Origin of the sequence: Streptomyces sp. NPDC006687 (assembly GCF_040636215.1) — a bacterium.
Classification (GTDB): Bacteria; Actinomycetota; Actinomycetes; order Streptomycetales; family Streptomycetaceae; genus Streptomyces.
In genome coordinates this window covers 1-57,671 of record NZ_JBEYJJ010000022.1, presented here as the reverse complement: position 1 = coordinate 57,671, position 57,671 = coordinate 1, and the positions used below count along the sequence as shown (strand labels likewise).

The 57,671-nt window shown below is 72.9% G+C and carries 44 protein-coding genes (1 of these 44 running past the window's edge); 20 read left to right on the top strand and 24 right to left on the bottom strand.

Annotation, left to right across the window (positions count from 1 at the left end; translation table 11 throughout):
- The 3 genes in view from ABZ716_RS22855 to ABZ716_RS22845 are tightly spaced (at most 30 nt apart) and all read right to left on the bottom strand, a layout consistent with a single transcriptional unit that may run on beyond the window.
- Window positions 1-1,780 carry the 5' portion of a xanthine dehydrogenase family protein molybdopterin-binding subunit gene (locus tag ABZ716_RS22855; RefSeq protein ID WP_358961269.1) on the bottom strand. 362 nt of this gene lie to the left of the window's left edge, so the window shows 1,780 of its 2,142 coding nt (coding positions 1-1,780); it begins with the start codon at window positions 1,778-1,780; the stop codon falls past the left edge of the window.
- Between the two features lie 30 nt (window positions 1,781-1,810).
- On the bottom strand, window positions 1,811-2,830 hold the full coding sequence (locus tag ABZ716_RS22850) for a xanthine dehydrogenase family protein subunit M (protein ID WP_358961267.1): 1,020 nt from the start codon (window positions 2,828-2,830) through the stop codon (window positions 1,811-1,813).
- Window positions 2,827-3,360 carry a 2Fe-2S iron-sulfur cluster-binding protein gene (locus ABZ716_RS22845; RefSeq protein WP_351888517.1) on the bottom strand — a complete coding sequence of 178 codons (534 nt, stop codon included), beginning with the start codon at window positions 3,358-3,360 and terminating at the stop codon, window positions 2,827-2,829. Before ABZ716_RS22845 ends, ABZ716_RS22850 begins: the two co-directional genes overlap by 4 nt.
- Before the next feature lie 235 nt (window positions 3,361-3,595).
- Here ABZ716_RS22845 and ABZ716_RS22840 point away from each other — a divergent pair, with 235 nt between their 5' ends.
- Window positions 3,596-4,222 carry an HAD-IA family hydrolase gene (locus ABZ716_RS22840; protein ID WP_358961265.1) on the top strand — a complete coding sequence of 209 codons (627 nt, stop codon included), beginning with the start codon at window positions 3,596-3,598 and terminating at the stop codon, window positions 4,220-4,222.
- On the opposite strand, the gene ABZ716_RS22835 is transcribed toward ABZ716_RS22840, so the two are convergent.
- Window positions 4,212-4,580, bottom strand: coding sequence for a MerR family transcriptional regulator (locus ABZ716_RS22835; protein ID WP_351888478.1), 369 nt, complete (start codon window positions 4,578-4,580; stop codon window positions 4,212-4,214). The genes ABZ716_RS22840 and ABZ716_RS22835 overlap by 11 nt on opposite strands.
- Before the next feature lie 64 nt (window positions 4,581-4,644).
- Here ABZ716_RS22835 and ABZ716_RS22830 point away from each other — a divergent pair, with 64 nt between their 5' ends.
- Complete coding sequence (locus ABZ716_RS22830) at window positions 4,645-5,808, top strand: alkene reductase (protein WP_358961263.1); 1,164 nt, start codon at window positions 4,645-4,647, stop codon at window positions 5,806-5,808.
- 53 nt (window positions 5,809-5,861) lie between these two features.
- Here the strand turns inward: ABZ716_RS22830 and ABZ716_RS22825 are convergent, their stop codons facing one another.
- The 3 genes from ABZ716_RS22825 to araD all read right to left on the bottom strand — a co-directional run bounded on the left by ABZ716_RS22825 (window position 5,862) and on the right by araD (window position 9,817).
- Window positions 5,862-6,629 carry a MerR family transcriptional regulator gene (locus tag ABZ716_RS22825; protein ID WP_358961261.1) on the bottom strand — a complete coding sequence of 256 codons (768 nt, stop codon included), beginning with the start codon at window positions 6,627-6,629 and terminating at the stop codon, window positions 5,862-5,864.
- A gap of 162 nt (window positions 6,630-6,791) precedes the next feature.
- Window positions 6,792-8,966 carry a glycoside hydrolase family 9 protein gene (locus ABZ716_RS22820; RefSeq protein WP_358961290.1) on the bottom strand — a complete coding sequence of 725 codons (2,175 nt, stop codon included), beginning with the start codon at window positions 8,964-8,966 and terminating at the stop codon, window positions 6,792-6,794.
- A 98-nt stretch (window positions 8,967-9,064) separates the two neighbouring features.
- A complete protein-coding gene (gene araD, locus ABZ716_RS22815; RefSeq protein ID WP_358961258.1) occupies window positions 9,065-9,817 on the bottom strand; it encodes an L-ribulose-5-phosphate 4-epimerase AraD in 753 nt (250 codons plus the stop codon).
- A gap of 271 nt (window positions 9,818-10,088) precedes the next feature.
- On the opposite strand from araD, the gene ABZ716_RS22810 reads away from it, so the two are divergent.
- The gene (locus tag ABZ716_RS22810; RefSeq protein ID WP_358961254.1) at window positions 10,089-11,147 is read left to right on the top strand and encodes a LacI family DNA-binding transcriptional regulator; all 1,059 of its coding nucleotides are present in this window, start codon (window positions 10,089-10,091) and stop codon (window positions 11,145-11,147) included.
- A gap of 68 nt (window positions 11,148-11,215) precedes the next feature.
- Here ABZ716_RS22810 and yjfF read toward each other — a convergent pair whose 3' ends face one another.
- The 4 genes from yjfF to ABZ716_RS22790 are packed head-to-tail and all read right to left on the bottom strand — an operon-like array spanning window position 11,216 to window position 15,927.
- A complete protein-coding gene (gene yjfF / locus ABZ716_RS22805; RefSeq protein WP_358961252.1) occupies window positions 11,216-12,238 on the bottom strand; it encodes a galactofuranose ABC transporter, permease protein YjfF in 1,023 nt (340 codons plus the stop codon).
- Entirely contained in the window at window positions 12,235-13,329 is a 1,095-nt protein-coding gene (locus tag ABZ716_RS22800) for an ABC transporter permease (RefSeq protein ID WP_358961249.1), read from the bottom strand. Before ABZ716_RS22800 ends, yjfF begins: the two co-directional genes overlap by 4 nt.
- Window positions 13,326-14,885: a sugar ABC transporter ATP-binding protein gene (locus ABZ716_RS22795; protein WP_358814222.1), complete on the bottom strand. Its 1,560-nt coding sequence runs from the start codon at window positions 14,883-14,885 to the stop codon at window positions 13,326-13,328. The genes ABZ716_RS22800 and ABZ716_RS22795 overlap by 4 nt, the downstream gene beginning before the upstream one ends.
- A 28-nt stretch (window positions 14,886-14,913) precedes the next feature.
- A complete protein-coding gene (locus tag ABZ716_RS22790; RefSeq protein WP_358814223.1) occupies window positions 14,914-15,927 on the bottom strand; it encodes an ABC transporter substrate-binding protein in 1,014 nt (337 codons plus the stop codon).
- A gap of 318 nt (window positions 15,928-16,245) precedes the next feature.
- Between ABZ716_RS22790 and araB the strand changes: the two genes are divergently transcribed.
- From araB to ABZ716_RS22775, 3 genes are all read left to right on the top strand, one after another.
- Window positions 16,246-17,940, top strand: a complete 1,695-nt coding sequence (gene araB, locus ABZ716_RS22785) for a ribulokinase (RefSeq protein WP_358961247.1) — start codon at window positions 16,246-16,248, stop codon at window positions 17,938-17,940.
- A gap of 76 nt (window positions 17,941-18,016) precedes the next feature.
- A complete protein-coding gene (gene araA, locus ABZ716_RS22780; protein WP_358961244.1) occupies window positions 18,017-19,528 on the top strand; it encodes an L-arabinose isomerase in 1,512 nt (503 codons plus the stop codon).
- A gap of 394 nt (window positions 19,529-19,922) precedes the next feature.
- The gene (locus tag ABZ716_RS22775) at window positions 19,923-21,662 is read left to right on the top strand and encodes a glycoside hydrolase family 6 protein (RefSeq protein ID WP_358961241.1); all 1,740 of its coding nucleotides are present in this window, start codon (window positions 19,923-19,925) and stop codon (window positions 21,660-21,662) included.
- Window positions 21,663-21,777: 115 nt separating this feature from the next.
- Here ABZ716_RS22775 and ABZ716_RS22770 read toward each other — a convergent pair whose 3' ends face one another.
- Entirely contained in the window at window positions 21,778-22,842 is a 1,065-nt protein-coding gene (locus tag ABZ716_RS22770; protein WP_358961238.1) for a LacI family DNA-binding transcriptional regulator, read from the bottom strand.
- A gap of 332 nt (window positions 22,843-23,174) precedes the next feature.
- On the opposite strand from ABZ716_RS22770, the gene ABZ716_RS22765 reads away from it, so the two are divergent.
- The 4 genes from ABZ716_RS22765 (at window position 23,175) to ABZ716_RS22750 (ending at window position 28,083) form a co-directional block, all read left to right on the top strand.
- Window positions 23,175-24,530 carry an extracellular solute-binding protein gene (locus tag ABZ716_RS22765; protein ID WP_358961236.1) on the top strand — a complete coding sequence of 452 codons (1,356 nt, stop codon included), beginning with the start codon at window positions 23,175-23,177 and terminating at the stop codon, window positions 24,528-24,530.
- Window positions 24,531-24,642: 112 nt separating this feature from the next.
- Window positions 24,643-25,698 carry a sugar ABC transporter permease gene (locus ABZ716_RS22760; protein ID WP_358961234.1) on the top strand — a complete coding sequence of 352 codons (1,056 nt, stop codon included), beginning with the start codon at window positions 24,643-24,645 and terminating at the stop codon, window positions 25,696-25,698.
- A 3-nt stretch (window positions 25,699-25,701) separates the two neighbouring features.
- A complete protein-coding gene (locus ABZ716_RS22755; RefSeq protein WP_358961231.1) occupies window positions 25,702-26,601 on the top strand; it encodes a carbohydrate ABC transporter permease in 900 nt (299 codons plus the stop codon).
- A 30-nt stretch (window positions 26,602-26,631) separates the two neighbouring features.
- Entirely contained in the window at window positions 26,632-28,083 is a 1,452-nt protein-coding gene (locus tag ABZ716_RS22750; RefSeq protein ID WP_358961229.1) for a GH1 family beta-glucosidase, read from the top strand.
- 8 nt (window positions 28,084-28,091) lie between these two features.
- On the opposite strand, the gene ABZ716_RS22745 is transcribed toward ABZ716_RS22750, so the two are convergent.
- Both ABZ716_RS22745 and xylB read right to left on the bottom strand, forming a co-directional pair.
- Window positions 28,092-29,312: an ROK family protein gene (locus ABZ716_RS22745; protein ID WP_358961227.1), complete on the bottom strand. Its 1,221-nt coding sequence runs from the start codon at window positions 29,310-29,312 to the stop codon at window positions 28,092-28,094.
- A 13-nt stretch (window positions 29,313-29,325) separates the two neighbouring features.
- A complete protein-coding gene (xylB, locus tag ABZ716_RS22740; RefSeq protein ID WP_358961225.1) occupies window positions 29,326-30,756 on the bottom strand; it encodes a xylulokinase in 1,431 nt (476 codons plus the stop codon).
- Window positions 30,757-30,850: 94 nt separating this feature from the next.
- Between xylB and xylA the strand changes: the two genes are divergently transcribed.
- The 4 genes from xylA (at window position 30,851) to mmsB (ending at window position 36,368) form a co-directional block, all read left to right on the top strand.
- Complete coding sequence (xylA, locus tag ABZ716_RS22735) at window positions 30,851-32,023, top strand: xylose isomerase (protein WP_358961223.1); 1,173 nt, start codon at window positions 30,851-30,853, stop codon at window positions 32,021-32,023.
- 343 nt (window positions 32,024-32,366) lie between these two features.
- Window positions 32,367-33,461: a multiple monosaccharide ABC transporter substrate-binding protein gene (gene chvE, locus ABZ716_RS22730; RefSeq protein WP_358961220.1), complete on the top strand. Its 1,095-nt coding sequence runs from the start codon at window positions 32,367-32,369 to the stop codon at window positions 33,459-33,461.
- 120 nt (window positions 33,462-33,581) lie between these two features.
- Window positions 33,582-35,129, top strand: coding sequence for a multiple monosaccharide ABC transporter ATP-binding protein (gene mmsA, locus ABZ716_RS22725; protein WP_358961218.1), 1,548 nt, complete (start codon window positions 33,582-33,584; stop codon window positions 35,127-35,129).
- 3 nt (window positions 35,130-35,132) lie between these two features.
- A complete protein-coding gene (gene mmsB / locus ABZ716_RS22720) occupies window positions 35,133-36,368 on the top strand; it encodes a multiple monosaccharide ABC transporter permease (protein ID WP_358814237.1) in 1,236 nt (411 codons plus the stop codon).
- A gap of 157 nt (window positions 36,369-36,525) precedes the next feature.
- Here the strand turns inward: mmsB and ABZ716_RS22715 are convergent, their stop codons facing one another.
- The 3 genes from ABZ716_RS22715 to ABZ716_RS22705 form a co-directional block, all read right to left on the bottom strand.
- Window positions 36,526-38,502 (bottom strand): fructose-specific PTS transporter subunit EIIC, encoded by a 1,977-nt coding sequence (locus tag ABZ716_RS22715; protein WP_358814238.1) that lies wholly within the window; start codon window positions 38,500-38,502, stop codon window positions 36,526-36,528.
- A 200-nt stretch (window positions 38,503-38,702) separates the two neighbouring features.
- Window positions 38,703-39,647 (bottom strand): 1-phosphofructokinase, encoded by a 945-nt coding sequence (gene pfkB / locus ABZ716_RS22710; protein WP_358814239.1) that lies wholly within the window; start codon window positions 39,645-39,647, stop codon window positions 38,703-38,705.
- Window positions 39,644-40,405 (bottom strand): DeoR/GlpR family DNA-binding transcription regulator, encoded by a 762-nt coding sequence (locus ABZ716_RS22705; RefSeq protein ID WP_358961215.1) that lies wholly within the window; start codon window positions 40,403-40,405, stop codon window positions 39,644-39,646. The genes pfkB and ABZ716_RS22705 overlap by 4 nt, the downstream gene beginning before the upstream one ends.
- Window positions 40,406-40,746: 341 nt before the next feature.
- Here ABZ716_RS22705 and ABZ716_RS22700 point away from each other — a divergent pair, with 341 nt between their 5' ends.
- The gene (locus ABZ716_RS22700; protein ID WP_358961212.1) at window positions 40,747-41,019 is read left to right on the top strand and encodes an HPr family phosphocarrier protein; all 273 of its coding nucleotides are present in this window, start codon (window positions 40,747-40,749) and stop codon (window positions 41,017-41,019) included.
- A complete protein-coding gene (ptsP, locus tag ABZ716_RS22695; protein WP_358961209.1) occupies window positions 41,016-42,674 on the top strand; it encodes a phosphoenolpyruvate--protein phosphotransferase in 1,659 nt (552 codons plus the stop codon). Before ABZ716_RS22700 ends, ptsP begins: the two co-directional genes overlap by 4 nt.
- 100 nt (window positions 42,675-42,774) lie before the next feature.
- On the opposite strand, the gene ABZ716_RS22690 is transcribed toward ptsP, so the two are convergent.
- From ABZ716_RS22690 to ABZ716_RS22670, 5 genes are all read right to left on the bottom strand, one after another.
- Window positions 42,775-45,399 carry an RICIN domain-containing protein gene (locus tag ABZ716_RS22690; protein WP_358961206.1) on the bottom strand — a complete coding sequence of 875 codons (2,625 nt, stop codon included), beginning with the start codon at window positions 45,397-45,399 and terminating at the stop codon, window positions 42,775-42,777.
- A gap of 48 nt (window positions 45,400-45,447) precedes the next feature.
- On the bottom strand, window positions 45,448-47,823 hold the full coding sequence (locus ABZ716_RS22685) for a non-reducing end alpha-L-arabinofuranosidase family hydrolase (protein WP_358961203.1): 2,376 nt from the start codon (window positions 47,821-47,823) through the stop codon (window positions 45,448-45,450).
- A gap of 382 nt (window positions 47,824-48,205) precedes the next feature.
- Window positions 48,206-49,786 (bottom strand): sigma-70 family RNA polymerase sigma factor, encoded by a 1,581-nt coding sequence (locus ABZ716_RS22680; protein WP_358961201.1) that lies wholly within the window; start codon window positions 49,784-49,786, stop codon window positions 48,206-48,208.
- Window positions 49,787-49,955: 169 nt separating this feature from the next.
- Complete coding sequence (locus ABZ716_RS22675) at window positions 49,956-50,561, bottom strand: GPP34 family phosphoprotein (RefSeq protein WP_358814246.1); 606 nt, start codon at window positions 50,559-50,561, stop codon at window positions 49,956-49,958.
- A 184-nt stretch (window positions 50,562-50,745) separates the two neighbouring features.
- A complete protein-coding gene (locus ABZ716_RS22670) occupies window positions 50,746-51,246 on the bottom strand; it encodes a MarR family transcriptional regulator (protein WP_358961198.1) in 501 nt (166 codons plus the stop codon).
- 69 nt (window positions 51,247-51,315) lie between these two features.
- Here ABZ716_RS22670 and ABZ716_RS22665 point away from each other — a divergent pair, with 69 nt between their 5' ends.
- On the top strand, window positions 51,316-52,032 hold the full coding sequence (locus ABZ716_RS22665; RefSeq protein ID WP_358961196.1) for a hypothetical protein: 717 nt from the start codon (window positions 51,316-51,318) through the stop codon (window positions 52,030-52,032).
- 5 nt (window positions 52,033-52,037) lie between these two features.
- Window positions 52,038-52,856 (top strand): SGNH/GDSL hydrolase family protein, encoded by an 819-nt coding sequence (locus ABZ716_RS22660; RefSeq protein ID WP_358961194.1) that lies wholly within the window; start codon window positions 52,038-52,040, stop codon window positions 52,854-52,856.
- Window positions 52,857-52,869: 13 nt separating this feature from the next.
- Here ABZ716_RS22660 and ABZ716_RS22655 read toward each other — a convergent pair whose 3' ends face one another.
- Entirely contained in the window at window positions 52,870-54,132 is a 1,263-nt protein-coding gene (locus ABZ716_RS22655; RefSeq protein WP_358961288.1) for a cellulase family glycosylhydrolase, read from the bottom strand.
- Between the two features lie 319 nt (window positions 54,133-54,451).
- Window positions 54,452-54,631 carry a hypothetical protein gene (locus tag ABZ716_RS22650; protein WP_358961292.1) on the bottom strand — a complete coding sequence of 60 codons (180 nt, stop codon included), beginning with the start codon at window positions 54,629-54,631 and terminating at the stop codon, window positions 54,452-54,454.
- A gap of 100 nt (window positions 54,632-54,731) precedes the next feature.
- Here ABZ716_RS22650 and ABZ716_RS22645 point away from each other — a divergent pair, with 100 nt between their 5' ends.
- Window positions 54,732-56,072 (top strand): hypothetical protein, encoded by a 1,341-nt coding sequence (locus ABZ716_RS22645; protein ID WP_358961287.1) that lies wholly within the window; start codon window positions 54,732-54,734, stop codon window positions 56,070-56,072.
- A 57-nt stretch (window positions 56,073-56,129) separates the two neighbouring features.
- Window positions 56,130-57,548: a DUF2252 domain-containing protein gene (locus ABZ716_RS22640; RefSeq protein ID WP_358961191.1), complete on the top strand. Its 1,419-nt coding sequence runs from the start codon at window positions 56,130-56,132 to the stop codon at window positions 57,546-57,548.
- Window positions 57,549-57,671 lie beyond the last annotated feature (123 nt).

Here is a 57,671-nt window from a genome sequence, read left to right as displayed (position 1 = left end):
TGAGGACGCGGCCGGTGGCGAAGACGCCCAGCAGCCGGCGGACCCGTACCTCGCCGGTGACGGTGTCCGCCTGGACCTCGGCGAAGTGCGCCCCGAACGCGTGGCGCGCGTACGGTGACTTCTGCTTCGCCGACTGGGTGGTGTCGGCGGACGCGGAGAGCCCCGCGTCCGGCAGCGGCCCGTGGTGGCGGGCCAGCCGGTCGGTCAGGGCGGTGCAGGCGTCGTGGACGGCCCAGCCCCAGGACGCCGTCCCGGTGGAGCCGCCGGCGACGGGTCCGGCGGGCAGCTCGCTGTTGCCGAGGGACAGCGCGACGGCGTCGAGCGGAACGCCCAGCGCGTCGGCGGCGATCTGCGAGAGGACCGTACGGGCGCCCGTGCCGATGTCGGTGGCGTTGACCTCGACGAGGTAGCTGCCGTCGGGGCGGGCGTGGGCCCGGGCGCCGGCCGGGGCGATGTACACCGGGTAGGTGGCGGCGGCCACGCCGCTCCCGATCAGCAGGGGCCCCTGCCGCAGTGGCGGCCGGGGACCCGTCCAGCCGAAGCGGCTCGCGCCCTCGCGCAGGCATTCCACCAGGTGGCGGCTGCTGAAGGGGCGCCCGCTGTCGGGCTCGGTGGCCGCGTCGTTGCGTACGCGCAGCTCGACGGGGTCCATGCCGAGGGCGTCGGCCAGCTCGTCCATGGCCGACTCCAGGGCGTACATGCCGGGGGTCTCGCCGGGGGCGCGCATCCAGGAGGGGGTGGGCACGTCGAGCGCGGTGACGCGGTGGGTGGTGCGGCTGTCCGGGACGGCGTACATCACCCGGGCGGGTACGGCCGCCTGTTCGACGAACTCGCGCACCTGCGAGGTGTGGGTGGTGACCTCGTGGGTGAGGGAGAGGAGGGTGCCGTCGGGGCGGGCGCCGAGCCGCACGCGGTGCAGGGTGGGCGCGCGGTGGCCGACGGTGGCGGCCATGTGCTGGCGGGGCAGGGCCACGGTGACGGGGCGCCCGCAGTGCCGGGTGGCCATGACGGCGAGGACGACGTGCGGCCGGGGGGTGCCCTTGGAGCCGAAGCCGCCGCCCACGTGCTCGGCCAGGACGGTGACCCGGTCCTGCGCCAGCCGGAACAGCCCGGCGAGGACGGCGCGGACCACCGTGGTGCCCTGGCAGGAGTCGTACACCGTGAGGTGGCCGCGTCCGGCGTCCCAATCGGCGGTGGCGGCGTGCGGCTCCATGGCGTGGTTGTGCAGCGGGGGCACCGCGTAGCGGACGTCGACGCGTACGGGCGCGGCCTCGAACGCCCCGTCGGGGTCGCCCTGTTCGCGGTGCGCCGGGTAGCCGCCGTTGACCTCCTCGGGGGTGTAGAGGCCCGGGTGGTCCTCGCGCAGGACGACGTCGTGCGGCTCGGGCTCGTAGCTGACGCGCACGGCGTCGGCCGCGGCGCGGGCGCCCTCCAGGGTCTCGGCGACGGCGAGCGCCACGTACCAGCCGCGGTGCGGTACCCGCAGGTCCTGGAGGAGCTGGAGGGTGGGGTCGTCGGAGGGGCCCAGGCGCGGCGCGTCGTAGGGGGTGAGGACGGCCAGGACGCCGGGCAGGGCCAGGGCCGCGGCGGTGTCGACGGCGGTGATCCTGCCGCGGGCGATCGTGGCGGGCACCGGCCAGGCGTAGGCCCGTCGCGGGAGGTGGCGTTCGGCGGCGTACAGCGCGGTGCCGGTGACCTTCTCCGGGCCTTCGCGCCGCGGGACGGGGGCACCGAGGGAGGTCCGGGCGCTGGTGTCGAGGGTGGCGGAGGTGGGGCTCATCGTGGTCCTGTTCCTGCTCGGCGGCGCCGCTCACGGCATGGCGGGGGGTCCAGGGTGCGTACCGGCGGCCAGCGTGGCGAGGGCGTCGCAGGCGAGGTTGCGGGCGAGGGGGATCTTGTACGCGTTGTCGCGCAGGGGCTGCGCCCGGGCGAGTTCGGCGTCGACGGCCGCGCGGACGGTGTCCGGGTGCGGTTCGGCGCCGGTCAGCCGGGCCTCGGCCGTGGTGGCCCGCCAGGGCCGGTGGGCGAGGCCGCCGAAGGCGAGGGCGATCCGGCGTACGCGGCCGTCGTCGGGGCCGAGGTCGAGGACGACGGCGACGGAGGCGAGGGCGAAGGCGTACGAGGCGCGTTCGCGGGCCTTGCGGTAGAGCGAGACGGCGCCGGCGGCCGGGGCGGGCAGCAGCACCGCCGTGATGATCTCTCCGGGGCGGATGACGGTGTCCTGCTCGGGGCGGTCGCCGGGCAGCCGGTGGAACTCGGCGGCCGCGACGGTGCGGGTGGTGTCCGGGCCCGCGTACAGCTCGACCTCGGCGTCCAGCGCGGCGAGGGCCACGGCCAGGTCGGAGGGGTGGGTGGCGATGCAGTGCTCGGAGTGTCCGAAAATGGCGTGGTCGCGGTGGATTCCCTCGCGGGCCCCGCAGCCGCTGCCGGGTTCGCGCTTGTTGCACGGCTTGGAGGGGTCCTGGAAGTAGCCGCAGCGGGTGCGCTGGAGCAGGTTGCCGCCGGTGGTGGCGACGTTGCGGAGCTGTCCGGAGGCGCCGGCGAGCAGGGCCTGGGAGAGCAGCGGGTAGCGGGTGCGGACCCGTGGGTCGGCGGCCAGGTCGCTGTTGCGGACGGTCGCGCCGACGCGCAGGCCGCCGTCGGGGAGGTCGGTGATCTCGTCCAGGGGGAGCCTGGAGAGGTCGATGAGGGCGGCGGGGGTCTCGACGCCCAGTTTCATCAGGTCCACCAGGTTGGTGCCGCCGGCGAGGTAGCGGGAACCGGGGTGCGTGGCGTAGGCGTCGGCGGCCTCGCCGAGGCTGGTGGCGCGTACGTAGGCGAAGGGCTTCATACGGTCACGTCCGCTCCGGTCCGGGTGGCCGCGGTGTCCGCGCCCGCCTCGGCGACGGCCCGGACGATCGCGGGGTAGGCGCCGCAGCGGCAGATGTTCCCGCTGAGCCGTTCCCTGATCTCCTCGGCGGTCAGCTGGACGGCCCCGGTCCCGGCGGCGGTGACGTGCGAGGGGTCGCCGGCGGCGGCTTCGCGGAGGGCGCCGACGGCGGAGCACAGCTGGCCGGGGGTGCAGTAGCCGCACTGGAAGGCGTCGTGGGCGAGGAAGGCGCGCTGGAGGGGGTGCAGGGCGCCGTCGGGTCCGGCGAGGCCCTCCACGGTGGTGACCGCGCAGCCGTCGAGGGTGACGGCGAGGAGCAGGCAGCTGTTGGCGCGTCGGCCGTCCACGAGGACGGTGCAGGCGCCGCACTGCCCGTGGTCGCAGCCCTTCTTGGCGCCGGTGAGGCCGAGGTCCTCGCGCAGGGCGTCGAGGAGGGTGACGCGGTGGTCCAGGTCGAGGTCGTGGCGGTGCCCGTTGACGCGCAGGCTCACGCGGGAGCGGGTGCCGCCGACGAGGGCGCCGTCCGGCGTGCCGGGCGCCGGGCGGGGTGCGGGCGGGTCGGGTGCGTGGGCCACGACGAACTCCCTTGTCGTCCGGTGGGGAGGAACATCCGTTCCGTCCCACCGCCCAGCCTGGCCCCTCACCCGCCCGCACGCCCACCGCGCCCCCGGCGTGCTCCCCGGACCCACCCGTACGGCCGACGGCCGGCCGCGTAACCTCTGGCCTGTGATCAGTAGGAAAGTCGTACTCTTCGATGTCGACGGCACCCTCATGGACGCCGTCGAGAACCAGCGGCGCGTCTGGCACGCCTGGGCGGACCACCACGGGCTCGACGGGGACGAGGTGTACGCCGTCGCGCTGCGGACGCGGCCGGTGGAGACGTTCGCGGCCGTGGCCCCCGGGGAGGACCCGGACGCGTGCCTCGCCCTGCTGCACGCGCTGGAGGACGAGGACGTACGGACGGGCACCTACGCGGCCTTCGACGGCGCCGCCGCGCTGCTGGACGCGCTGCCGGCCGGCCGGTGGGCGCTGGTGACCTCGAACTACGAGCACCGGGTGCGCGCGCGGTTCGAGCGGACCGGGCTGCCCCTGCCCGGCCTGGTCGTGGACGCGGCCCGCGTCAGCGAGGGGAAGCCGTCGCCGGTGCCGTACCTCCTGGCCGCCCGGGAGCTGGGCGTGGACCCGGCCGACTGCCTGGTGATCGAGGACGCGCCCTCCGGCGTACGGTCGGGGCGCGCGGCCGGGATGACCGTCTGGACCGTCAACACGCCCTCGCCCGCGGAGGGCTCGCACCGGCACTTCGCCACCCTGGCCCGGGCCGCGCCCGAGATCCTGGCACTGGTCAGGGGGTGACGGCCGCCGACGCGGTGTCGATGAACTCGTCCAGCACCTCGCGGGAGCGGACGAGGTCGGTGATGAGGCGGTCGATGCGGGCGCGCTCGGCGACCAGTTCGGTGACCAGCCGGGCGTCGGTCCGCTCGGTCGGGCCCGCGTCGACGTCCCGCATGCACGGGAGGAGTTGGGCGATCTTCTTGCTGTTGAGCCCCGCCGCGTACAGCGACTGGATGCGGATGACGCGGTCGACGGCCCAGGCGCCGTAGTCACGGTGGCCGCCGGGGGTGCGCTCCGCGACGAGGAGGCCCTGCTTCTCGTAATAGCGCAGGGAGCGCTCGCTCACGCCGCTGCGCCGCGCCAGTTCACCGATCCGCATCCCGACCCCGTCCTCCGCAAAGGCACTTGAACCTGACACCGGTGTCAACTTCTACCGTACCGGCATGACGAACACCACCCCGAACTCCCCTGCCACCTCACGCCTCTTCGAGCCCGCCCGCCTCGGCCCGCTGGCCCTGCCCAACCGCCTCGTCATGGCCCCCCTGACCCGTAACCGGGCCTCCGCAGACGGCGTCCCCACCCCCCTGATGGCCACGCACTACGCCCAGCGCGCCTCCGCCGGGCTGATCATCGCCGAGGGCACGACACCGAACGCCGCCGGCCAGACCTTTCCCGACATCCCCGGCATCCACACCCCGGAGCAGGTGGCCGGGTGGCGCGCGGTGACCGGGGCCGTACGGGCGGCGGGCGGGCGGATGTTCCTCCAGCTCCAGCACGGCGGCCGGATCGGGCACCCCGACACCAGCGGGCTCACCCCGGTCGCCCCGTCGCCGCTGCCCCTCCCCGACGGGATCCACACGCGCGCCGGGCACACCCCCTCCGTCGTCCCGCACGCGCTCACCCCCGACGAGATCCGGGCCACCGTCGCCGACTACGCCACGGCCGCGCGGCGGGCGGTCGCGGCGGGCTTCGAGGGCGTGGAGGTGCACTCCGCCAACGGGATGCTGCCGCACCAGTTCCTCGCTCCGAACACCAACCGGCGGACGGACGCGTACGGCGGCCCGGTCGCGCACCGGATCCGGTTCCTGGCCGAGACCGTCCGGGCCGTGGCCGGAGCCATCGGCCCGGAGCGGGTCGGCCTGCGGATCTCGCCCGGACGCACGATCAACGGCGTGCAGGAGGGCGCCGAGACCGAGGCCCTCTACACGGCGCTGCTCGCCGCCCTGGCCGACGGGGGTCTCGCCTACCTCCACATCGTCTTCGCCGACCCGGACCAGCCCCTGTTCCACACCCTGCGCGCGGCATGGCCGGGCACCCTGATCGCCAACCCGGACCTGGGCTGGGGCGGCCCCCTCCCCGCCGACGGGGGCCGCGCGGCCGGCGAGCGGCTCCTGGCCTCGGGGGCCGATCTGATCGCCCTCGGCCGCGCCTTCGTGGCCAACCCCGACCTGGTCGAACGCCTGCGCACCGGCGCACCGCTCAACCCCGTACGGGAGCAGTACCTGATGTACACGGGCGGGGCGGAGGGCTACAACGACTACCCCACCCTCGCCGAGGCCCCCGTCCCCGCACCCGCTCACGCCCCCGCCCCCGTGACGGCGGCGTGACGGCCGGTGCGAGGACGGCGAGGCTTCCCCCGGCGCCCGGCGGGCCCGCGCCCTCAGCTCAGCCGGGCGTCGGCGTAGACGGTCATCGCCTCACGCTGATAGGCGGCGAGACCCTCCGCGATCTTGTCGAAGTTCTCACGGAAGCGCGGGTCCTCGACGTACGTCGCCCCCAGTCCCCTGTACGCCTCGGCGTTCGGGGTCCAGAAGCGGCAGACGCTCCGGTAGTGGACGTCGACCTCGGCCTGGACGGCCGGGTCGGCGACCGGGGTGCCGGCGGCCATGAACTCCGCGAAGCGGATCATCTGCGCGGTGACCTCGCGCTGCCACTCCTCGGCGGCCTCCCCGTCCAGGCCCTCGACGGCCTGCCGGGACTCCTCGTACGCGGCCGGCCAGCGCTCGCGGACCTCGGCCTCCATCGCGGGGTCGGGCTGGAAACCCTCGAAGAGGTTCTCTGGGCGGTTGATCTTCACCATGGTCTCGTCATCCTCGCTTTCCTCCAGATCGGCGATGGTGCGGGCCACCGTCCGGGCCAGGGTCCCGATCCGGTCCTGCTCCGCGAGCAGCCGTGCGTGGTGCTCGCGCAGCACGGACACGGGGTCGGCCTGGCTGTCCAGGACGGCCCGGATCTCCCGCAGGCCCACGTCCAGCTCCCGCATCAGCAGGATCTGCTGGAGCCGGAGCAGCTGGGACTCCCCGTAGTACCGGTGCCCGTTGCCCGCGACGTACGCGGGCGGCAGCAGACCGATGTCGTCGTAGTGCCGCAGCGTCCGGGACGTGACCCCCGACATCCGGGCCACCTCCGCGATCGACCAGGCCGTCATCGGCGCTGTCCTTCCGTCGCCGGGGCCGGCGCTTCCGGCCCCACACGAGGACCGTACGAGTTGACGCCGCGTCAACCGCAACCCGGAGCCGCACCGTCCTGTGCCGTCAGCGCCTGGGGCCGGCGGCCCCGGCCGACGGGGGGAGTGGGGTCTGACGTGTGCTCAGGAGCAGGGCGTACCGCCCAGCGTGAAACGCGCCGGGGAGGCGTTGGTGCCCGCATACCTCGCCTGGAAGCCGAAGCTCACACTGCCGCCGGGCTCCAGCGTGCCGTTCCAGCCGGCGTCCCGGGCGGTGACCGCGCTGCCGGACTGGCTCACCGTGGCGTTCCAGGCGCTGCCGATCCGCTGGTCACCCGCGAAGCTCCAGCCGAGCGTCCACCCCGAGACCGGGGAGCTTCCCGTGTTCCTCAGGGTGACCGTCGCCGTGAAGCCGTCGCCCCAGGCGTTGTCGACCCGGTACTCCACCGCGCAGGAGGCCGCCGGGGCGCCGCGCCGCTCGGCCGCGAAGGCCGCCAGCCAGGCCAGCGAGGCGTTCCAGTTGACCGCCACCTCGTTGGTGGAGTACGAGCCGATGTCGTCCACGTAACACGCCGCGGGAGCGCAGCCGGCGAGCTTCTCCCTGGCCACCGGGTCCTCCAGTCCCGCGTTCGGGCCCCCCGCCAGGGAGCCGGCCGGCGGATGCGGCAGGGAGGCGTCGTTCTGGTGGGCCCAGAACCGGTGGTGCTGGTTCTCGGAGGGGCGTTCTCCGTAGCCGGTGACGTAGGAGAGGTCGAGCGCGTTGCGGCCGAGCAGGTAGTCCAGGGACTCCAGCGCCCCTGCACGGTAACGCTGTTGGCCGGTGATCTCGTACGCGACGGCCAGCACCATCGCGTTGTTGGTGGCGGCGCTGTTGGAGCCCCACACGTATCCGGTGGCGGGGAGGGGCACCGCGTAGCCCTGTCCGGACATCGTCGACAGGTGGCCGTCGGCGGCCGTGGTCAGCAGGCCGCGCAGCCGCGCCACGTCGTCGGCGGGCAGGCTCACGCCGGGGACGGTGGCGAGGGTGATGCGGCCGAGCGTCGCGGTGCCGCCCCACCAGAACGCGTCGACGGGCTTGGCGTGGTGCGGGGAGGAGGTGACGGCGTCCCGGTACGGCGACTCCCCCGTGGTGGCCAGGAGTTCCGCCGCCGCCCAGTAGAACTCGTCGGAGACGTCGGCGTCCTCGTAGGCACCGCCGCCGGTGGTGTCGCCCGCCGGGGCGAGTACGTCCGGGTGGGCCTTGGCGGCCGTCCAGGCGCGGCGGGCGGCGTCCAGGCAGCGCGCGGCGAACGCGGCGTCGTACGGCGCGTACACCCGGGCGCACTGCGCGGCCGAGGCCGCCAGGTTCAGCGTGGCGGCGGTCGACGGTTTGTGCACCTCCCGCTGCTCGGAGTCCAGTTCCGGCCGGGTGGGCAGGGCGGTCCACTGGGCGTCGTGCACCTTGTGGAAGGCCATCCCGGCCAGCGGCTTCCCGGCCGGCACCTGCATCCGCATCAGGAACTCCAGCTCCCAGCGGGCCTCGTCCAGCACGTCGGGCATCCCGTTGCCCCGCTCCGGCACCCTCAGCGTCGCGTCGCCGAGCGCCGCGTCACCCCCCGAACGGCGCGCCCGTTCGAAGGAGTTGACCAGTTCCCAGACGGAGATGCCGCCGTTGACCACGTACTTGCCCTGGTCCCCGGCGTCGTACCAGCCACCGCGCACGTCCAGGGAGTAGTCGCACGCCCCGGCCTGGCAGGGGGTGCTGCTGTCCCCCTTGTTCGGGGCGACGCCCAGGTGTCCGGCAGGGCGGGCGTAGGCGACGCCGCCCGCCAGGGCCGCGTCGATCGCGATGCCGCTGCGCTGCTGGTAGAAGAAGGACATGCTGTCGGCGCGCAGTCCGTCGTACAGCGATGCGGAGAGGTCGAAGGGGTGGCTGCTCTGGCCGCCGACGGTCAGGGTGTAGCCGGTGCCGGTGCCGGTGTACGCGCCGAAGTCCACCAGGTGCGTGGACTGGCCGGACGCCTGGTCCGCGCCGCGCACGGTGGTGGTGCCCGAGGCGGCCACCGCGCCCGTGGAGTCGCGCAGTTGCCAGCCGAGGGGAGTGGTCGCGGGGCTGACCACGGTGGCCCGCTTGGGGCCGTCGGGCAGGTAGCCGAGCTGGTTGACCCGGACGGGTGTGCCAGCTACGGCGGGGGCGGCGGCCACGGTGGGAGCGGCCGCGGCCGGGCCGGCCAGGGCGGTCAGGGACGGGCCGCCGGCAGCCAGGGCCAACCCGGCGAGCACGGCGGCCGCGCGGCGGGACACACCGCGCGCGAAGGTGACAGGAGGAGGCACGGGCAGGGCCTTCCTAGGCGAAGAATGGGAGCGCTCCCATGAAGCCAGCCGCCGGAAGGCCCCGTCAAGTGCCGTGCCCGGGCGGGCACGGCGCCTTCTCCGCCTCAGGAGGCCGTGCGGGCGCCCGAAAGCCGGCCGGCGGTGTTGCCGTAGTAGGCGTCCGGTCCGTGCTTGCGGGTGAAGTGCCGCTCCATCAGATGCACCGGCGGCGGGGAGGTGTCCCCGAGGCGGGCTCCCAGCGCCAGGGTGTGCAGCGCCATCTCCGCCACGGCCTCGCAGACGATGGCGTTCTCCAGCGCGGCCGTCGCGGTGGCGCCCCAGGTGAAGGGGCCGTGGCGCGAGACGAGCGCTCCGGGGACCTCGTCGGCCCGGCGGGCGTCACCGTCGAGCCGGGCGACGATCACCTGTCCGGTGTTGTACTCGTAGTCCCGCGCGCACTGCTCGGCGGTGAGGTCCGCCGTCACGGGGACGGGCCCGTTGAAGGTGTCGGCGTGGGTCGTGCCGAGCACGGGGATCGGGCGGCACGCCTGGGCGAAGGCGACGGCGTGCGCCGAGTGCGTGTGGGTGACGCCCCCGAGGGAGGGGAAGGCCAGGTACAGGCAGCGATGGGTCTCGGTGTCGGTGGACGGCCTGAGGTGCCCGTCGACGACCCGCCCGTCCTCCAGCGCCACCACCACCAGGTCCTCCTCGGTGAGGTCGGCGTAGGAGACCCCGGACGGCTTGATGACGAAGACCCCGGCGTCCCGGTCCACTCCACTGACGTTCCCCCAGGTGAGGGTGGCCAGCCCGGCTTCCGGGATGCGCAGGTTGGCCGCGAGGACCTCGCGCCGGAGGTTCTTGAGGCTGGTCTGGCTCACTACGCTCTCACCGTCTTTCCGGTATGCGCTGCGGCTGCCCGGGGCCGGGGCATCCGGCAGGCTCCGCGGTCGCGCATCAGGGGCTGGGCCGATCGGGGGCAACTGCCGGAGCCACGACCGGGCTCCGGCCGCTGTCCCCTGTCGAATTGTTAGCGCTAACAGGCGATGAGCTCAAGAGGGAAGAGCACATTCCCGTCCGCACCATGCGATCGGCACTGCATAATGTGAACGCCCACATCGGCATGGCCGCTCGACGAGGAAAGGACGAGAGGTGACCCGGCTCCCAGACGTCTCGCGAGCGCCCACGATGACGGACGTCGCGCGCGTCGCAGGCGTGTCCCACCAGACCGTTTCGCGGGTGCTCAGCGACCACCCGAACGTCAGCGCCAAGACCCGGGCCGCGGTGACACAGGTCATCGAGCAGCTGGGGTACCGCCGCAATTCGGCGGCCCGGGCCCTGGCCACCCGCCGGACCCACACCCTGGGCGTCATCGCGGTGAACACCACGCTCCACGGGCCCGCCAGCACCGTGGCGGGGGTGCAGGAGGCGGCTCGCGACCGCGGCTACCTGACCTCAGCCGTCACGCTCCGGACGGCCACCCAGACGGCCCTCGCCGAAGCCATGCAGCACCTCGCCGGCTGGGGCGTGGAGGGGATCGTCGCCGTCACCCCCCAGCGCGCCGCGGTGCGGGCGCTGGCGGCACTGGAAGCTCCGTGCCCGGTGGTCACCGTGGAAGGCGGCCACACCCTGGACCTGCCGGGGGTGTCGCTGGACCAGAACCTCGGCGCCCGCATGATCACGGACCATCTCCTCGCCTCCGGCCATTCCACCGTGTGGCACGTCGCCGGCCCTCCCGACTGGCTGGAGAGCGAGGCCCGCACGCAGGGGTGGGAGGACGCCCTGCGCGAGGCCGGAGCCGAGGTGCCGCCCCTGCTGCGCGGTGACTGGAGCCCTCTCTCGGGCTACCAGGCCGGCCAGCAGCTGGCGGGCCGGGTACGGGCGTCCGGCGGACGGGGGGCGGGCCTCACCGCGGTGTTCGTCGCCAACGACCAGATGGCCCTCGGGGTCCTGCGGGCCTTGCGGGAAGCGGGCCTGCGCACCCCGGAGGACGTGGCGGTCGCCGGCTTCGACGACATCCCCGAGGCGGAGTTCTTCCCGCCGCCGCTGACGACGATCCGTCAGGACTTCGCCTCCCTCGGCCGGGACAGCATCGGCCTGCTCCTGGACCACATCGAGGGCCGGGCCAAGGAACCGGCGCACCTGGTGGTGGCCCCCGAGCTGATCGTGCGCGCCAGCACGGCCCGCAGGATCACTCCCTCCGGCGCCTGACCCGCCCTGCCCCGGTCCCCCCGGGGGGAGCGGGGCACGCCCCCGGGGGATGGAGCGGCGGCCGGGGGTCACCCGGCGGCGGGGCGGCGGCCGCTCATCAGGCGTTGCAGCACGATGAACACGAGCAGCAGGGCGCCGATGACGATCCGGGTCCACCAGGAGCTGAGCGTGCCCTGGAAGTTGACCACCGTCTGGATCAGGCCGAGGACCAGCACCCCGAGGGCGGTGCCCAGGACGAAGCCGGAACCTCCGGTCAGCAGCGTGCCGCCGATCACGGTGGCGGCGATGGCGTCGAGCTCCATGCCGAGGGCGTGGAGGGCGTAACCGGAGAGCGTGTAGAAGGTCAGCAACAGGCCGCCGAGCGCGGAGCACAGGCCGCTGACGCCGTACACGGCGATCTTGGTGGAGCCCGTCGGCAGACCCATCAGGCGGGCGGACGTCTCGTTGCCGCCCAGCGCGTACACGGTGCGGCCGAAGCGCGTGTGGTGCAGGACGACGAAGGCGGTCACCAGCACGGCCAGGGCGATGACCACCGGGATCGAGACGAACAGTCCCCCCGGGCCGTACAGCCGGGTCTGCGCGATCGCCGCGGTGGTGGGATCGCTGATCGTGAGGGATTCGGTGCTGATCGTGTAGCAGAGCCCCCGGGCGAGGAACATGCCGGCCAGGGTGACGATGAAGGGCTGGATCTCGAAGGTGTGGATGATCCACCCCATCAGCGTCCCGCTCGCCGCCCCGGCCAGCAGGACCAGGGGGACGACGGCGGCCAGGGGCCAGCCGTGCGACTCGACCAGCCAGGCGGTGATCATGGTCGAGAGGGCCACCATGGAGCCGATGGACAGGTCGATGCCGCCGGTGAGGATGACGAAGGTCGCCCCGACCGCGACGACCAGCAGGAAGCCGTTGTCGATCAGCAGGTTCAGCACGACCTGGGCGGACAGGAAGCCCTCGTAGCGCACCGATCCGATCCCGAACACGACGAGCAGCAGCACCGCGGTGACGATCAGCGGGATGCGGGTCCGGGTGCGCGGGGACACGGTCGCGAGGGAGCGGGTGAGGTGCGTGGCGGCGTGTCCGGTGCCCGTGCTCATGCTCGTACCTCCTGCTGCCGCGGGGTGTCGCCCGCCGGGGTGTGGGATCGGGGAGCCCCGCGGCGGCGCATGACCTTGGCCCGGAAGGCGGGGGACTGCACGAGGCAGATGGCGATGACCACGAACGCCTTGAACACGAGGGTGGTCTCGGGCGGGACGCCCAGGGTGTAGACGGTGGTGGACAGGGTCTGGATGATCAGGGCGCCCAGGACGGTTCCACCGAGGGAGAAGCGCCCGCCGGTCAGGGCGGTGCCCCCGACGACGACGGCGAGGATCGCGTCGAGTTCGATCCACAGGCCGGCGTTGTTGCCGTCGGCACTGGAGACGTTCGAACTGATCATCAGCCCTGCGACGGCGGCGCACAGCGCGCTGAAGACGTAGACCAGGGCGAGCAGACCGCCGGCCCGGATGCCGGCCAGGCGGCTGGCGGCGGGGTTGCCGCCGACGGCCTCGATCAGCATGCCGAGGGCACTGCGACGGGTGAGGACGGCGGTGAGCGCGACGAGGACGGCCGCCAGCAGGACGGCGAACGGGAGGGCCAGCCAGTAGCCGCCCCCGATCATCTTGTAGGGGGCGCTGGTCACGGTGATGATCTGGCCGTCCGTGATCAGCTGGGCGACGCCGCGGCCCGCGACCATCAGGATCAACGTGGCCACGATGGGCTGCACCCCCAGCCACGACACCAGGAAGCCGTTGGCCAGGCCCAGCACGAGGGCGACCCCGAGCGCGAGGGCCACGGCGGTGAGCATGGTGGCGACGCTGCCGGGATGCGCGGCGGTGGACAGGTGCCCGCAGGCGAGCGCGCCGGCGATGGCGACGGTGGAGCCCACCGAGAGGTCGATCCCGCGGGTGGCGATGACCAGGGTCATGCCGAGCGCCACCAGGACGAGGGGCGCGCCGAACCGCAGGATGTCGACGAGGCTGCCGTAGAGGTGGCCGTCGCGTACGCGGACCGCGAAGAAGTCGTGGTGGAACGCGAGGTTGCCGAGGAGCAGGGTGAGCAGGGTGGCCGCGGGCCACAGCAGGCGGTGGCGGGCCAGGCGTCTCCCGGTCGCGCCGGCCGTCCCGGACGGGGCGGGCTGGAGGGTCATGAGTCCGTTCCGGTGGCGATGGTGGTGAGGAGGCGGTCGGGCGTGACGGTGCCGTCGTTCGCCAGGGTGGCCACCATGCGGTGGTCGCGGAGGACGGCGATGCGGTGGCTCAGGCGCAGGACCTCTTCGAGTTCCGCCGAGATGAACACCACGGCGGTGCCGTCGCCCGCCAGGCGGGCCACGAGTTTCTGGATCTCCGCCTTGGCCCCGATGTCGATGCCCCGGGTGGGTTCGTCGAGGATCAGCAGCCGCGGTGCGGTCAGCAGCCAGCGCGCGAGGAGCACCTTCTGCTGGTTGCCTCCGCTGAGGTGGCGTACCTGCGCTTCGGGGTCGGCGGGGCGGATGTCCAGGGCCCGGATCCACCGCCCCGCGAGCTCGTCCTGCCTGGCGCGCGGCAGCGGCCTGGTCCAGCCCCGGACGGCCTGGAGGGCGAGCACGATGTTCTCGCGGACGGTGAGCTCGCCCACCAGTCCCTCGGACGTGCGGTTCTCGGAACAGAAGGCGATGCCCCGGGCGATGGCCTGGCGGGGGCCGCGCAGGAGCACCTTCTCGCCCTCGATGCTCACTTCTCCGGCGTCCGCGCTGTCCGCGCCGAACAGCAGGCGTGCCGCCTCGGTACGGCCCGAGCCCAGGAGGCCGGCCAGTCCGACGACCTCGCCCGCGTGGACGTCGAGGTCGAAGGGTTCGATCGAGCCCGTGCGGGTCAGTTGCCGCGCCTGGAGGAACGGCCGGCCGCCCGCCCGTCCGGCCCCTTGCGCGGGGCCGCGGTCCGACAGCTGGTCGAGGGTGGCCAGTTCTCCGCCGATCATGCGCTGCACGAGCGTCACCGGGGTGAGCTCGCCGATGGGGTACTCGCCTTCCAGCCGGCCGTTGCGCAGGATGGTGACCCGGTCGCACAGATCGAATACCTGGTCGAGGAAGTGGGTGACGAACAAGATGGCCACACCGCGGTCCCGCAGCCTCCGTACCAGGGCGAAGAGCTGGGCCACCTCCTCGCGGTCGAGGCTGGAGGTGGGTTCGTCCAGGACGAGCACCTTCGCCGAGACGTCCACCGCCCGGACGATGGCGACCAGTTGCTGGACGGCCAGGGAATGCGAGCCGAGCAGGCTGGTGACGTCCAGGCCGAGCTCCAGTTCCGTCAGCAGAGCCGCCGCCCGCCGGCGCGTCGCGGACCAGTGGACGAGACCGAACCGGCGCGGTTCGCGCCCGAGGAGGATGTTCTCGGCGACCGAGATGTTGGGGCAGAGATTGACCTCCTGGTAGACGGTGCTGATCCCGGCCCGCTGCGCCTGGAGGGGGTCCCTGAAGGCGTGGGGCCGGCCGTCGACGACGAGGGTGCCGCCGTCGGCGGGCTGGACACCGGTGAGCACCTTGATCAGGGTGGACTTCCCGGCGCCGTTCTCTCCCATCAGGGCGTGCACCTCGCCCGGGAAGAGCCGCAGGGCGACCCCGTCGAGGGCGAGCACACCCGGGAACCGCTTGCGGATGCCGTGGGCCTCCAGGACCGGCCGCGCGTCGCGGGTGCCCGTGGGCGGCGGGGTGGACGGGGATTCCATCCGTCCTCCTCTCGTGTGTGGGTCCGCGTCAGTACGTGCGGGACGGCAGCGCGGCCGCGGCCTTGTCCTGCGGGAACACGCCTTCCTGGGTCTCGACCCGGGCCGGTACGCTCTCCCCCGCGACGACCTTCCGGGCCAGCTCCATCAGCTGGTCGCCGAGGAGCGGGTTGCACTCCACCACGACGTTGATCTTGCCCTCGGTCATCGCGGTGAAGGCGTCCTTGATCCCGTCCACCGAGATCACCTTGATGTCCGTCCCGGGCTTCTTGCCGGACTCCTCGATGGCCTGGATGGCGCCGAGGGCCATGTCGTCGTTGTGGGCGTAGAGGACGTCGATGTCCTTCTGGGACTTCAGGAACGCCTGCATGACCTCCTTGCCCTTGGCGCGCGTGAAGTCGCCCGACTGCGAGGCGACGATCTTGAACTTGCCGTCGCCGCGGAGGGCCTCGGCGAAGCCGGCCTTGCGGTCGTTGGCGGGTGCGGAGCCCGTGGTGCCCTGGAGCTCGACGATGTTGACCGGACCCTGCTCGCCGGCGTAGGCGCCGGTCAGCCACTCCCCCGCGGACCTGCCCTCCTTGACGAAGTCCGAGCCCAGGAAGGTCTTGTAGAGGGAGGTGTCCTTGGTGTCCACGGCGCGGTCGGTGAGGATGACCGGGATGCCCGCGTCCTTGGCCTCCTTGAGCACGGTGTCCCAGCCGGACTCCACGACCGGCGAGAAGGCGATCACATCCACCTTCTGCTGGATGAAGGTGCGGATCGCCTTGATCTGGTTCTCCTGCTTCTGCTGCGCGTCGGAGAACTTGAGCTGGATCCCGGCCTTCTTCGCCGCCTCCTGGACCGACTTGGTGTTGGCGGTGCGCCAGCCGCTCTCGGCGCCGACCTGGGCGAAGCCCATGGTGATCGCACCGCCGGAACCCCCCTTGGTCTTGGCGGACGGGCCCGGGGCGGGGCCGCCGGAGGGGGCTTCGGTCGAGCAGGCGGTCAGCGCCGAGGAGGCGAGAAGCGCGGCGGCGGCGAGGAGGAGAGCTGCTCTGCGAGCCATGAGGGAATCCTTCGGGTCGGATGCGGCAGGAGAGGCGTGCCGTGAGGAAGGGGGAGCCCTGAGGAAGGAGGAGTCGTGAGGAAGGGGAGCCGTCGCATTGTGAGCGCTAACAAAGACGGTTCTCAACCCCTGTGCAGGCGTCACCTGTCCGCGTTACCTGTCCGTTATCGAGCCGGGGTGCCCCCAGGAGGCGTCATTCATGTGATCCCCCCGGACCCCTTGCCTCACCGCATTGTTAGCGCTCACACTGCCCAGGGCAGCGAGCTCCGCGGCCGGCAGCGCCACCGCCGCCCCACCCTTCCCGCGAAAGGCACTCCGTTGACGTCACCCCCTCCCCTCACGCCCGCCCCTCCCTCCGGCGAACCGGAGCAGTACACGGTCGGCGTCGACTTCGGCACGCTGTCGGGCCGCGCCGTGGTGGTGCGCGTCCGCGACGGGCAGGAGCTGGCGGCGGCGGTCCACCCCTACCGGCACGGCGTCATCGACCGGCACCTGCCGCACGGGGGCGCCCGGCTGCCCCCGGACTGGGCCCTGCAACACCCCGAGGACTGGCGGGACGTACTGCGACACGCCGTACCGCGGGCCGTGGCGGCGGCGGGGATCGACCCCGCATCGGTGATCGGCATCGCCACCGACTTCACCGCCTGCACCGTCCTGCCCACCCTGGCCGACGGAACCCCCCTCGCCGAGACGGACCTCGCCGGACGGCCGCACGCGTGGCCCAAGTTGTGGAAGCACCACGCGGCCCAGCCGCACGCCGATCGCATCAACGCGCTCGCCCACGCCCGCGGGGAGAAGTGGATCGCCCGCTACGGCGGCCGGATCTCCGCGGAGTGGCAGTTCGCCAAGGCCCTCCAGGTCCTGGAGGAGGATCCGCTCGTCTACGACACCTGTGAGCGGTGGATCGAGGCCGCCGACTGGATCGTGTGGCAGCTCACCGGATCCGAGTCCCGCAACGCCTGCACGGCCGGATACAAGGGCATCCACCAGGACGGCGCCTACCCCGGCGAGGAGTACCTGGCGGAGCTGAACCCCCGGTTCGCCGACTTCGCACGCACCCGCCTCGCGTTCCCCCTCTCCCCGCTGGGCTCACGCGTCGGCTCCCTCCGTCCCGAGGCGGCGGCATGGACCGGGCTGCGCGCCGGGATCGCCGTGGCCGCGGGCAACGTCGACGCCCATGTCACCGCGGCGGCCGCCAAGGCCCTGGAGGACGGCCGGCTGCTCGCCATCATGGGCACCTCCACCTGCCACGTCGTGAACGCCTCCGTCCTCGCCGAGGTCCCCGGCATCTGCGGTGTGGTGAACGGTGGGATCGTGGAGGGGACCTACGGCTACGAGGCGGGCCAGAGCGCGGTCGGCGACATCTTCGCCTGGGTACTGGACCAGGGCGTCCCGCCGGACTACCTCTCCGAGGCCGCCGACCGCGGCGAGGACCTGCACACCCTGCTGACCCGCAAGGCCGCCGCCCAGTCGGTCGGGGGCCACGGACTGGTCGCCCTCGACTGGCTGGGCGGCAACCGGTCCGTCCTCGTAGACCACCGTCTCTCCGGAGTCATCGTGGGCCTGACCCTCGCGACCCGCCCCGAGGACGTCTACCGCGCGCTGCTCGAAGCCACCGCGTTCGGCACCCGCGTCATCGTGGAGGCGCTGGAGAAGGGCGGCGTACCGGTGCACGAGTTCATCGTCGCGGGCGGACTGGCCAAGAACGAACTGCTGATGCAGATCTACTCCGACGTGCTGCGCCGCCCCGTCTCCCTCGCCGCGTCGGACCAGGGGCCCGCCCTCGGGTCGGCCATCCACGCCGCCGTGGCCGCCGGCGCCCACCCCGACGTACGGACGGCCGCCGCCGCGATGGGCCGCCGGCTGCCCGCCGTCTACACACCCGACGCCGGCCGGGCCGACGCCTACGACGCCCTCTTCGCCGCGTACCGGCTCCTGCACGACCAGTTCGCCACCGGCGGCCTGCTGCACCGGCTGAGGAGCATCCGCGACACGGCCCACCGCACCGGCTGACCCGCCCCGCCGTCCGTCCTCCCCGTCCGCCCGCCGCCTCGACGCCGTTGCGGGACACCACACTTCAGGAGGCCATGTGCCCAGCCCCACGTCTCCCGTCCAGGAAATCTGGTTCCTCACGGGCAGCCAGCGCCTGTACGGGGAGGAGACGCTGCGACAGGTCGCCGGACAGTCGCGGCAGATAGCCGCCGCGCTGGCCGACTCCTCCGGCATCCCCGCGCGCGTCGTGTGGAAGCCGGTGCTCACCGACGCCGACGCCATCCGCCGGGTCTGCCTCGAAGCGAACGCCGAGGACCGGTGCACCGGGCTCATCGCCTGGATGCACACCTTCTCGCCGGCGAAGATGTGGATCGCCGGACTGGACGCGCTGCGCAAGCCGCTGCTCCACCTGCACACCCAGGCGAACAAGGCCCTGCCCTGGGACACGATCGACATGGACTTCATGAACCTCAACCAGGCCGCCCACGGCGACCGCGAGTTCGGGTACGTCCAGGCCCGCCTGGGCGTGCCCCGCAAGACCGTGGCCGGCCACGTCAGCGACCCGGTGACGCGGGCACGCGTCGCGGTCTGGGCGCGGGCGGCGGCGGCCCGGTCCGAGCTGGCGACCCTCAGGCTCGCCCGTTTCGGCGACAACATGCGCGACGTGGCCGTCACCGAAGGGGACAAGGTCGAGGCCCAACTGCGCTTCGGCGCCTCGGTCAACACCTACGGCGTCAATGATCTGGTGGAGGTCGTCGACAGCGCGGACGAGAGCGAGGTGACCTCCCTCGTCGAGGAGTACGCGGACCTCTACCGCCTGGCGCCGGAGCTGCGGCCGGGGGGCGGAAGGCACGACTCGCTGCGCTACGCGGCCCGCATCGAAGCCGGACTGCGCACCTTCCTCACCGCAGGCGGCTTCAGGGCCTTCACCACCAATTTCGAGGACCTGGGCGGACTGCGCCAGCTGCCCGGCCTCGCGGTCCAGCGGCTCATGGCCCAGGGGTACGGCTTCGGAGGGGAGGGCGACTGGAAGACCGCCGTCCTGCTGCGCGCCCTCAAGGTGGCCGCCGCCGGCCTCCCCGGGGGCACCTCCTTCATGGAGGACTACACGTACGACATGACGCCCGGCGAGGAACTGATCCTCGGCGCGCACATGCTGGAGGTCTGCCCCTCGCTCACCACCGCAAGGCCCAGCTGCGAGATCCACCCCCTCGGCATCGGCGGGCGGGAGGACCCGGTCCGTCTGGTGTTCGACGCCGCCCCCGGCCCGGCGGTCGTGGTCGGTCTCGCCGACCTCGGCGACCGCTTCCGCCTGGTCGCCAACGACGTCGACGTCGTGGCGGCCCCGCACCCGCTGCCAGCCCTGCCCGTCGCCCGCGCTGTCTGGCGGCCCCGCCCCGACCTGCGGACCTCCACCGAATCCTGGCTGACGGCCGGAGGGCCGCACCACACCGTCCTCAGCACCGCCCTGACCTCCGAACACCTCGACGACCTCGCGGAGATGATCCGCCTGGAACTCCTCCTCATCGAGAAGACCACCACCACCCGGCAGTTCCGGCGCGAGCTCCGCTGGAACCAGGCGTACCACCGGCTGGCACGGGGGCTGTGAGAGGGGCGTACACACGCCCGGCCGTATGGGAGCGCTCCCACTCTGCGGACTCCGAGTGGGGGCGTCAAGACGCGTGCGGGGTCGAAAGCCTTTCGCCGAGGAATGTGTCCGACCCCCTTTTCCTCGGCGTCAGTTGGCGCTACGGTCTGGCCCCAACCAGTGGGAGCGCTTCCACCGATCGGCGCTCCACGAGCGTCGCCTCGCTCTCTTCCCGGTCGCGGCCCGGCCCTTTCCGGCTGCGACCGCGAGTCCCCACCACCCGCGGACACGCGTTCACCGGGCCGCACCCTGGCCTGGTCGGCGTCCGTACTCCCCCCGTGCGAGGCAACGCCCCCACAACGGCGCCGGGCCCGACGACGGCCCGCGCGCCCCGGCCCGAAAGGCACCCCACCACATGAGCCGCGTCATCCCCCGCACCGCGCTACTGGCCGCCCTCGGTCTCGTCACGGCCGCCGGCGCCACCGCCACCGTGTTCGGCACCCCCGCCGGCGCCACCGCCGCCGGCTGCAAGGTCGAGTACCAGATCACCAACCAGTGGAACAACGGCTTCGGCGCCAACGTGATCGTCACGAACACCGGCGACCCGGTCGCCTCCTGGACCGTGGAGTGGTCCTACGCCAACGGCCAGCAGGTCACCCAGGGCTGGAACGCCGCGATCAGCCAGTCGGGGGCGGCCGTCACGGCCAAGAGCCTCTCGTACAACGGCTCGCTGGCCACCGGCGGTTCGACGTCGTTCGGGTTAAACGGCTCCCACAACGGCACCAACGCCGTGCCCGCGGCGTTCAAGCTGAACGGAGTCACCTGCAACGGCGCCACCACACCCCCCACCACACCGCCGACGACACCGCCCACCACCCCGCCCACCACGCCTCCGCCCTCGGGCGGCAAGGTCGACAACCCCTACGCGGGGGCCAGGGTGTACGTGAATCCCGAGTGGTCCGCCAAGGCGGCCGCCGAGCCGGGCGGCACGAGGGTGTCGAACCAGCCCACCGCCGTCTGGCTGGACCGCATCGCCCTCGTCACGGGCACCAGCGGCAAGATGGGCCTGCGCGACCACCTCGACGCGGCCCTGGCGCAGAAGGGCAGCGGCGAACTCGTCGTCCAGCTGGTGATCTACGACCTGCCCGGACGGGACTGCTCCGCCCTCGCCTCCAACGGCGAGCTGGGCCCGACCGAGATCGACAAGTACAAGACGCAGTTCATCGACCCGATCGCCGCGATCCTCGCCGATCCCAAGTACGCCGGTCTGCGGATCGTCACCGCCGTCGAGATCGACTCGCTGCCGAACCTCGTCACCAACGTCTCGGGCCGCCCGACGGCCACCCCCGCCTGCGACGTGATGAAGGCCAACGGCAACTACATCAAGGGGGTCGGCTACGCGCTGAACAAGCTGGGCTCGGTCCCCAACGTCTACAACTACGTGGACGCGGGCCACCACGGCTGGCTCGGCTGGGACGACAACTTCACCGCCTCCGCGCAGATGTTCCAGCAGGCCGCGACCGCCGAGGGCTCCACCCTCTCCAAGGTGCACGGCTTCATCGTGAACACCGCCAACTTCAGCGCGCTGAAGGAGGACCACTTCACGATCGACGACTCGGTGGGCGGCACCTCCGTACGCCAGTCCAAGTGGGTCGACTGGAACCGCTACACCGACGAGCTGTCCTACGCCCAGGCCATGCGGGCCAAGGTGGTCTCCCTCGGCTTCGACGCCGGCGTCGGCATGCTCATCGACACCTCCCGCAACGGCTGGGGCGGCACGGCCCGCCCGACCGGACCCGGCGCGACGACCAGCGTGGACTCCTACGTCAACGGCGGCCGCTACGACCGGCGCATCCACCTCGGCAACTGGTGCAACCAGGCGGGAGCCGGACTCGGCGAACGGCCGAAGGCGGCCCCCGCGCCCGGCATCGACGCCTACGTGTGGATGAAGCCTCCGGGCGAGTCGGACGGGGCGAGCAAGGAGATCCCGAACAACGAGGGCAAGGGCTTCGACCGGATGTGCGACCCCACCTACACGGGCAACGTCCGCAACGGCAACAGCATGTCGGGCGCGCTCCCGGACGCCCCGCTCGCCGGGCAGTGGTTCTCCGCCCAGTTCCAGGAACTCATGAAGAACGCCTACCCGGCTCTGTGACGGCCCGCCGGTGAAGGCCCCGGAACCGTACCGATCCGTCCGGATTCCGTACGGGTCCGGGGCGCAGCGCGTTCAGGGCCCGGCAGCGTGCGGAGCCCGCCCGGACCTGCCGCCCTCAGGAGGAGTCGCGCACGACGAGCTCGGTGGGCAGGACCCGGCGCCGCTCCTCCCCCGCCACCGGACCGGCTCCGGCGGCTTCCGCGATCTTCTCCAGCAGGAGCCGGGTCATCGTGCGGCCCATCTCCTCGATCGGCTGGCGCACGCTCGTCAGGGGCGGATCCATCAGACGGGCCACCACCGAGTCGTCGACGCCGACGAGGGCCACGTCCTCGGGGACCCGTCGCCCGGCCTCGCGCAGCACCCCGCGCGCGCCCGCCGCCATCACGTCGGAGGCGGCGAAGACCGCGTCCAGGCCGGGGGCGCGCTCCAGCAGTGCGCGCATCGCCCGCCTTCCGCCCTCCTCGGTGAAGTCCGCGGTGGCCACGAGCGCCTCGTCGGGCGCGATCCCCGCCTCGGCCAGCCCCGCGCGATAGCCTCCGAGACGGGCGCGGGCCACGTACATGTCGGACGGGCCGCCGATGGTCGCGATCCGGCCGCGGCCCCGGCCCACCAGATGGGCGACGGCGGCGCGTCCGGCGCCGATGTTGTCGGAGTCCACGTAGTCGACGGGTTCGGCCTCGGAACGCCGGCCGTTCATGACGACCGGCAGCCCCAGCCGCGCGATCCGGTCGGGCAGGGGATCGTCCCCGTGGACGGACGCCAGCAGGACGCCGTCGACCCGCTGGGCGGCCAGGTAGTGCTCGAACCGTCGCCGCTCCGCCTCGGTCCGGACCAGGGTCAGCAGCAACTGCTGGTCGGCCTCGGCGAGTTCGGCGCTGACACCGCGGATCAGGTCCAGGAAGTACGGCTCCGAGAACACCCGGGCCTCGGTCTCCGGGATGACCAGGGCGACCGCGTCGGTCCGGCTGCCGGCCAGCGCCCTGGCCGCCTGGTTGGGCACGTACCCGAGCTCGGCCACCGCGCGGGCGACGGCCTGCCGGGCCTGCTCGCTCACCCTCGGCGAGCCGTTGATCACGCGGGAGACCGTGCCCCGGCCGACGCCGGCCAGGGCCGCGACCTCCTCCAGAGTGGGCCTGCCGTTCCGCCGTCCGCTCACGTCTTTCGCACTCCCCTCGTGCATCGCACTCCGCGTGGGCCCCGATCCCGTGGACCAGGCACGATGATGGACCCACCGCGTCGCGCGGAGCACCCTACGCCGGAGAACCCTACGCCGGTGCACGTACGCCCGACGAACACGTGGGAGCGCTCCCACATTACCCCCGATCCCCGCCTCCACGCCACGCCAGCACCCTCCGGTGCCTTCGGTACCTCCAGCGCAAGGAATCCGTTCCCCTCTCTTGACACCCGCGCCCCCGAGGCAGCAGCCTTCCGGCAACGACATGGGAGCGCTCCCATACACAGCCGGCGGGACCCTGGCGCACAACGAGCACCACCTTGGACGAGGAGAGTGGAATGCGCACTTCCAGCAGCAGACGCGGGCGCGGGCGCCGCACCGCGGGCAACGCGCTCGTCGCGGCCGTCGCCCTCGTGACGGGCACGGCCTTGCTCGCCGGCTGCGCGGGCGACGACGGCGCGGACGCGGGCGCGGCCGACGGCGGGCAGATCAGGCTCCGGATCGGGACCTTCGGCTCCTTCGGCTACGACAACGCCACCGGGGCGAAGCTCTACGCCGAGTACGAGAAGTCCCACCCGAACATCAAGATCGAGGAATCGAATGTCGCGGACGGCCAGAAGTACTGGGACACGCTCAAGCTGCGCCTCTCGCGCGACAGCGGCCTCGCGGACATCCAGGCCCTGGAGGTGGGGTACATCGCCGAGGCGACCGGCCCCGCGTTGGCCGGCAAGTGGGTGGACCTGGGCACGACGGGCGGCGCGGACCTCGGCGCGTTCCTCGACTGGAAGGTCAAGCAGGCCACCACGGCCGACGGAAAGGTCATCGGGCTCGGCACGGACATCGGCCCGATGGCCATCTGCTACAACAAGGACCTCTTCGCCCGGGCCAAGCTGCCGACCGAGCGCTCGGAGGTGGCGAAGCTCTGGGAAGGCGACTGGGCCAAGTTCCTGGCGGCCGGGGAGACGTACCAGAGGAACGCCCCGGCCGGGACGGCCTTCCACGACTCCGCCAGCGGGCTGTTCAACGCCGTGATCTCCAGCGAGCCCGTGCAGTACGCCAACGCCAAGGGCGAGCTGGACTACGAGAACAGCCCGGGCGTGAAGAAGGCATGGGACACCGCCGTGGCGGCGGCGAAGGGCGAACTGACGGCGAAGCTGCGCCAGTTCGACGAGAAGGGCACGTGGAACGCGGCCTTCAAGAACTCCAGGTTCGCCACCGTCGCCTGCCCCAGCTGGATGACGGGCATCATCAAGGAACAGGCGGGGCCGGAGAACCAGGGGAAGTGGGACATCGCCGCGCCGCCCGTGGCCGGCAACTGGGGCGGCGCCTTCCTCGCCGTGCCGAAGTCGGGCAAGCACACCAAGGAGGCGGCGGAACTCGCCGCCTGGCTCACCGCTCCCGCCCAGCACGCGAAGGTCTTCGCGGTGAACGGCAACATCCCGTCCTCCAAAGACACGCTCGCCTCCCCCGTGGTCCAGGAGGCCAAGCTGCCGTACTTCGGTGACACCCCGGTCGGCAGGATCTACTCGCGGGCCGCGGCCGGCATCACGCCCGCCCCGATCAGCCGGTGGGACGGCCAGGTGAAGACCTTCCTCACCGACAACGGCATCCTCGACATCGAGCAGCGCGGCACCGACCCGGCGAAGGCGTGGGAGAACGTCAGGAAGCTGGTCCACGACAAGATCGACCGGTGACGGGGGCAGCCCGACGGCCCGCCGCCACCCGCCGCCTCTCCCCGGGTGAGGCGGGCCGTCGCCGGACGGCACCCCCGCATCACCGCACGCATCGACCTGGAAGGAAGCCCCCGTGGCCACCTCCGTACGGGCGACGGGCGGCTCCGCCCCGCCCGCCGACGCCGCCCCCGGCCCCCGCCCGCGCGTACAGCCGCCCTCCGGCCGGAGCGGCCGGCGCAGCACGCTGTACCGCCTCGACCTGAAGGCGGCCCCCTACCTGCTCGTCGCCCCCTTCTTCCTCACCTTCGCCGCCTTCGGGTTCTTCCCCCTCATCTACACGGGCTGGCTCTCGCTCCACCGGGTCGAGCTCGGCGGAGTCCCCCAGTGGAAGGGCATGGAGAACTACAGCGCCCTGGCGACCAGCGAGTTCTTCTGGAACGCGCTGGCCAACACCTTCACCATCGGTGTGATCTCGACCGTTCCCCAGCTGCTGATGGCCCTGGGCCTGGCCCATCTGCTCAACTACAAGCTCCGGGGCCGGGCGTTCTTCCGGGTCGCGGTCCTCGCCCCGTACGCCACCTCCATCGCGGCGGCGACGCTCGTCTTCGCCCAGCTGTTCAACACCGACTACGGCCTGATCAACACGGTGCTGGGCTGGGCCGGCTTCGGCCCGGTCGACTGGGAGTCCTCCAAGTGGCCCGCGCAGATCGCTATCTCGGTCATCGTGACGTGGCGCTGGACGGGCTACAACGCGCTCATCTACCTGGCGGCGATGCAGGCGGTGTCCCAGGACCTCTACGAGGCCGCGGTCCTGGACGGGGCTTCGCGCTGGCGCCAGTTCATCAGCGTGACGATTCCTTCCATCCGGCCGACGATCCTGTTCACCGTCGTCGTCTCGACCATCGGTGCCACGCAGCTGTTCGGCGAGCCGATGCTCTTCGGCGGCAGCGTCGGGATCAGCGGCGGCAGCGGCAACCAGTTCCAGACCCTGAGCCTGCTCATGTACGAGAAGGGCTGGGTCACCGGTGCGCTGGGCCAGGCGTCCGCCATCGCCTGGGTCATGCTGCTCCTGCTCCTGCTCATCGGCGGCCTCCAGGCCCTGGTCTCCCGCTCGCACCGCAACCACGACCGCGACCGCAGCCGCAGCCGCAACCGCGCCGACCGCACGCGTACGAAGGCGGGGAGCTGAACCATGGCCCGCACCCTCCCCACGACCACCCCCGTCGGCAGGACGCCGCAGGCCGGGCGCCTTCGCCCGTCGGCCGGCCGTCAGCACCACGCGGGACCGCTGACCTACGTCCTCCTCGGCCTGGCCGCCCTGGTCTCGCTCTTCCCCCTCTACTGGAACCTCGTCGCCGCCTCCCACACGGGCGAGCGCGTGGTCAAGGCGCCGGCGCCGCTCCTGCCCGGTCCCCGGCTGCTCGACAACCTCTCCTTCGCCTGGAACCAGGTCGACATGGGCGAGGCGCTCGTCAACACGACGTTGGTGGCCGGGCTGGTCGCGCTGTCGACCGTCCTGTTCTCCACCCTGGCCGGATTCGCCTTCGCCACCCTGCCCTTCAGGGGCCGGAGCGCGCTGCTGGCGCTGGTGGTGGCCACCATGGCGATCCCGCCTCAGCTCAGCGTGATCCCGCTCTACCAGATCATCACCGATCTCGGCTGGGTCGATCAGCTCCAGTCGGTCGTCCTGCCCTCGCTGGTGGCCGCGTTCGGGGTGTTCTTCATGCGCCAGTACCTCGTCGAGGCACTCCCGGTGGAGCTCGTGGAGGCGGCCAGGATGGACGGTGCGCACAGCCTGCGCGTCATCTGGCACGTGGTGTTCCCGGTGGCGCGGCCGGCGATGGCGGTCCTCGGGATGCTGGTCTTCGTCCAGGCGTGGAACGACTTCTTCTGGCCGTTCATCGCCCTCACCCCCGACGGCAGTCCGACCCTCCAGGTCGCCCTGGCCGGCCTCGGAGCGGGCAACCACACCGTCGACCAGGCCGTCGTGCTGACCGGTGCGCTCGTCTCCACGCTGCCGCTGCTGCTGGTCTTCGCCGTCCTCGGCAAGCACGTCGTGGGCGGCATCACCGCCGGCGCCGTGAAGAACTGACCTCATCCGAACCCGCGTTGGGAGCGCTCCATGACCGTGTCCGAGACCCGGCCCCCCACCACCCCCCGCACCTTCCCGTCCGGCTTCCTGTGGGGCACGGCCACCGCCGCCTACCAGATCGAGGGCGCCGCCCGTGAGGACGGCCGGACCCCGTCCATCTGGGACACCTTCTCGCACACCCCCGGCAAGGTCTTCGGGGGCCACACCGGTGACGTGGCCGTGGACCATTACCACCGTTTCTCCGAGGACGTCCGCCTCATGGCCGAACTCGGCCTGGGGGCCTACCGGTTCTCCGTCTCCTGGTCACGCGTCCAGCCGACCGGCCGGGGCCCCGCCGTCCAGAAGGGCCTGGACTTCTACCGCCGGCTCGTCGACGAGCTGCTCGCCGCGGGCATCGAACCGGCGCTCACGCTCTACCACTGGGACCTGCCGCAGGACCTGGAGGACGCGGGCGGCTGGCCGGAGCGGGCGACCGCCGGGCGGTTCGCCGAGTACGCGGGGCTCGTGGCCGATGCCCTCGGCGACCGGGTCAAGCGCTGGACGACGCTCAACGAGCCCTGGTGCAGCGCGTTCCTCGGCTACGGCTCCGGGGTACACGCCCCGGGACGGACCGACCCGGTCGCCGCCCTGCGCGCGGCCCACCACCTCAACCTCGCTCACGGCCTCGCCGTCCAGGTGCTGCGGGCCGCGCTGCCGGGTGACGCCCAGCTCGCGGTCTCCCTGAACCTCCACGCCGTCCGCCCGCTGACCTCCTCGGACGAGGACGGGGAGGCGGCCCGCCGCATCGACGCCGTCGGCAACCGGATCTGGCTGGGCCCGATGCTGGAGGGCGCGTACCCCCGGGACCTGCTCGCGGACACCGCGCACCTGACCGACTGGTCCTTCGTCCGGGACGGCGACACCGCGAGGATCCACCAGCCCCTGGACCTTCTCGCCGTGAACTACTACACCCCGACCGTCGTCTCGCACGTCGCGGAAGGCGCCGAGCGGCCGCGGGACGACGGCCACGGCCGCAGCGCGCACTCGCCCTGGCCCGGCGCGGACGAGGTCGCCTTCCACCGGGCGCCGGGCGAACGCACCGCGATGGGCTGGCCCGTCGACCCGGGCGCGCTCTACGACCTGCTCACCCGTACCGCCGCCCGCTACCCCGGCCTGCCCCTGGTCGTCAGCGAGAACGGCGCCGCCTACGAGGACGAGATCGGCCCCGACGGCTCGGTCCACGACCCGCGGCGCACCGCCTACGTCCACGCGCACCTCGACGCCGTGCACCGGGCGATCACGGACGGGGCGGACGTGCGGGGCTACTTCCTCTGGTCGCTGCTCGACAACTTCGAGTGGTCCTACGGCTACGCCAAGCGCTTCGGCGCCGTCCACGTCGACTACGACACCCTGGAGCGCACCCCCAAGTCGAGCGCGCTCTGGTACTCCCGCGTGGCCCGGACGGGACGGCTGCACGCTCCGGGCGACGCCGCGACGCCGTGACCGGCGGCTCACCCGGTCTGGCGGACCGGCAGCCGGGTGGGGTCGGCGATGATCCGCTGGACGGTCGACCACGCCGCGCCCAGGACCGGTCCGCCGCGCCCCAGGGAGGAGGGCCGCACCGCCTCCGGCGCCCAGGGCCGGACGGTGACCCGGGCGGCCAGTTCGGTGCGCAGCGGCGGGAGGAGCCAGTCGGCGAGTTCGGCGTAGGCGCCGCCCAGGACGAGGGCGTCGGGGTCGATCAGGTCGACCGCCGAGGTGAGGGCGAGGCCCAGCGCCCGTCCGGCACGGTCCAGGGCGCGCAGGGTCGCCGGGTCCCCGGCGCGCGCCCGTCCGGCCAGTACGGCCACCGGGTCCCCGGCGTCGTCCAGCCCGGCCTCGCGCAGGACGGCCCGTTCGCCCGCGTACTGCTCCAGGCAGCCGCGCGCCCCGCAGGGGCAGGGGGCGCCGTCCGGGTGGACGGGCAGGTGGCCGAGTTCGCCCGCGAATCCGCGGGCGCCCCGGAACAGCCGGCCGTCGATGACCAGTGCGGCGCCGATTCCGGCCTCGGCGGAGACGTGGACGAAGGTCTCGGCGGACTGTCCGCGCTGCCGCTGCTCGGCGAGCGCCCCGAGGTTGGCCTCGTTCTCCGGTTCGGGCACGGTGTGGGGGTCGGGCCAGTGGTCGGCGGGGCGGACGTCGTGCCAGCCGAGGTTGGGGGCGTGGGTGACCAGTCCGCCGGGGGTGTTCGGCACCACCCCGGGCACGGCCAGGACGCGGCCCTCGACGCGCAGGCCGAGGGCGGCGGCCTCGGACTCCGCGTCGGCGCCCAGCGCGGCGGCCTCCGCCAGCACCTGCCCGGCCGGCCGGCCCGCGTTGGCCCGCTCCACCCGCCGCCACACCCGGGGTTCGCCGCGCAGGTCCACCACGCAGGCGGCGAGATGGGTGACGCCGATCTCCAGGCCGAGGCCGGCGGGGCCCCGGTCGTTCAGGGCCAGGGCCCGGCCGGGGCGGCCGACGCGTCCGCTGGGCGCGGTCTGCGTCTCGGTCAGTGCGGCGCGGCCGATGAGCTCGTCGACCAGGGAGGAGACGGCCGGCCTGGTCAGGCCCGTGTGTCCGGCGACGTCGGCCCGGGAGAGCGGGCCGTGCGCGGCGACCGCGCCGGTCACCGCCGCGAGGTTCTGCCGGCGCATCCCCTGCTGCGAGGCGGGCGCGCTCTCCACGCTCCTGCCCGCCCTGCCGATCGCCGTCATGGTCCCGGCCCTCCTATCGTCCGTCCGGCGGGACCTGTTGCAGGGCCCGTGCCCGCCGCAGCGTACTGGTGATCCGTTCGAGCGCGTCGTCGTCACGGGGGACGGGGTCGAGCACCCGGCCCTCCGCGGTCCGCCAGCGGCGGGCGACGGCGTCGGCTGGCTCACCGGTGAGCAGGGCGGTGGCCTGGGCGGCGGCTCCGAGCGCGACGAGTTCGCGGGCCTCGGGCACCTGGACGGCCCGGCCGGACAGCCGCAGGACCGTACGCTGCCAGGCCCTGCCCCTGGCTCCGCCGCCGATCAGCAGCAGGGGTTCGTCCGTCGGGCGGCTCTCGCCGCCGGCCCGCAGTACGGCGTCCAGGGCCGTGAGCAGGGCGTGGGCGGCGCCGTCGTAGGCGGCCTGGAGCAGCCGGCCCGGGGTGGTGTCGTGGCGCAGGCCGTGGACCAGGCCGGAGGCGTCCGGGAGGTCGGGGGTGCGCTCGCCGTCCAGGTAGGGAAGCACCACCACCGTGCCGCCTTCCTCGACGTCCTCGCGGTCGCGGCCGAGGAGGGCGGCGAAGCGGTCGACGGCCAGGGTGCAGTTGAGGGTGCAGGCGAGCGGCAGCCAGCCGCCGAGGGCGTCGGCGAAGCCGGCGACGGCGCTGTCGGTGCCGGTGGGACGGGTGCGGCCGACGGTGTAGACGGTGCCCGAGGTACCCAGGCTCAGCACCGGACGTCCGGGGGTCAGGCCGAGCCCGAGCGCGGCGGCCATGTTGTCCCCGGTCCCGGTGGCCACGGGCGTGCCCTCGCGCAGGGGCGTTCCGGCGCGGGCCCGGCCCGCCCGGGCGCCGGGCGGGAGGACCTCGGGGAGCAGTGCGCTGGGCAGTCCGATCCGGGCGAGGACCTCCTGGTCGTAGCCGTCGGGGCCCCACCACCCGGTGCCCGAGGCGTCACCGCGGTCCGTCACCGGCTCACCGGTCAGCCGCTCGGTGAGGAAGTCGTGGGGAAGCCGGACGGCGGCGACGCGGTCGGCGGTGGCCGGCTCGTGGGCGCGCAGCCAGGCCCACTTGGCGGAGGTGAAGGCGGCCGTCGGGACGCTGCCGGTGCGGCGGGCCAGCTCCGCGGGGCCGAAGGCGGCCGCGAGCGCGGTGGCCTGCGGGGCGGAGCGGACGTCGTTCCACAGCAGGGCCGGGCGCAGGGGCCGGCCGGCCGGGTCGAGGGTGACCAGGCCGTGCTGCTGGCCGGCGACCGAGCAGGCGGCGGCGCGGTCGGCCCAGCCGGTGGCCGCCATCGCCTCGCCGAGCGCCCGCCACCACTGCTCGGGGTCGCTCTCGCGCCCCGGACCCGCGCTGACGGCGTGCGCGGCGCGGCCCTCGCCCAGGACGGCGCCGGTCTCCAGGTCGAGGGCGAGTGCCTTGGTGGACTGGGTCGAGCTGTCGACGCCGATCACGACACGCTGAGCGGCCATGGGGTCCCTCCGGTGGGGTTCCTTCTTCCGTCCCGGCATACTAATTTGTTTTTCGCCCTTACAAACAGACCCACGCCCCGATGCGGAGCCCTCCATGACCAGTGACCCGCTCGTCCCCACCCCCGCGCACAAGTTCACCTTCGGCCTGTGGACCGTCGGCTGGCAGGGTCGGGACCCCTTCGGCGACCCGACCCGGCCGGCCCTCGACCCCGTCGAGAGCGTGCACCGGCTGGCCGGCCTCGGCGCCTACGGCGTCACCTTCCACGACGACGACCTGATCCCCTTCGCCGCCGGCGAGGGCGCCCGGGAGCAGGCGGTCAAGCGCTTCCGCGCCGCACTCGACGCGGCCGGGCTGAAGGTGCCGATGGCCACCACGAACCTCTTCACCCACCCGGTGTTCAAGGACGGCGCCTTCACCGCCAACGACCGGGACGTGCGCCGGTACGCGCTGCGCAAGACGATCCGCAACATCGACCTGGCGGTCGAGCTCGGCGCCACGGTCTACGTCGCCTGGGGCGGGCGCGAGGGCGCGGAGTCGGGCGCGGCCAAGGACGTGCGCGCCGCCCTCGACCGGTTGAAGGAGGCGTTCGACCTGCTGGGCCAGTACGTCGACGAGCAGGGCTACGACCTGCGCTTCGCGATCGAGCCCAAGCCGAACGAGCCGCGCGGCGACCTGCTCCTGCCCACCATCGGCCACGCCCTGGCGTTCATCGACGCGCTGGAGCGGCCCGAGCGGGTCGGGGTCAACCCCGAGGCCGGCCACGAGCAGATGGCCGGGCTGAACTTCCCGCACGGCATCGCCCAGGCCCTGTGGCACGGCAAGCTGTTCCACATCGACCTCAACGGCCAGACCGGAGTCAAGTACGACCAGGACCTCCGCTTCGGCGCGGGCGACCTGCGCCAGGCGTTCTGGCTGGTCGACCTGCTGGAGTCGGCGGGCTACGACGGGCCGCGCCACTTCGACTTCAAGCCGCCGCGCACGGAGGACTCCGACGGCGTCTGGGCCTCGGCGGCGGCCTGCATGCGCAACTACCTGCTCCTGGCGCAGCGTTCCCGCGCCTTCCGGTCCGATCCGGAGGTCCAGGAGGCGCTCGCCGCTTCCCGGCTGCCCGGACTCTCCATCCCCACGGCCGAGGACGGCCTGGCCGGGCTCCTGGCCGACCGGTCGGCCTTCGACGGTTTCGACACCGAGGCCGCCTCCCGCCGCGGCATGGCCTTCGAACAGCTGGACCAGCTCGCCCTCGAACACCTCCTCGGCGCCCGCTGACGGGAGGCGGGGGGAGCCTTTCTGGCGGAAGGTTATGTTAGCGCTAACAATCCCTCCCCCGGAAGGACCTCCCGCCCGAGATCAGCGGGGTCCGGACGCACCCGACCCACTGACGTTCCCGGAGGACTCCGGCCCCACGCACCACCGTTGACCCACGATGACCGAACAAACCCTTGACGACGCTCTTGTGAGCGTTAACACTCAGGATCGCCAGGCCGGGCCGCTCCCACCCCGGCGCTTCGTCCGGTGCGAGGAAGCGACACCCGTCCGGCCCCGCTCGACCGCTTCCGGTTCCCCCGGCCGGATCGCACTGTGCCGGTCGCGGAACATCACTGGAGGAACTGTGCGGAAGCTTTCAGCGGGCCTCGTCACCCTGGGCCTGGCGCTGTCGCTGGCGGCCTGCGGCCAGAGCGCCAACGGAGCCGGCGACAGCGGGGGCGGCAAAGACGCCCAAGGTGGTCTCGTCGGCATCTCGATGCCGACCAAGTCCTCGGAGCGCTGGATCAACGACGGCGCCAACATGGTCAAGGAGTTCCAGGCCAAGGGGTACAAGACCGACCTCCAGTACGGCGACAACGTCGTGGAGAACCAGGTCTCCCAGGTGGAGAACATGATCACCAAGGGGGCCAGGCTGCTGGTGATCGCCGCCATCGACGGTTCCTCGCTCACCAACGTGCTCCAGCGGGCCGCCGACGCCCATGTCCGCGTCATCTCCTACGACCGGCTGATACGCGGCACGGGCAACGTCGACTACTACGCGACCTTCGACAACTTCAAGGTCGGCGTCCTCCAGGGCAGTTACATCGTCGACAAGCTCGGCCTCAAGGACGGCAAGGGCCCCTTCAACGTCGAGCTGTTCGCCGGCTCGCCGGACGACAACAACGCCGCGTTCTTCTACAACGGCGCGATGAGCGTCCTCAAGCCGTACATCGACAGCGGGAAGCTGGTCGTGCGCAGCGGCCAGACCACCCTGGAGCAGACCGCCACGCTGCGCTGGGACGGCGGTCTCGCCCAGTCCCGGATGGACAACCTGCTGAGCAAGTCGTACACCACCGCCCGCGTCGACGCCGTGCTCTCCCCCTACGACGGTATCTCGATCGGCATCATCTCCTCGCTCAAGGGCGCCGGCTACGGAGCGGGCCGGCCCCTGCCCGTCGTCACGGGCCAGGACGGGGAGCTGGCCTCCGTGAAGTCGATCATCGCGGGCGAGCAAACACAGACCGTCTACAAGGACACCCGCCAACTGGCCAAGGCCGCGGTCCAGATGGGGGACGCGCTGCTGACCGGCGGCAAGCCCGAGGTCAACGACACCCGTCAGTACGACAACGGTGTCAAGACCGTTCCGGCGCAGCTGCTCCAGCCGGTCAGTGTCGACAAGGACAACTACCGGACGGTCCTGGTGGACAGCGGCCAGTACACCGCGGACCAGCTCAAGTAGCCCCCGGGCCCGACCCACGGGTCCGCGACGCCGAACCGGCGGTGCGGGCGCCCGGGAGACCGCCCGGCATCCGGGAGACCGCCCGGCACCGCACCGCCCCGACGATACGGATGCACAACCATGGCCCGACCCGTTCTGGAGATGCGGTCGATCAGCAAGACGTTTCCCGGTGTCAAGGCGCTCTCCGAGGTCAGCCTGACCGTCGCCGCCGGGGAGGTGCACGCCGTCTGCGGTGAGAACGGCGCCGGCAAGTCCACCCTGATGAAGGTGCTCAGCGGGGTCCACCCCCACGGCAGCTACGAAGGCGAGATCCGCTTCGAGGGCGCTCCCTGCCGGTTCCGGTCCATCCGGGCCAGCGAGGAGCGCGGCATCGTGATCATCCACCAGGAACTCGCGCTGGTGCCCTACCTGTCCATCGCGGAGAACATCTTCCTCGGCAACGAGCACGCGACCCGGGGCGTGATCAGCTGGCACCGCACCCTGACCCACGCCGCCGACCTGATCCGGCGGGTCGGACTCGACGAGAGCCCGCACACCAGGGTCGCCGATCTCGGCGTGGGCAAACAGCAGTTGGTCGAGATCGCCAAGGCGCTCGCCAAGAAGGTCAAGCTGCTCATCCTGGACGAGCCGACGGCCGCCCTGAACGACGAGGACAGCCGCAAGCTGCTCGACCTGATCCTCGCGCTCAAGGCGCAGGGCATCTCCTGCGTCCTCATCTCGCACAAACTGAACGAGATCGCCCGGGTCGCCGACTCCGTCACCATCCTGCGCGACGGGCGGACCATCGAGACCCTCGCCATCGGGCCCGAGGGCATCTCCGAGGAGCGGATCATCCGCGGCATGGTCGGCCGCGACCTGGAGCACCGCTACCCCGAGCGCACCCCGGCGGTCGGCGACGTCGCCTTCGAGATCGAGGACTGGAGCGTCCGGCACCCGATCGACCACCGGCGCACGGTGGTCGACGGCGTCTCGCTGAACGTCCGCCGAGGCGAGATCGTAGGCGTCGCGGGCCTCATGGGAGCCGGCCGCACCGAACTGGCCATGAGCGTCTTCGGCCGCTCCTACGGGCGCTGGACGGGCGGCCGGGTACGGCTGGACGGCCGCGAGATCCGCACCCGGACGGTGCCCGAGGCGATCGGTCACGGCATCGCGTACGTGACCGAGGACCGCAAGCGGTTCGGCCTCGTCCTCGGCGACGACATCAGCCGCAACGTCTCGCTGAGCGCCCTCGGCAAGGTCGCCCGGCGGGGCTGGGTCGACCGGCACGAGGAGGCGCGGGTCGCCGAATCGTTCCGGCGGTCCATGAACATCAAGGCCCCCTCGGTGTTCGCGCAGACCGGCAAGCTCAGCGGCGGCAACCAGCAGAAGGTCGTCCTCAGCAAGTGGATCTTCGCCGAGCCGGAGGTGCTGATCCTCGACGAGCCCACCCGGGGCATCGACATCGGCGCCAAGGCGGAGATCTACACGGTCATCGCCGAACTCGCCGCCCAGGGCAAGGCGGTCCTCGTCATCTCCTCCGAACTCCCCGAACTCCTGGGCCTGTGCGACCGGATCTACACCATGGCCGCGGGGCGGATCACCGGTGAGGTCGACCGCGCGGACGCCACCCAGGAATCCCTCATGCGCCTCATGACCATGAGTGCGGCATCCCCCGACAAGCAGGTGTGAGGCATGGCCCAGACGAAGACCACCCCGGACACCACGCCCAGCGGGCCGCGGACCGGCCCACCTCCCTCGGCGGGCGCGGTGCTGGCCCGGGCCCTGCGCGGCAACCTGCGGCAGTACGGGATGCTGCTCGCGCTGGCGCTGATCGTGCTGCTGTTCCAGTTCTGGACGGACGGCATCCTGCTCCAGCCGCTCAACATCACCAATCTGATCCAGCAGAACGGCTACGTCCTCATCCTGGCCATCGGCATGATGATCGTCATCATCGCCGGGCACATCGACCTGTCGGTCGGCTCGCTCGCCGCCTTCGTCGGGGCGGCCGCGGCGGTGATGATGGTCGAGCACCGGACGCCCTGGCCCCTGGCGCTGACGGCCGGACTGCTGATCGGGGCTCTCGCCGGCGCCTGGCAGGGGTTCTGGATCGCCTACCTGGGCATCCCCTCGTTCATCGTCACCCTGGCCGGCATGCTGCTGTTCCGCGGCGGGACCCAGATCCTCTTGCACGGCCAGTCGGTGGCGCCGTTCCCCAAGGGCTTCCAGAACATCAGCAGCGGCTTCCTCCCCGAGGTCGGCCCCCACACCGACTACCACAACCTCACGCTGCTGCTGGGCCTCGCGGTGCTGGCCGTCACGGTCTTGCAGGAGGTGCGCGGACGGCGGCGGGCCGCCTCGTACGGGCTGGAGCCGCTCCCGGCCGGGCTGTTCCTGCTGAAACTCGGCGCGATCACCGCGGCCGTGGTCGCGTTCACGCTGCTGCTGGCCAGCTACCACGGCGTGCCGGTCGTCCTGGTGATCCTCGGCGTCCTGCTGGCCGGATTCGGCTACGTGATGCGCAACTCGATCCTCGGCCGGCACACCTACGCCATCGGCGGCAACGAGGCGGCGGCGCGGCTGTCGGGGGTGAAGAGCAAGCGGGTCGTCTTCCTGGCCTTCGTGAACATGGGCGTCCTCGCGGCCCTCGCCGGGATGGTGTTCGCCGCGCGGCTCAACGCCGGAACGCCGCAGGCCGGCATCAACTTCGAGCTGGAGGCGATCGCCGCCGCCTTCATCGGGGGCGCCTCCGCGAGCGGCGGCGTCGGTACCGTCCTCGGCGCGCTCACCGGCGGTCTGGTGCTCGGCGTGCTGAACAACGGCATGTCACTGGTCGGGGTGGGGACCGACTACCAGCAGGTGATCAAGGGTCTGGTCCTGCTGGCGGCCGTCGGCTTCGACGTCTACAACAAGCGCAAGGCCCAGGGCTGATCCCGTGGCGACACGCACCGGACCGCACGGCTGCGCCGGCCTGGGACCCATGTCCGCGTCGGCCCTGGTGCCGGCGGCCCGGTGACGGACGCCGCCGGACGCGCGTGAGCCCGTCCGGGCCGCTCTCCGGCCGGGCTCACGCGTTCGCCGGGCGGGCTCAGGCCGCCGGCAGGGCCGTCTGCGGCTGACCGACGGGGGAGCCGGCGGCCGCCGGGGCGGGGGACTTGCGCATCCCCTTGAGTGCGACCACGACCGCCGTGGTGACCACCGTGCCCGCCGCGATCGCGATCAGGTACAGGAACGGGCTCCCGATCAGCGGCAGGACCCAGATGCCGCCGTGCGGGGCGCGCAGGGTGGAGCCGAAGGCCATCACCAGACCGCCGGCGGTCATGCTGCCGGCGATGCCCGCCGGGATGACCCGCAGCGGGTCGGCCGCCGCGAACGGGATCGCGCCCTCGGTGATGAACGACGCCCCGAGCACCCAGGCGGCCTTGCCGTTCTCCCTCTCCTCGGGGGTGAACAGCCCGCGCCGGACGGTGGTCGCCAGGGCCATGCCCAGCGGCGGGGTCATTCCGGCGGCCATCACCGCGGCCATCACCTTGAGGCTCCCGGCGTCCGGGGCGGTGCCCGCGGCGGTGAGCGCACCAGCGGCGAAGGTGTAGGCGACCTTGTTGAGCGGGCCGCCCATGTCGAAGGCCATCATGGCGCCGAGCAGGGCGCCGAGCAGGACCGCGTGGGAACCGGAGAGGCCGTTCAGCCAGCCGGTCAGAGCGTTCATCGCCGAGGCGATCGGCGAGCCGACCACCACGAACATCAGGAAGCCGACCGCCGCCACCGACAGCAACGGGATCACGACCACCGGCATGATGCCCTTGACCGCCCTGGGGACGTTCCACCGGATCATCCACAGCACCAGGAAGCCCGCGACCATGCCCGAGACGATGCCGCCGAGGAAGCCCGCGCCGACCGCCACCGAGACGGCGCCGCCCGCGATGCCGGCGGCCAGTGCCGCCCGGTCCGCGATCGCCCAGGCGATGTACCCGGAGAGGACCGGGACCAGGAAGCCGAAGGCCGCCTTGCCGGTCTGGAACAGCATCGCCGCCCAGCTGTGCGAGGAGGTCCACTCGAAGTGGCCCAGTACGGACGGGGCGGAGGCGATCTCGTAGCCGCCGATCGCGAAGGCGAGGGCGATCAGCAGGCCGCCGGCCGCGACGAACGGGATCATGTGGCTGACGCCCGTCATCAGGTACCTGCGCAGCCGCTGGGCCCAGTGCTCCCCGGTCGGCGGGCGCGGCGCGGTGGCCGGGGCGGGGACGGCCGCGTCGTCACCGGTCCTGGTGACCATCCCGGCAGCCTGGGCTATCAGGTCGTCGGCGCGGTGGACGGCGGCCTTCACGCCCACGTCCACGGTCGGCTTGCCGGCGAAGCGGTCGCGGTCGCGGACCTCGACGTCATGGGCGAAGATCACCGCATCCGCGGCCGTGATCACCTCGGGGGCGAGCGGCGTCGTGCCGGCCGAGCCCTGGGTCTCGACGTCGATCCGCGCACCCGCCCGGGCGGCGGCCAGTTCCAGGGCCTGGGCGGCCATGTAGGTGTGGGCGATGCCGGTCGGGCAGGAGGTCACCGCGACCAGCCGCAGCCCGCCGCCGGTGGCGGCCGGGGCCGCGGGACCGGCCGGTGCCTCCTCGCCGTTGATCCGGTCCGCCACCTCGCGCGGACTCTCGGCCTCGCGCAGGGCGCCGGTGAACGCGGGGTCCATCAGCCGGCGGGCCAGCGCGGCGAGGATCTGCAGATGGGTGTCGTCGGCGCCGGCCGGTGCCGCGATCATGAAGATCAGGTCGGCGGGACGTCCGTCCGGGGCGTCGAAGTCCACTCCCGCGGCCCTGCGTCCGAAGGCCAGGCTCGGCCGCGTGACATGGGGTGATCTGCAGTGCGGGATGCCGATTCCGTCGCCCATCCCGGTCGGGGCCTGGGCCTCGCGGGCGGCGACATCGGCGAGGAATCCGTCGAGGTCCGTCACCCGCCCCTCGGCGAACAGCCGTTGGGCGAGGGCGCGGAGGGCTTCGCTCTTGTCCTCGGGGGCGAGGTGGAGGTCAACAAGTGCGGGTGTGATCAGTCCGCTGGTGTCGCTCATCGTGTCGGTCCTTCAACTGGTGGCTGACGGTGTTCCCTTGCCCCCGGGAAATGGCCGCCCTTCCGTCCCACACGGTCGGGCGTGGTGCCTCCGGCGCGGACGCCGGACGTTCGCCTGTGCGGTGCCCGCTCGGCCTACGGGGGTCCGCGGCCGCGCTGGTGCCGTGCCCGGCGCACGTCCCTCCTCTCAGGAGGGTGTTCTCAGCCGCGGAGCGGTCGTTCGAGCGGGATGTCCGCCGTCACGGCCACCGCGGCCGGGTCGAGGTCGGCCGGGGTCGGCATGACGCTCCCCGGCAGTTGTACGGCGGCGGCGCCGTGCGCCAGGGCCGCCGCGAGTGCCCCGGGGCCGGTACCACCGGCTCCGAGGAAGCCCGCGAGGGAGGCGTCGCCCGCTCCCACGTCGCTGCGGACGGCGGCGGCCGGTGCGCTGCCGTACCAGCGGCCCTCCTCGGAGATCAGCAGCATCCCGTCCGCACCGAGGCTGGTGAGGACCTGCTGGGCGCCGCGCGCCCGCAGTTCCCCGGCGGCGTCCACGGCGTCGCCGACGGTGGCGACCGGGCGGCCGACGGCCTCGGCGAGTTCTTCCCGGTTGGGCTTGACCACGTCGGGGCGGGCCGAGAGCGCGGCCAGCAGCGCGGGCCCGGAGGTGTCCACGGCGATCCGGGCGCCGCCCGAGTGCGCCTGCGCCACCAGCTCGGCGTACCACCCGGGCGCCAGTCCGCGCGGCAGACTGCCGCAGCAGGCCAGCCAGTCGACGTCCTCGCCCGTGCAGTCGTCGCGGACGAGCGCCAGCAGCGCGGCCGACTCGGCGGCGCTGAGCTCGGGGCCCACGGCGTTGATCTTCGTGAGCTTGCCGTGGTCTTCGGCGATCGAGACGTTGATCCGGGTGTCGCCGCCGATCGCGACCGCCCCGACCTCGATGCCCTGGCGGCGCAGCAGATCGGACAGGAGCTGCCCGGAGAAGCCGCCCAGCGGCAGGACGGCGCGGGTGCGGTGCCCGGCGGCCGTGAGCGCGCGGGAGACGTTGACGCCCTTGCCGCCCGGGTCGAGCCGGTCGTGCCTGGCCCGGTTCACCTCGCCCGGGGCGAGCGCCGCGAGCTCGTAGGTGCGGTCGAGGCTGGGGTTGGGGGTGATGGTGACGATCATGCGCGGATGACTTCCGGTCCGTGGTTCTCGATCTCGGCGGCCTGTTCGTCGGTCAGCCCGGTGTCCGTGACCAGGACGTCGACCTGGTCCAGCGAGCCGAACCGGGCGAAGTGGCGGGCGCCGAACTTGGAGGAGTCGGCCACCAGGACCACCCGCCGGGCGCCGGTGAGCATGGCCCGTTTGACGGCCGCCTCGGCGAGGTCCGGCGTCGACAGACCGCCCTGCGGGGAGAAGCCGTTGGTGGCGACCACCGCGACGTCCGCGTGGACGTCTGCCAGGTCACGCAGGGCCCAGGCATCGACGGAGGCGTGGGTGCGATGGCGCAGCCTCCCTCCGATCAGGTGGAGTGAGAGGCCGGGGTGGTCGGCCAGGCGGGCCGCGACGGGGAGGGCGTTGGTGACGACGGTGAGGGCGCAGTCGGCGGGCAGCAGGCCGGCCAGCCGGGAGACGGTCGTCCCCGCGTCCAGGATCACGCTTCCCTCGCTCGGCAGCAGGGCCAGGGCGGCCCTGGCGATGCGTTCCTTCTCGGCCGCGGCCGTGGAGTCCCGTTCGGCCAGGCCCGGCTCCAGGTGCAGTGCGCCGGCGGGCAGGGCGCCGCCGTGCACCCGGTGCAGCAGGCCGGCCCGGTCAAGGGCGCTCAGATCGCGCCGGATGGTCTCCTGCGTGACGCCGAAGTCCTCGGCCAGCGCCGGCACGTCCACCCTGCCCCGCTCCTGGGCCAGGCGGAGGATCTGTTGCTGCCGCTCAGGTGCGTACATGTGGGATTGGGTCCGTTCATGTCTGTTCACTTCCGATGGAGCCCGACCTTACGCGCCCCCGCCGGAAAAGCAAGAGAACGCTCAATCGGCCTCTGGACGCCTGATCGTGCCCGAATGTGTTGACATCCCCCGAGGATCGGACGTAGAACCAATCGAAACAACACGCTTACGGGCGTGAAACCACGTACCGCCCCGGTCCCCCGTCCTTGCCCCCGTACGTGAGGACCGGGCACGAACCACGACGTCGCGCGCCCCACCCCCTGCGCGCCCGCCGTGCCCTACTCCCCCCGCCGGCCCGGCTCCCACCCGGTCCGGCGCTCGTCTCTCTCCCGAGGAATTCCATGCACTCGATCCAGGTCACCATCGGCTCCGCGAGCGGCCTGCACGCCCGCCCGGCCTCCCTGTTCGTCCAGGCCGCCGGCCGGCAGCCGGCCCGGGTCACCGTCGGCCGTCCCGGCCAGACCCCGGTCGACGCCCGGAGCCTGTTGTCCGTCCTCGCCCTGGCCGCGGACCACGGCGAGACCCTGGAACTCACCGCCTCCGGCGACCGGGCCGAGGACGCGCTGAAGGCGCTCGCCGCCCTGCTCGCCTCCGACCTCGACGCAGCGGCATGAGGGAACCGATACGCGGGATCGGCGTCGGCACCGGCAGTGCCGCCGGCCCCGTCGCCCGGATGGCACCCGCACCCGTGCTTCCCGCCCCGAGGCCCGTCACCGAACCGGCGGCCGAGGCCGCGGCGGTGCGCGCGGCCCTCGCGGCGGTCGTCACGGACCTGCACGAGCGCGCCGCCCGTGCGCACGGTCCGGGCTCCGAAGTGCTCACGGCCCAGGCCATGATGGCCGCCGACCCGGTCCTCGCCGACCGGGCCGCCGCACTCGCCGAACAGGGCACCGACGGAGCCCACGCGCTCGCCACCGCCTTCGACGCCTTCCGCGCCGCGCTGGTCCGCGCCGGCGGCTACTTCGCGGAGCGCGCCGCCGACCTCGACGACCTGCGCGACCGGGCGGTGGCCCACGTGCTCGGCCTGCCCGTGCCCGGCCCGCCCGACCCGGGACACCCGTACGTCCTGGTCGCCGACGATCTGGCGCCCGCCGACACGGCGCTGCTCGACCCCGAGCGGGTGCTGGCCCTGGTCACCGTACGCGGCGGGCCGACCAGTCACACGGCCATCCTCGCCAAGGCGCTCGGTCTGCCGGCCGTCGTCGGCTGCGCCGCCGCCGCGGAGCTGGAGGACGGCCTGCCGGTCCTGGTGCACGGCGCCGACGGCATGATCGAGCCCGACCCGAGTCCGGAGGCGGTCGAGCGGGCCGCCGCGCGGGAGCGCCGCCGGCGCGAGCGGGCGGCCGGTTTCCAGGGGCCGGGCCGGACCGCCGACGGCCACCCGGTCTCGCTGCTGGTCAACATCGGCGCGCCGCACGAGCTGGCCGGGGCGGCCGCCGCCGACGCGGAGGGGGTGGGCCTCTTCCGCACCGAGTTCCTCTTCCTGGACCGCACCGAGGCGCCGGGCCTGGCCGAACAGGCCATCGCCTACCGGCAGGTCTTCGCGGCCTTCGCCGGCCGCCGGGTGGTCGTGCGCACCCTGGACGCGGGGGCGGACAAACCGTTGCCCTTCGTCACCTGTGCCGACGAGCAGAACCCCGCTCTGGGCGTGCGCGGCCTGCGGACGGCCGACCGGGATCCGCAGCTGCTGGAGACCCAGCTCGCCGCCATCGCCGAGGCGGCCGCGGAGAGCACCGCGCAGGTCTGGGTGATGGCCCCGATGGTGTCCGTCCCCGGGGAGGCCGCGGCGTTCGCCGCCCGGGTCCGTGCGCACGGCCTGCCGATGGCCGGGGCGATGATCGAGGTCCCGGCCGCCGCCCTGCGGACCGACCGGCTGGCCGAGGTCTGCGACTTCTTCAGCATCGGCACCAACGATTTGGCCCAGTACACCTTCGCTGCCGACCGGATGCTGGGCGCCCTCGCCGGACTCCTCGACCCGTGGCAGCCGGCCCTGCTCACGCTGGTCGCCACCGCCGCCCGCTCGGCGGTCACCCACGGCCGTCCGATCGGCGTCTGCGGCGAGGCAGCCGCGGATCCGGCCCTCGCCCTGGTGCTGGTCGGTCTCGGGATCACCAGTCTCTCCGCCGCTCCCGCCGCGCTCCCGGAGGTCCGGGCGGCGCTGGCCGGCCACACCCTCGCCGAGTGCCGGGCCCTCGCCGAGCTGGCCCTCCTCGCGGATGACGCCGCCGACGCCCGGCACAAGGTCCGGTCACGCATCGGGGGAGCCTGACCCCGGGGCGGCTCGGGTCTCCGGCCGCAAGCGGTGCCGCGTCGGAGGAAAGCCGCTCCCGCGACCGGGATGTCGTACCGGTCGCGGGAGCGGCTTGCCGTCAGGACGGGTCGCCGTACTGGAGGCCGCGTCCGTTGGTGCCGATGTAGACGCGGCCGTAGGTGTCGGGGTCGCCGGTGATGACCCCGACGCTTCCGATGCCGCCCCACTGGTGGGCGTCGTCGTTGACGCGGAGCCAGGTGGCGCCCTGGTCGGTGGAGCGGAACACGCCGGTGACGTCCTTGACCGTACCGATCAGGTACAGGGCCTGGTAGGAGGTACCCGACGCGGCCTTGCCGAAGCCGAGGGCGGAGGCGGACCGCACCGTGGTGAGCGTGGTGAAGGTGCGGCCGCCGTCGGTGGAGTGCAGCAGCCCCTTGGCCCCGCCCGCGATCCACAGGTCGCCCGCGACGCCGGGGACGGCCTTGAGCCGGCCGTCGGGCAGGCCGGTGGCGCGGGCGGTGAAGGTCGCGCCGCCGTCGGTGCTGGCGTAGAGCGTGCCGCCGGACAGCGAGTAGAAGGTCCTGGCCGAGGAGCGGTCGGCGACGACGACGGCGTCCGCGCCCAGGCCGCCGGCCTTCGACCAGCTCGCCCCCCTGTCCGTCGAGCGGTACGGGACCTGCCCGGCCTGGGTCCAGACGATGGCCGAGCCGTCCGCCGAGAGCGCCACATGGCCGCTGTCGGCGCTGCCCACCGGTTCCGACGCGAAGCCGTTCCAGCTGATGCCGCCGTCGGTGGACCAGGCGCCGTCCTTCTCGCCGCCCTTGCCGACACGGACCATCACCGCGGGGTTGGACTGGGCGAAGTCGATGCCGGTGCTGTTGGACATCGTCGGGTTCTTCAGCCGCCCGGCGGGCACCTCGGTCAGGGAGCCGTGGCGGAATCCTCCCTGGTCCCCCATGGCCGTGATGACCTGGGCGCCGCCGGGCGGGGCGATCGCGTCCAGCAGTGCGGTCTCCTCCAGCCCCCGGGCGCCCACGCTCCAGTGGCTGGTGCCTCCGCTGTCGGAGGCGTTGGCGTCCTTGCTGCGCAGGATGCCGTTGCCGGTGCCGTACAGCACGTGTCCGGAGTCGAAGGGATCGATGGCCAGGGCGGTCATCCAGTGCCCGGTGCCGGTACCGACGTAGGGAGCGGCGGAGGCGTCCCGTACCGAGGAGTCGGCCAGCGCCTTCCAGGTCGTGCCGCCGTCGGTGGTCCGGTAGATCTCGTCCTGCGGCCACCAGCGGTCGAGGGTGGTGACCATCACCGTGGAGGGCTTGCGCGGGTCGACGGCCAGGCCGGAGAACCCGTAGCTGCCCTGGGACGGGGAGACGTTCTTCCACGCCCCGCCGGCCGGGGTGTGCTTCCACACCGAGCCCCCCGTCACGCCGTTGGGTCCGAGGGCGTTGGTGTACGACACGTACAGCGAGCCGTCACCGGAGAGCACGCCGTGCTGCGGCAGCTGGCCGGTGGGCTGTCCGGGGACGGCCTGCCAGGTGCTGCCGCCGTCGCTGGAGCGGTACAGGGAGGTGGACCGGTCGGCGACGCCGACGTAGACCGTCCTGCTGCCGGCGGGGCCGTACGTGACGAAGGAGATGCCCGCGCCGCTGCCCGCCCCGTCCTTCACGGGGAAGGAGGAGACCTGGCTCCACGTCGCGCCGTGGTCGGTGCTGCGCCAGAGGCCGTTCTTACGGGTGCCCAGCAGCAGGGTGCCGTTGTCCGCCGGGTTGACCGCCAGCCGCTCTCCGGCCCCCCGGCCGTCCTCGTTGCCGCCCAGCTTGAAGGGCAGCTCGGTGCGCTGGAAGGTGCGGCCCCGGTCGGTGGAGCGCAGGATCGCGCCGTTGCCGGCCCAGTTGTTGGTGTAGGTTCCCGCGGCGAGGTAGAGCCGGCCCGGGTCGACCGGGTCGGTGGCCAGCGCGTCGATGCCCAGCAGGTTCCAGTCCTTCTCGCCGAGCCAGTCGGTCAGCGGGATCCACTGCTCGGCGCCGATGTCCCAGCGGTAGGCGCCGCCCATGTCGGTCCGGGCGTACAGCAGGCCCTTCTCCCGCGGGTTGAACACCAGCCCGGTGACGTAACCGCCGCCCACCACCTGGGCGTTGCGCCAGGTGTACGGTCCGGATCCGGGCGTCTGGCCGCCTGCCGCCTTCACCAGCTTCCACTGCTGGTTGGTACTGCCGTGGCCGGGGTACTGGATGACGGCCGCGCCGTCGGCGGTGGATCCGCCGGAGACGTCCAGGGCCTGGCCGCTCCCGCGGGAGGTGAGGACGACGGCGTCGGAGCCGCTGACCTCGTCGATCCGCCATTGCTGGGAGACGGAGGAGCGGTCGGTCTGCTGCTCGGCGGCGGCCGCCTGGCCGGTCGAGTCCCCCGCTATGCCGAGGACCTTGCCGCTGTTGCGGTTGACCAGCTCGTAGTAGCCGTCCCCGGTGGGGCGCAGCCTCCACTGCTGGTTGGCGGTGTTCTGGTCGGTCCACTGCTGGATGCGGGTGCCGTCGGCGGTGGAGAAGGCGTTGACATCCAGCACCTTGCCGCTGCGTACGGAGACCAGCCGGTAATAGGCGTCGCCGTCGACCGTCGCGGCCTGCGAGTCGTCCTGGACGAACAGGAGGTACGGCACGAGGACGGCGGGTACGCCGAGCAGCAGTCCGGTCCCGGCCCAGCGACGGCGGTGACGCCCGCGGCGCCCGCCGTTGGTGGCGTGGTTCATGGTGAGGTGTTCTCCTTGCGTGGTGCGTGTCACCGTGGAACGGGCAGGTCAGCGCTGCAGGGTGAGGAGAGCCGGCCGGTAGGGCAGCCGGTCGTAGGGGCCGCCCGCGGCCGGGGACTTGCCCTGGTAGAGGAACTGCAGGTGGCAGGGGTCGATGGTCATCGTCTGGTCGGGGTTGTCACGGACCAGGTCACCGTGGCTGATGTCGTTGGTCCAGGTGGCACCGCTGTTCGCCTTGCCGGCGAAGGGGTTGCTCTCGCTGCCGGCCTGCGCGGTCCACGGACCGTTCAGGCTGGAGGCCGTGAACGAGCGGAAGTAGCGGACCTGGTTCGCACCCCTGGCCTCGACGATCATCACGTACTGGTTCCGGCCCTTGACCGTGTAGACCTGCGGCGCCTCGAACAGGTGGTCCGGCGTGTCGCTCATGACGGTCGTGTACGAGGAGCCGAAGTTGCCGGGGAAGTTCCCGATCGGCATGCTCGCCCGGTAGATCTTGCCGTTGTCACCGGCGAAGAAGAGGTACATGTTCTTGTCGTCGGCGATCAGCGTCTGGTCGATCGGGCCGGTCGGGGATTCGGTGCGGGGGATGCTGCCCGTGAACAAGGGTTGCGGCGCGGACCAGCCGTTGGGGTTCGCCGGGTCGTTCGACGTGCGGTAGATGAAGGGCCACGGACCCCACTGGTACGCCAGCACCCAGACCTTCTTGGGTGCGAAGTAGAACAGCGTGGGCGCCACCGCGGGCTGGCTCATCCCGGTCTGGCCGGCCGACGCCATGTCCGGCCAGTTCGTGAAGGGGGCGAACATCATCGAGCCGTAGGACGATCCCGTGAAGTCCGAGGCGTAGACCAGGTGCTTGCCGTTGTACGTCACGGTGGTGAAGTCCTTCAGCGAGGCCCACCCGTTCGCGGGCTGCGCCAGCGCACCGGTCGACGTCCACTGGTACGTCGACGGAAGGGCACACGTGCCGCCCGTCGGCCCGGACGTCGTCGGGGCCGGCGTTCCGGGGCCGGTCCACTTCTGGTTGCCGCCGGACCAGCAGGAGTAGAGCTGGATCCGGGTGCGGTTGGCGGTGCCCCCGCCGACGGCGTCGAGGCACAGCCCGGACTGGACGCCGGAGATCGTGCCGTCGGTGTTGAGGTTCCACTGCTGGCCGGGGCCGCCGGTGCAGTCCGCGATGACCGCCGCCGTGCCGTTGGCGGTGCCGTCGGCCAGGGCGCTCAGGCACTTGTCGCCGTAGACCGTCAGCTGCTTGCCGGCGGTGTAGGTCCAGCGCTGGTTGGTCTGCCCGTTGCAGTCCCACAGTTGTGCCTGCGTGCCGTTGGCGGTGCTGGAGTTGTCGATGTCGATGCACCGGCCGGAGGCGACGCCCTTGACCGCCCCGGTACCGGTCCCGCCGGTGGCCCCGCCGGCGGATTTGAGGGCGTTGACGACGGCGGTGTAGGCCGGCTTGGGCTTGCCGTTGTCGTCGAACAGCAGGGGGCTCTCGCCGCGGCGCCAGGAGTCGCTGTCACGGATGCCCCACACCGTGATGCCGGTGCACCGGGCCACGGACAGGCACGCCTTGACCGTGTCGGCGTAGTGGACGGGTGATGCCTGGGCGATGTCCAGCTCGGTGATCTGCACGTCAACGCCGAGGGCGGCGAAGCCGGACAGGGTGGTCCGCAGGCTGGACGGCGGGCCGCCGAGGCCGAAGTGGCTCTGGAATCCGACGCAGTCGATCGGCACGCCGCGGGACTTGAAGTCCTTGACCATGGCGTAGACGCCCTGGGTCTTGGCGTCCGACCAGTTCTCGATGTTGTAGTCGTTGTAACAGAGCTTGGCCGCGGGGTCGGCCGCCCGGGCGGTGCGGAACGCCTCCTCGATGAAGCCGTTGCCCAGCACCTTCTGGAACACCGAGTCGCGGTGCTGGGTGGAGCCGTCGGCGAACGCCTCGTTGACCACGTCCCAGGCGTAGATCTTGCCCTTGTAGTGGGTCATCAGGGCGGTGATGTGGTTGTTCATCACGCTGCGCAGGGTGTTCGCGTCGCCGATCGATCTGACCCAGGCCGGGAGTTGCGAGTGCCAGACCGTGGTGTGGCCGCGCATGCGCTGGCCGTGCGCCGTGGCATGGTCGACGATCCGGTCGGCGGAACCGAAGGTGAAGGTGCCGCGGGACGGTTCGGTGGCGTCCCACTTCATCTCGTTCTCCGGGGTGATCACGTTGAACTCCCGGTCCAGCAGGGTGGAGTACGCCGACTCGCCCAGCCTGCCTGCGGCCACGGCCGTGCCGAAGTACCGGCCCGAGGGGGCCGCCTGGGTGCCCAGGGGGGTGACGGCTCCGGCGGAGCTGGGCAGGAGCGTCACGACGCCCGCCACCAGCGCCGCGGCCGCGAGTGCTGTCGTCACCGTCCGGCGCGGCCGGGTGAGCCGGTGCGTGCCCTTCATGATTCACCTCGGGGGTCGCGGGCCGTCTTGGGTGCCGCGGTCGTCGGGCGTGGGCCGGGCACCGGGGGGTGGTGGATGTGTCGTCTCATCGGGGACGGCTTCCTTCAGGCGGATGCGTACGGGGAAGCGGGGAGCCTTCCGCGCCGTCACGTCGGGGTGAGCGGCGGAAAGGAAACCCCACGAAGTGGAGGCATCCGAGCGCGTGGCCTCGTAACGAAAAAGTCGTCCCGGCCGGAGGATTTCCGGGTGATGCATCTCGCAGGCGGAAAGTGTTATGACGGGCCGCGTTCCCGGGCCGTCGCCGGGTAAGGGGGGCGAGAAGGGGGGACCGCGCTGACCGCCGGTGGGGGTTGACGCGGGGGGGGTGTCCGAGGAGCGCGTGTCAGCCCTGGGCCTTGCGCACGATGAAGGAAGCCTGCCCGGCGAAGGCCCGGGTGCCGTCGGAGCCGTCGAGCCAGACGCCGCCGTCGCGGTGGCGGATGACCGATCCCGGGTAGTTGTGCGCGTGCAGGGTCACCGCCCCGGCGGCCGCCGCGGGGCTCGGACAGAAGGTGGCGTCCTCGCGGAAGAGCGTGCTGCCGTCGTCGGTGCTCAGCTGGAGGCGCAGGTCACGGTGGCGCAGGTAGCGGCCGTCGGCCGCCCGGAAGGTCACGCATCGTGCCTCGGCCAGTCCCCGGACGACCGTGAAGGTGATCCGCCGGCGGGCCTGCGCGCTGCTGGAGGCGGAGACCCGGCCGAGCGTCGCGAAGTCGTCGGCGTACGAGAGGTACAGGCCCGGTTCGTCCACGGACTCCAGCGACTGCGCGCCCAGCGGGACGGTGCCCGCGACGGCGGAGGGACTCGCCTGGGACGGAGACGAGGAAGGTGACGGGGAGGGGGACGGTCCGGCTGACGTGGTGCTGCGCGACGGGGCCGGCGTGGGACCTCCCGCCGCGGGGGCGGCGGTGACACCTGGCTCCTGGGGAGCCGGCTCGGGCCAGGCCGCGTAGGTGGTGGCCCCGGCGACGAGCACCGCGCCGGCGGCGAGACTCACCAGCGGGTGAGCGGTCACCACGTGCAGCTTCCCGGTCAGCGCGCCGGACAGACCGCCGCCCCCGGTAGCCGTCCCGGCGGCGACGGGGGCCAGGGCGAGCCCGGCGGAGTTCGCGGCCGCACCCGACAGCAGCCCCTTGGCGGCCAGCGCGGCGACGAGCCCGGCCGGGACGGCCAGCGGGGTGAGGGTGAGCAGCAGCAGCTCCTCGGCAGGGACCCGCTGTGTCGTCGTGGCCCCGCAGACCGGGCAGTCGCGGGTGTGCCGGGCGATGCGCTTGCGCCACACCGAGGAACGGTCGCCGTCCCAGTCGGCGACGGTCTCGTCCAAGCGCGGACAGCGCGGGTCGGCCTCCAGCGCGGCGACGATCGTCCGGCTCAGGTCGAGCTGCTCGCGCATGCGTTGCAGGCGCACCCCGACGTGGGCGACGGTGAGCCCCGTCGCTGCGGCGAGGTCGTCCCGGCTCAGCAGGCCGGCGCACTCCTGCCACCACAGCGACAGCAGCACCCGGTGGTCGGGGTCGAGCCACCGGCCGGCTTCGACGACCCGACGGCGCTCGTCCGACAGGTGCAGCCGCAGCATCGTCGCGCCCTCGGGTTCGGCGCCGGCGTCCGGTATCCGCAGCGCCTCGTCGATGACCGCGGTCCGGTCGGCGACGGCGCGGTGCCGCTGCCAGTGCGTGGTGATCTGGCGCAGCGTGATCGCCACCATCCAGGACCGGAAGCTCTCGGGAGCACGCAGGGCGGGAAGGTCGCGCACCACGCGCAGCAGGGTCTCCTGGACGACGTCGTCGACGTCGGCGTCGGCCTCCGCGCTCAGGGCCCGCCGGACGATGTTGTAGACCAACGGCAGGTAGGCGGCGATCAGCTCCTCACGCGCCCGGCCGTCACCGGCCTGCGCGGAGACGACCAGCGCGGCGTGGTCCGCATCCATGAGCCCCGTTCCCACCTTCCTCCGCGCAGCGATCCGCCGAACACGGCCTCACACCCTAGCCCCCAACGGTGTGCGGCCAAACCCGGTGCCCTGGCCCACCGTTCGCGCGCCGGGGCCGGGGCCGGGTCGCCGGAACAGACACCGGCACCGCCGCCCCGGCGGCCAGAGCTCAGGGGGCCCGCCAGATGTTGGCGAAGGCCGCGTTCTCGATGGACCGCCGCTGGCGCACCGCCTCCAGTTCCATCACCGCATCGCTGACGGCGGCCAGCACGGTGGTCACCGCTTCGCTCTCCGGGCCGGGAGCGTCCTCGGAGGGTCCGCGGCGGATGCCGACGGCCGCGGCGAGCGCCCCGAGGACGGGTTCGTCCTCCTCCCAGCGCCCGCGCGCCCGCTGCCGGGCCGGTGAGTCGACGAGTTCCAGCTGCCCGGCCCCGAACGACAGGCGTCCGCGCCGCGCCGGGGACAGCAGGCCGGCCTCCTCGAACGCCCCCTGGTAGGCCGCGGACAGGTCGCGGCCCCGGCGCCACAGCCAGTCGTCGACGCGCTCGTACGGCTCCTGTCGCAGGAGCGCCGACGCCGCCGCCCCGAGCAGCTGGTCGTCCAGCCCCGGCTGCGGGCCGGGCAGGATGAGGTCGTCGTCCAGGGTGACGGCCTCCTCCGCGACGAGGTCGATCAGTTCGGCGCCGGCCAGGGCCAGAGACAGGTCGCCCTGCCCCACAGGGCGCTCGGGCGAAGCCTCCAGGGCGACGATGAACAGGTCTTGCGCCGTGGTCATGAAGGGCTCCCTCGTGGTCGGCCGAACCAGCCTCCCGCCGCTGCCGGCGGCGGTGTGGTCGCGATGCGGGTACGGGGCAAGTATCGCCCCTGGGCCGACCGGCCGAGCGGCCCCCGGCGCGGCACCGCCGCCGCGCGCGGCACGTTCGGCGCAGTCCCCGCCCCCGGTCGATGCCGACCGGACTTCAGCCGCGGGTGCGGTAGCCGGGGTGGACTCCGGGGGTCAGTTCCTGTTCGGCCGCGACGCGTTCGAGCAGGCCGAGCAGGTGCGTGCGCTGCTCCGGGTCGAGGGCGGCGAGCAGGGCGTCCTCGTGGGCCGCGGCCGCGCGGGAGACCGCGCCGAGGGTGCGCCGGCCCTCCGCCGTGAGGTGGAGCTCGTAGTTGCGGCGGTCCTCGGCGCTGCGCCGCCGTTCGACGAGGTCCTTGCCCTCCAGGCCGTCGATCAGTGCGACGACACGGCTCGGTACGACGCCCAGCTCCTCGGCGAGGGCCCGCTGGCTGCGCCCCGGCTGCCCGGCGACCATGCGCAGCAGTCCGACGTCCGCCGGGGTCAGTCCCAGGTGGCCGACACGTTCCGCGAAGCGTCCGGCGGCGTGCGCGCCGATCTGGGCGAGGAGGAACGCGGCCCCGCGCGGCCCGGTGGCCGGGGCGGAGCCCGTCGGATGCGGTTGCCGAGAACTGTTCACCGGCCTATCGTAAGCCACGTGAAATGATTCTCCCCAGTGAACGATTAACTTGAGAGAACGGATTCTGCCGTGACCGCCACCCCAGCGACCGCCGCCGCCCGCGAGACGCACAGCCGACGGGACTCCCAGGCCGGGCCGCCGCCCGGCATCCTCGCCGTGGTCTTCACCGCCCTCTTCCTCGCCGGGCTCGTGCTCAGCACCGTCCTCGCCGACGGGGACACCTTCCCCTCGCCCTTCGGCTCCGCCGACACGGTGACCTCCTACTTCCGCGATCACACCGACGCGGTCCGCCTGTCCGGAGCCCTGCAGTTCGCGGCATCGGTGCCGCTCGCGATCTACGCCGCCACCGTCTCGGCGCGCCTGCACAAGCTGGGCGTACGCGCCCCCGGCGCCACCATCGCGCTCGCCGGAGGCGTCCTCGCCTCGGCCTTCCTCGCCTGCTCCGGACTGGTCACCTGGGTGCTGTCCCGGCCCGAGGTCGCGGCGCACGGCGACGTCGTCCGGGCCCTGCAGTACCTGGCCTTCGGGCTCGGCGGACCCGGTCATGTCGTCCTGCTGGGGCTGCTGGTCGCCGGGATCGCCGTACCGGGGCTGCTCGCGGGCCTGTTCCCGCGTGCCCTCGCCGTGGCGGGACTTGCCGTCGCGGTGGTCGCCGAACTGTCCACGCTGGTCCTGCTGGCCGACGGGGCCGCCCTGCTGCTGCCGGTCGCCCGGTTCGCCGGCCTGCTGTGGCTGATCGCGGCCGGGTTCCTGCTGCCGCGCCGCCGCGTTCGTACGGAGGGCTGACCGCCATGACGAGTGCCGCCACCGCCGCCGCCCACGACCCGGCAGAACGCATGCTCCGCTTCCACCAGCCCGAGAAGGTCCTGCGCCACCTCGGCCCCGCGCCCGACGAGGCCGCGCTCGCAGCCCTGTTCGGGCTCGACCCGGCCGGCTACCGGACGCGCCTGGACCACTTCGAGGCGCGGAACCGGGCGGCCGCCGCCGCGCTCACGGCCGGACCGGGAGCGGCGGCACGCCTGGCCGGCCTGCCCTTCCGGCCGGGCGAGCACGTCGTGGCCGTGGGGGAGAGCACCACGGCCGACCGGCTGTCCTGGTTCGAGATCCTGCGGCACCTGCTTCCGGAGGGCGTGCGCTGCACGAACCTGGCCGTGACGGGCAGCACGACGACCCAGGCCCTGGCGAACCTCCCGGCGCTCACCTTCCAGCGGCCCGACTGGGTGCTGTGCATGCTGGGGGCGAACGACGTCCAGCGGCTGGACGGGGTCCCGCTGATCTCCGCCGCCGAGACCCGCCGCACCCTGCGGGCCCTGCGCGACCTGACGGTCCGGCGGACCGGGGCCCGGTGGGTCTGGCTCACCCCGGCCGGCGTCGATCCCGGGCGGGTCGCGCGGTACGTCCACTTCCGGCGGGCCGGCCTCGGCTGGGCCGGGGCGGACCTCGACGCCGTCGCGGAACTCCTGCTCGCCGAGCCGGAGGTCACGGTCGACACCCGGGCCGCCGCGCACGGCCACTGGGAGGAGGACGGCGTCCACCTCACCCCGGCCGGTCAACGCGGCGTCGCGGCGGCGGTGCTGGACGCGCTCACGACGGAACCGGGCCCGCCGTGACCGCGCCGGTGGGCTACCTCGGGCTGATCGTGACCCGGTAGGTGGTTCCGCTCCTCCCGTGGGTGCTCACGGTGACGGTCTGGCCGTGGCCGCTCCACCTGGCGTCGCGGCCCTGGATCGTGACGCGGTAGCCGTTCGGGTAGGTGTCCTTCGGCACGGTGATCTCGGTGGGTCCGGCGGCGTTGTCGCGGGTGCGGAAGGTGAGGGTGTAGGTGCGCGTGGCGGGGTCGTACGCGAAGGCGAGCGGGTCACCGGCCACGGCCCGCGCGTAGGGCTGGACGAGCAGCCGGGCGCTGGGCTTCACCGCGCCCGTCTGGTCGAGGAAGCAGTAGCCGCCGCCCCGGCACCACTGCCACCACGTCCAGCCGCTGGAGAAGCGGTCCAGGGAGGCCGTCATGTCGGTGACGAACCGGCTCGCGTGCGGGACGTACGGGTTGCCGCCCCACTCGCCGACGATCACCGGCATGCGGTGACGGGCCGGGTAGTCGCTGATCGCGGCCTCGTAGGCCGCGATGAAGGTGCCGTCGGGGTCGTAGTCCCCGCCCGTCTCCATCGCGGTCTCGTAGAAGTGCGGCGCGTACCCGGCGTGCGGGTCGTCGATGGTCCCCATCCGGGTGGGGACCCCCAGACCGACGATGACGGTGGGTTCGACGAACACCCACGACTTCCGGTCGACGAGACGCACCGCCCGCGCGAGGCGGTTCCACATCTCGGTGAGCTCCCCGGCCTCGAAGCGCGCCGCGGCGGCGGGGAGGTCCTCGCCCTCGAGGAAGCGCGCGAACGGCTCGTTCATCAGGTCGTAGCCGAGCAGCGCGGGGTGCCCGCCCAGGGCGGAGGCGACCGTCGTCCACATGCGGGCGTGCGCGGCGCGGAGGTCGGCGTCCTTGTACAGGTGGTCGAAGGCGGCCTGTACGGACGGCTCGAAGTACTCGGAGAACCAGTCCTCGGGTATCGGCCGGAACGGCAGGCCCTCGTCGCGCGTGGCCCAGGCGGGCACACCGCGGGAGCCGAAGTGCGGTCCGTACACGTCCTGGTGGGCGTCGAGGACGACCTTGACGTGGTAGCGGTCGGCCCAGTCGAGGATGCGGCGCATCTTGGCGAGGTAGCCGCGGTCGTAGTGCCCGGGCGCCGGTTCGAGGTCGTCCCAGAAGAACGCCAGGCGCGCGAGGTTGAACCCCCGGGCGGCCATGTCCTTGAGGTCGCTCTCGTGGATGTCGGCGAACGCGTCGGCGCCCCGGCTGCTCTTGTCGGCGAGGTTGAAGCCGCGCCACTGCAGCGCGCGGCCCTGGCCGTGGTGAAGGTGCGGCCGCCGACGGTGACACGGTCGGGGGCGCGGTCGGGGTGGGCCTGGGCCTGCGCGGGGAGGACGCCGAGCAGGAGGGCCGCCACGCCGACGGCGACGGGGGCGAAGCGGGAGGTCCGGCGCATGCGGGAGACCCTTTCGACGGAGCGTCTCTGACGAGCATCTGACGATGTGTCACGTGCAGGCCGGATGTTACTGACCGGTGAGGCAAGTTCCCATCGTTTCGCGGGAGTTGTTGGGGCGACTTCCCGATCCGCAGACCTCCCGGCCGCGCGGCCGGCCGGCGGGGTGCTCACGTCAGCAGGCGCAGCGCTGTCGCCGCGATGCCCAGTCGTACGCTCTGGCCCCAGGTCAGCTGGAGGGCATCCGCCTCCACGCCGTCGCCGAAGACCACGGTCCGGTCCGACTCCACCGTCAGCCGCAGCCCCTCGCGCTGGTCCGGATGCACCAGCCGCCGGTAGATCTCGTTCACCCGGTGTGCGTCCTCGGGGCCGTCACCGCACCTCGGTACGTTCACCCGACTGGATGGCCTCCGGTCGTGCGCCGTTCGCCGGACGGATCTACTGGTGGCCATGAGCGACCACGGTGATGAGCAGCTCTCGGCCACCGAACGCAGCGAGCTGGCCAGTTTGCGGCAGCGGATGGACGCCCTGGAGGGCGCCAGGCCGGCGCAGCCCTCACAGCACCACCCGTTTCGCTCGCTCGGCTCGGTGGTGCTGATTCTTCTCGCCGCGCTGTTGTCGGTGCTGTCCGTCGTGGCGGTGTGGGCCAACAGCATCGTGCAGGACACGGACCGCTACGTCGCCACCGTCGGGCCGTTGGCGAGCGATCCCGACGTGCAGGCGGCGGTCACCAACCGGGTCACCGCCGCCGTGCTGGCGCAGATCGACGTGGACGCGCTGGTCAAGGAGCTGACGGACGCGGCCGCGGACAAGAACGTCCCGCCGCGGGTGGCCACGTTGCTGGGCGGCCTGGACGGCCCGATCTCGAACGGTCTCAAGCGGGTGGTCAGCGGCACGGTGGAGAGGGTGGTCAGCAGCAGTGCCTTCGAGAAGGTCTGGGTGAACGCCAACCGCAGGGCCCACGCGGCGATGGACAAGGCGCTGACGGGTCACTCCGACAGCGCGGTCAGGCTGGAGAACAACCAGGTCGTCATCGACCTCGGTCCGATCGTCGCTCAGGTGAAGGACCAGCTGGTCGCCGCGGGCTTCTCGCCGGCCGCGAAGATCCCGGCCGTCCACACGGACTTCGTGGTGTTCGCGTCGGAAGACGTCGGCAAGATCAAGATCTATATGAGAGTGCTGGAGATCCTCGGCGGCTGGCTGCCCGTCATCGCGTTGCTGTTCGCGGCCGCCGGAGTGTACGCGGCGTTCAACCGCCGGCACGCGCTCATCGGGGCCGCGCTGGCCGTGTTCGTCGCCATGCTGGTTCTCGGGATCGGCCTCACCGTCGCGCGTGACGTCTATCTCAACCATCTACCCCCCGGGGCGTCCCAGGCCGCGGCGGGAACCGTGTACGACGCACTGGTGAAGTTCCTGCGGGCCGGTGTGCGGGCGCTCGCCGCGGTCGCCCTCTTCACCGCCGCCGCCGCCTTCCTCGCGGGGCCGTCCCGGTTCGCGGTCCTCACACGGACCGGTTGCCGCAGGAGCATCGGCGCCCTGCGCGACGTGACGACATCGGCGGGGTTCCGTCTCGGTGCGGTCGGACGGTTCGTCCATCGCTTCAAGCACTGGATCGGGGTGGCCATCCTGGTGATCGCCGCGATCGTGCTGTTCACCTGGAGCTATCCGACGACGGCTGTCGTGGTGTGGACCGCGGTGATCGTCCTGGTGGCCTTCGCGATCCGCGAGTTCCTGGACGACCGCGGCCCCGCCCCGGCGGCTTCGCCCCGGGCCGGTACCGCAGCCCACTGACCCTGCCCGTCCCGAGTGCCCCTGCCGAGTCACGTGTCCACCCCGGGAGCCGCTGCCATGGCCGAGAACCAACTGGACGGCCGCACCCTGCGGCACCGAACCGCACGGGAGCGGGCCGCGCTGGGCAAGCAGGCGCGGGCCGCCGTACCCCGCTCCAGCCACGTCGAGTTCTCGCCGGGGCCCGAGCGGCCGGATCCGTTGCAGATCATCGAGCGGCAGTCGGCGACGCGGCTGCCCGAACTCGTGCCGATCCGCTACGGAAGGATGTCCGAGTCGCCGTTCCGGTTCTACCGCGGGGCCGCCGCCATCATGGCGTCGGACCTCGCGGACACACCGAGGACGGGGCTCCGGGCCCAGCTGTGCGGTGACGCCCACATGCTGAACTTCCGGCTGCTGGCCTCCCCCGAGCGCCGGCTCATGTTCGACATCAACGACTTCGACGAGACGCTGCCCGGCCCGTGGGAGTGGGACGTCAAGCGGCTGGCCGCCAGCCTCGTCATCGCCGGCCGGGAAAACGGCTTCAGCACCAAGGAGCGGGCGAAGATCGTACGGGCCACCGTGCGGTCCTACCGCGAGAGCATGCGGGCCTTCGCCGGCATCGGCAACCTGGCCGTCTGGTACGCCCAGTTCGACGAGGCATGGGTACAGGGCCGGTTCGGGGCGGACCTGTCCGCGCGGGGCCGTGAACGCTGGGCGCAGGCCGTGACCAAGGCGCGTGCGCGGGACACGCTCCAGGTCTTCGACAAGCTCACCCGTGTCGTCGACGGCAAGCGCCGGATCACCCCGGACCCACCGCTCATCACTCCTCTGGAGGACCTGCTGCCGGACGCACCGCGCGGGCGGCTGGAGCAGCAGATCACCCGGCTGATGGAGCGTTACGGCACAACCCTCCAGTCGGACCGGCGGTTCCTGCTGGAGCAGTACCGGCTGGCCGACATGGCACGCAAGGTCGTGGGGGTCGGCAGTGTGGGCACGCGCTGCTGGATCGTGCTCCTGCTGGGCAGGGACGGCGAGGACCCGCTGTTCCTCCAGGCGAAGGAGGCCGGCGAGTCCGTGCTGGCGCCCTACGCCGGGCCCAGCGCCTGCTCGACGCAGGGCGAGCGGGTCGTCTCCGGGCAGCGGCTGATGCAGGCCACCAGCGACATCTTCCTGGGCTGGGAGCGGGTCGACGGAATCGACGGACGGCGGCGGGACTTCTACGTGAGGCAGTTGCGGGACTGGAAGTGGGTGGCGGTGGCCGAGGAGATGGTTCCGCGCGGCATGCGCACGTTCGGCGCTCTGTGCGGTGCGACGTTGGCCCGCGCGCACGCCAGGTCCGGTGACCGCATCGCCATCGCCGCTTATCTGGGCGGCGGCGACGCGTTCGACCGGGCGTTGGTGACGTTCGCGGAGCGGTACGCCGACCAGAACGAGCGGGACCACCAAGCGCTCGTCGGCGCCATCAAGGCCGGGCGGTTGCAGGCCGAGGCCGCCTGATCCGGGGAAACGTCACAGAGCGCCGCGCCGGCGGTGCTGTTCCTGCTGGTCGTCACCGGTGTGCTGCTGGTCGGCGCGGTGTTCGTCGTGGACGCCGTCCTGCCGCCGCGGGCGCGCCGCGGG

Coding starts and splice junctions, on each gene's coding strand:
- ABZ716_RS22800 (WP_358961249.1), bottom strand. CDS start 13,329: ATGACCCTCCAGCCCGCCCCGTCCGGGACGGCCGGCGCGACCGGGAGA.
- ABZ716_RS22775 (WP_358961241.1), top strand. CDS start 19,923: ATGAGCCGCGTCATCCCCCGCACCGCGCTACTGGCCGCCCTCGGTCTC.
- ABZ716_RS22835 (WP_351888478.1), bottom strand. CDS start 4,580: ATGCGGATCGGTGAACTGGCGCGGCGCAGCGGCGTGAGCGAGCGCTCC.
- mmsB (WP_358814237.1), top strand. CDS start 35,133: ATGGCCCAGACGAAGACCACCCCGGACACCACGCCCAGCGGGCCGCGG.
- ABZ716_RS22765 (WP_358961236.1), top strand. CDS start 23,175: ATGCGCACTTCCAGCAGCAGACGCGGGCGCGGGCGCCGCACCGCGGGC.
- ABZ716_RS22790 (WP_358814223.1), bottom strand. CDS start 15,927: ATGGCTCGCAGAGCAGCTCTCCTCCTCGCCGCCGCCGCGCTTCTCGCC.
- ABZ716_RS22640 (WP_358961191.1), top strand. CDS start 56,130: ATGGCCGAGAACCAACTGGACGGCCGCACCCTGCGGCACCGAACCGCA.
- ABZ716_RS22795 (WP_358814222.1), bottom strand. CDS start 14,885: ATGGAATCCCCGTCCACCCCGCCGCCCACGGGCACCCGCGACGCGCGG.
- ABZ716_RS22675 (WP_358814246.1), bottom strand. CDS start 50,561: ATGACCACGGCGCAAGACCTGTTCATCGTCGCCCTGGAGGCTTCGCCC.
- mmsA (WP_358961218.1), top strand. CDS start 33,582: ATGGCCCGACCCGTTCTGGAGATGCGGTCGATCAGCAAGACGTTTCCC.
- xylA (WP_358961223.1), top strand. CDS start 30,851: ATGACCAGTGACCCGCTCGTCCCCACCCCCGCGCACAAGTTCACCTTC.
- yjfF (WP_358961252.1), bottom strand. CDS start 12,238: ATGAGCACGGGCACCGGACACGCCGCCACGCACCTCACCCGCTCCCTC.
- ABZ716_RS22715 (WP_358814238.1), bottom strand. CDS start 38,502: ATGAGCGACACCAGCGGACTGATCACACCCGCACTTGTTGACCTCCAC.
- pfkB (WP_358814239.1), bottom strand. CDS start 39,647: ATGATCGTCACCATCACCCCCAACCCCAGCCTCGACCGCACCTACGAG.
- ABZ716_RS22830 (WP_358961263.1), top strand. CDS start 4,645: ATGACGAACACCACCCCGAACTCCCCTGCCACCTCACGCCTCTTCGAG.
- ABZ716_RS22645 (WP_358961287.1), top strand. CDS start 54,732: ATGAGCGACCACGGTGATGAGCAGCTCTCGGCCACCGAACGCAGCGAG.
- ABZ716_RS22755 (WP_358961231.1), top strand. CDS start 25,702: ATGGCCCGCACCCTCCCCACGACCACCCCCGTCGGCAGGACGCCGCAG.
- ABZ716_RS22750 (WP_358961229.1), top strand. CDS start 26,632: ATGACCGTGTCCGAGACCCGGCCCCCCACCACCCCCCGCACCTTCCCG.
- ABZ716_RS22745 (WP_358961227.1), bottom strand. CDS start 29,312: ATGACGGCGATCGGCAGGGCGGGCAGGAGCGTGGAGAGCGCGCCCGCC.
- ABZ716_RS22690 (WP_358961206.1), bottom strand. CDS start 45,399: ATGAACCACGCCACCAACGGCGGGCGCCGCGGGCGTCACCGCCGTCGC.
- ABZ716_RS22850 (WP_358961267.1), bottom strand. CDS start 2,830: ATGAAGCCCTTCGCCTACGTACGCGCCACCAGCCTCGGCGAGGCCGCC.
- ABZ716_RS22705 (WP_358961215.1), bottom strand. CDS start 40,405: ATGTACGCACCTGAGCGGCAGCAACAGATCCTCCGCCTGGCCCAGGAG.
- ABZ716_RS22660 (WP_358961194.1), top strand. CDS start 52,038: ATGACGAGTGCCGCCACCGCCGCCGCCCACGACCCGGCAGAACGCATG.
- ABZ716_RS22685 (WP_358961203.1), bottom strand. CDS start 47,823: ATGAAGGGCACGCACCGGCTCACCCGGCCGCGCCGGACGGTGACGACA.
- ABZ716_RS22770 (WP_358961238.1), bottom strand. CDS start 22,842: ATGCACGAGGGGAGTGCGAAAGACGTGAGCGGACGGCGGAACGGCAGG.
- ptsP (WP_358961209.1), top strand. CDS start 41,016: ATGAGGGAACCGATACGCGGGATCGGCGTCGGCACCGGCAGTGCCGCC.
- ABZ716_RS22700 (WP_358961212.1), top strand. CDS start 40,747: ATGCACTCGATCCAGGTCACCATCGGCTCCGCGAGCGGCCTGCACGCC.
- ABZ716_RS22680 (WP_358961201.1), bottom strand. CDS start 49,786: ATGGATGCGGACCACGCCGCGCTGGTCGTCTCCGCGCAGGCCGGTGAC.
- ABZ716_RS22825 (WP_358961261.1), bottom strand. CDS start 6,629: ATGACGGCCTGGTCGATCGCGGAGGTGGCCCGGATGTCGGGGGTCACG.
- xylB (WP_358961225.1), bottom strand. CDS start 30,756: ATGGCCGCTCAGCGTGTCGTGATCGGCGTCGACAGCTCGACCCAGTCC.